At 40.3% G+C, this 53804-nt stretch carries 50 protein-coding genes, 7 tRNA genes and 2 pseudogenes; 47 read left to right on the forward strand and 12 right to left on the reverse strand.

Annotated elements, in window-relative coordinates; genetic code table 11:
* The first annotated feature begins 121 nt into the window (after positions 1-121).
* From G4407_RS12545 to G4407_RS12610, 14 genes are all read left to right on the forward strand, one after another.
* Positions 122-195: transfer RNA gene (locus G4407_RS12545), tRNA-Asp, on the forward strand.
* Positions 196-239: 44 nt separating this feature from the next.
* Positions 240-312 (forward strand) — tRNA-Val (locus G4407_RS12550).
* A gap of 7 nt (positions 313-319) precedes the next feature.
* A tRNA-Thr gene (locus G4407_RS12555) sits at positions 320-392 on the forward strand.
* Between the two features lie 55 nt (positions 393-447).
* A tRNA-Tyr gene (locus G4407_RS12560) sits at positions 448-529 on the forward strand.
* 39 nt (positions 530-568) lie between these two features.
* Positions 569-642 (forward strand) — tRNA-Met (locus G4407_RS12565).
* Positions 643-661: 19 nt separating this feature from the next.
* A tRNA-Phe gene (locus tag G4407_RS12570) sits at positions 662-734 on the forward strand.
* A 34-nt stretch (positions 735-768) separates the two neighbouring features.
* A tRNA-Lys gene (locus G4407_RS12575) sits at positions 769-841 on the forward strand.
* Between the two features lie 127 nt (positions 842-968).
* Positions 969-2681 (forward strand): ABC-ATPase domain-containing protein, encoded by a 1713-nt coding sequence (locus tag G4407_RS12580; RefSeq protein WP_173689174.1) that lies wholly within the window; start codon positions 969-971, stop codon positions 2679-2681.
* A gap of 27 nt (positions 2682-2708) precedes the next feature.
* Positions 2709-4172, forward strand: coding sequence for a D-alanyl-D-alanine carboxypeptidase family protein (locus G4407_RS12585; RefSeq protein ID WP_173689175.1), 1464 nt, complete (start codon positions 2709-2711; stop codon positions 4170-4172).
* Positions 4173-4776: 604 nt separating this feature from the next.
* Positions 4777-7938 (forward strand): isoleucine--tRNA ligase, encoded by a 3162-nt coding sequence (gene ileS / locus G4407_RS12590; RefSeq protein ID WP_173689176.1) that lies wholly within the window; start codon positions 4777-4779, stop codon positions 7936-7938.
* A 38-nt stretch (positions 7939-7976) separates the two neighbouring features.
* On the forward strand, positions 7977-10445 hold the full coding sequence (locus tag G4407_RS12595; protein WP_173689177.1) for a glycogen/starch/alpha-glucan phosphorylase: 2469 nt from the start codon (positions 7977-7979) through the stop codon (positions 10443-10445).
* A 42-nt stretch (positions 10446-10487) separates the two neighbouring features.
* Positions 10488-11387: a SpoIID/LytB domain-containing protein gene (locus G4407_RS12600; protein WP_055248055.1), complete on the forward strand. Its 900-nt coding sequence runs from the start codon at positions 10488-10490 to the stop codon at positions 11385-11387.
* Positions 11388-11430: 43 nt separating this feature from the next.
* Complete coding sequence (locus G4407_RS12605; RefSeq protein ID WP_173689178.1) at positions 11431-12207, forward strand: M23 family metallopeptidase; 777 nt, start codon at positions 11431-11433, stop codon at positions 12205-12207.
* Between the two features lie 45 nt (positions 12208-12252).
* On the forward strand, positions 12253-12510 hold the full coding sequence (locus G4407_RS12610; RefSeq protein ID WP_173689179.1) for a GIY-YIG nuclease family protein: 258 nt from the start codon (positions 12253-12255) through the stop codon (positions 12508-12510).
* A gap of 112 nt (positions 12511-12622) precedes the next feature.
* Here G4407_RS12610 and trhA read toward each other — a convergent pair whose 3' ends face one another.
* Positions 12623-13273 carry a PAQR family membrane homeostasis protein TrhA gene (gene trhA / locus G4407_RS12615; protein WP_055248060.1) on the reverse strand — a complete coding sequence of 217 codons (651 nt, stop codon included), beginning with the start codon at positions 13271-13273 and terminating at the stop codon, positions 12623-12625.
* Between the two features lie 331 nt (positions 13274-13604).
* Here trhA and G4407_RS12620 point away from each other — a divergent pair, with 331 nt between their 5' ends.
* Complete coding sequence (locus G4407_RS12620; RefSeq protein WP_173689180.1) at positions 13605-15200, forward strand: DEAD/DEAH box helicase; 1596 nt, start codon at positions 13605-13607, stop codon at positions 15198-15200.
* 141 nt (positions 15201-15341) lie between these two features.
* On the opposite strand, the gene G4407_RS12625 is transcribed toward G4407_RS12620, so the two are convergent.
* Together G4407_RS12625 and G4407_RS12630 are read right to left on the reverse strand one after the other, a co-directional pair.
* Positions 15342-15887 (reverse strand): NADH peroxidase, encoded by a 546-nt coding sequence (locus tag G4407_RS12625; protein ID WP_055248064.1) that lies wholly within the window; start codon positions 15885-15887, stop codon positions 15342-15344.
* A 154-nt stretch (positions 15888-16041) separates the two neighbouring features.
* Positions 16042-16431, reverse strand: a complete 390-nt coding sequence (locus G4407_RS12630; protein WP_008375549.1) for a Fur family transcriptional regulator — start codon at positions 16429-16431, stop codon at positions 16042-16044.
* A 315-nt stretch (positions 16432-16746) separates the two neighbouring features.
* Here G4407_RS12630 and G4407_RS12635 point away from each other — a divergent pair, with 315 nt between their 5' ends.
* Positions 16747-17667, forward strand: coding sequence for a C40 family peptidase (locus tag G4407_RS12635; RefSeq protein ID WP_173689181.1), 921 nt, complete (start codon positions 16747-16749; stop codon positions 17665-17667).
* Between the two features lie 232 nt (positions 17668-17899).
* The gene (locus G4407_RS12640; RefSeq protein ID WP_022220329.1) at positions 17900-18109 is read left to right on the forward strand and encodes a DUF1858 domain-containing protein; all 210 of its coding nucleotides are present in this window, start codon (positions 17900-17902) and stop codon (positions 18107-18109) included.
* A gap of 99 nt (positions 18110-18208) precedes the next feature.
* On the opposite strand, the gene G4407_RS12645 is transcribed toward G4407_RS12640, so the two are convergent.
* Complete coding sequence (locus tag G4407_RS12645; RefSeq protein WP_055248068.1) at positions 18209-19003, reverse strand: adaptor protein MecA; 795 nt, start codon at positions 19001-19003, stop codon at positions 18209-18211.
* Positions 19004-19389: 386 nt separating this feature from the next.
* Between G4407_RS12645 and G4407_RS12650 the strand changes: the two genes are divergently transcribed.
* From G4407_RS12650 to G4407_RS12690, 9 genes and pseudogenes are all read left to right on the forward strand, one after another.
* Positions 19390-19623 (forward strand): hypothetical protein, encoded by a 234-nt coding sequence (locus tag G4407_RS12650; RefSeq protein WP_055248070.1) that lies wholly within the window; start codon positions 19390-19392, stop codon positions 19621-19623.
* Positions 19624-19796: 173 nt separating this feature from the next.
* Entirely contained in the window at positions 19797-21656 is a 1860-nt protein-coding gene (locus G4407_RS12655; protein ID WP_173689192.1) for a glycosyl hydrolase family 18 protein, read from the forward strand.
* Between the two features lie 75 nt (positions 21657-21731).
* Positions 21732-22475 (forward strand): N-acetylmuramoyl-L-alanine amidase, encoded by a 744-nt coding sequence (locus G4407_RS12660; RefSeq protein ID WP_173689182.1) that lies wholly within the window; start codon positions 21732-21734, stop codon positions 22473-22475.
* 38 nt (positions 22476-22513) lie between these two features.
* Positions 22514-24052, forward strand: a complete 1539-nt coding sequence (locus tag G4407_RS12665; RefSeq protein ID WP_173689193.1) for an L-threonylcarbamoyladenylate synthase — start codon at positions 22514-22516, stop codon at positions 24050-24052.
* Positions 24034-24663 (forward strand): uracil phosphoribosyltransferase, encoded by a 630-nt coding sequence (gene upp, locus G4407_RS12670; RefSeq protein WP_173689183.1) that lies wholly within the window; start codon positions 24034-24036, stop codon positions 24661-24663. Before G4407_RS12665 ends, upp begins: the two co-directional genes overlap by 19 nt.
* A gap of 11 nt (positions 24664-24674) precedes the next feature.
* Positions 24675-25163: a deoxycytidylate deaminase gene (locus G4407_RS12675; protein ID WP_008375533.1), complete on the forward strand. Its 489-nt coding sequence runs from the start codon at positions 24675-24677 to the stop codon at positions 25161-25163.
* A 180-nt stretch (positions 25164-25343) separates the two neighbouring features.
* The gene (locus tag G4407_RS12680) at positions 25344-25550 is read left to right on the forward strand and encodes a pro-sigmaK processing inhibitor BofA family protein (protein ID WP_008375529.1); all 207 of its coding nucleotides are present in this window, start codon (positions 25344-25346) and stop codon (positions 25548-25550) included.
* Between the two features lie 319 nt (positions 25551-25869).
* On the forward strand, positions 25870-26796 hold the full coding sequence (locus G4407_RS12685) for a P-loop NTPase family protein (protein ID WP_173689184.1): 927 nt from the start codon (positions 25870-25872) through the stop codon (positions 26794-26796).
* Positions 26771-27622, forward strand: a pseudogene (locus tag G4407_RS12690) (CpaF family protein); the annotation flags it as partial. The gene G4407_RS12685 and the pseudogene G4407_RS12690, both read left to right, overlap by 26 nt.
* 478 nt (positions 27623-28100) lie before the next feature.
* Here G4407_RS12690 and G4407_RS12695 read toward each other — a convergent pair.
* The 6 genes from G4407_RS12695 to G4407_RS12720 form a co-directional block, all read right to left on the reverse strand.
* Positions 28101-29015, reverse strand: coding sequence for a DUF6551 family protein (locus tag G4407_RS12695; RefSeq protein WP_055155695.1), 915 nt, complete (start codon positions 29013-29015; stop codon positions 28101-28103).
* A gap of 2 nt (positions 29016-29017) precedes the next feature.
* Positions 29018-29938 (reverse strand): hypothetical protein, encoded by a 921-nt coding sequence (locus G4407_RS12700; protein WP_055196442.1) that lies wholly within the window; start codon positions 29936-29938, stop codon positions 29018-29020.
* A complete protein-coding gene (locus tag G4407_RS12705) occupies positions 29925-30341 on the reverse strand; it encodes a hypothetical protein (protein ID WP_044999283.1) in 417 nt (138 codons plus the stop codon). The genes G4407_RS12700 and G4407_RS12705 overlap by 14 nt, the downstream gene beginning before the upstream one ends.
* Positions 30301-31089, reverse strand: a complete 789-nt coding sequence (locus tag G4407_RS12710) for a hypothetical protein (protein WP_055177523.1) — start codon at positions 31087-31089, stop codon at positions 30301-30303. The genes G4407_RS12705 and G4407_RS12710 overlap by 41 nt, the downstream gene beginning before the upstream one ends.
* A complete protein-coding gene (locus tag G4407_RS12715; protein WP_173689185.1) occupies positions 31086-32939 on the reverse strand; it encodes a recombinase family protein in 1854 nt (617 codons plus the stop codon). The genes G4407_RS12710 and G4407_RS12715 overlap by 4 nt, the downstream gene beginning before the upstream one ends.
* A 129-nt stretch (positions 32940-33068) precedes the next feature.
* On the reverse strand, positions 33069-33458 hold the full coding sequence (locus tag G4407_RS12720) for a helix-turn-helix domain-containing protein (protein ID WP_055177530.1): 390 nt from the start codon (positions 33456-33458) through the stop codon (positions 33069-33071).
* A 565-nt stretch (positions 33459-34023) separates the two neighbouring features.
* On the opposite strand from G4407_RS12720, the gene G4407_RS12725 reads away from it, so the two are divergent.
* From G4407_RS12725 to G4407_RS12745, 5 genes are all read left to right on the forward strand, one after another.
* Positions 34024-34344 carry a helix-turn-helix domain-containing protein gene (locus G4407_RS12725; protein WP_013976760.1) on the forward strand — a complete coding sequence of 107 codons (321 nt, stop codon included), beginning with the start codon at positions 34024-34026 and terminating at the stop codon, positions 34342-34344.
* 57 nt (positions 34345-34401) lie between these two features.
* A complete protein-coding gene (locus G4407_RS12730) occupies positions 34402-34875 on the forward strand; it encodes a hypothetical protein (RefSeq protein ID WP_015513591.1) in 474 nt (157 codons plus the stop codon).
* Between the two features lie 125 nt (positions 34876-35000).
* Positions 35001-37799 carry a DNA methyltransferase gene (locus tag G4407_RS12735; protein WP_015513592.1) on the forward strand — a complete coding sequence of 933 codons (2799 nt, stop codon included), beginning with the start codon at positions 35001-35003 and terminating at the stop codon, positions 37797-37799.
* Between the two features lie 1248 nt (positions 37800-39047).
* A complete protein-coding gene (locus G4407_RS12740; RefSeq protein WP_015513594.1) occupies positions 39048-39215 on the forward strand; it encodes a transposon-encoded TnpW family protein in 168 nt (55 codons plus the stop codon).
* 167 nt (positions 39216-39382) lie between these two features.
* Positions 39383-40036, forward strand: coding sequence for a helix-turn-helix transcriptional regulator (locus G4407_RS12745; RefSeq protein WP_015513595.1), 654 nt, complete (start codon positions 39383-39385; stop codon positions 40034-40036).
* A 432-nt stretch (positions 40037-40468) separates the two neighbouring features.
* On the opposite strand, the gene G4407_RS12750 is transcribed toward G4407_RS12745, so the two are convergent.
* Positions 40469-41266, reverse strand: a complete 798-nt coding sequence (locus G4407_RS12750; protein ID WP_015513596.1) for a helix-turn-helix domain-containing protein — start codon at positions 41264-41266, stop codon at positions 40469-40471.
* A 240-nt stretch (positions 41267-41506) separates the two neighbouring features.
* Between G4407_RS12750 and G4407_RS12755 the strand changes: the two genes are divergently transcribed.
* The 10 genes and pseudogenes from G4407_RS12755 to G4407_RS12800 all read left to right on the forward strand — a co-directional run bounded on the left by G4407_RS12755 (position 41507) and on the right by G4407_RS12800 (position 49741).
* On the forward strand, positions 41507-42610 hold the full coding sequence (locus tag G4407_RS12755) for a tyrosine-type recombinase/integrase (protein WP_173689186.1): 1104 nt from the start codon (positions 41507-41509) through the stop codon (positions 42608-42610).
* An 18-nt stretch (positions 42611-42628) separates the two neighbouring features.
* Positions 42629-44332: a tyrosine-type recombinase/integrase gene (locus G4407_RS12760; RefSeq protein ID WP_243868842.1), complete on the forward strand. Its 1704-nt coding sequence runs from the start codon at positions 42629-42631 to the stop codon at positions 44330-44332.
* Positions 44333-44344: 12 nt separating this feature from the next.
* Positions 44345-45853 carry a tyrosine-type recombinase/integrase gene (locus G4407_RS12765; RefSeq protein ID WP_243862294.1) on the forward strand — a complete coding sequence of 503 codons (1509 nt, stop codon included), beginning with the start codon at positions 44345-44347 and terminating at the stop codon, positions 45851-45853.
* Positions 45837-46244, forward strand: a complete 408-nt coding sequence (locus G4407_RS12770) for a DUF6262 family protein (RefSeq protein ID WP_008374214.1) — start codon at positions 45837-45839, stop codon at positions 46242-46244. The genes G4407_RS12765 and G4407_RS12770 overlap by 17 nt, the downstream gene beginning before the upstream one ends.
* Before the next feature lie 20 nt (positions 46245-46264).
* Positions 46265-46645, forward strand: a complete 381-nt coding sequence (locus G4407_RS12775; RefSeq protein ID WP_055151993.1) for a TnpV protein — start codon at positions 46265-46267, stop codon at positions 46643-46645.
* A 9-nt stretch (positions 46646-46654) separates the two neighbouring features.
* Positions 46655-47050, forward strand: a complete 396-nt coding sequence (locus G4407_RS12780) for a hypothetical protein (RefSeq protein WP_227275210.1) — start codon at positions 46655-46657, stop codon at positions 47048-47050.
* A gap of 139 nt (positions 47051-47189) precedes the next feature.
* A pseudogene (locus G4407_RS12785) lies at positions 47190-47546 on the forward strand (ATPase, T2SS/T4P/T4SS family); the annotation flags it as partial.
* A gap of 112 nt (positions 47547-47658) precedes the next feature.
* Positions 47659-48261, forward strand: a complete 603-nt coding sequence (locus tag G4407_RS12790; protein ID WP_173689187.1) for a type II secretion system F family protein — start codon at positions 47659-47661, stop codon at positions 48259-48261.
* A 50-nt stretch (positions 48262-48311) separates the two neighbouring features.
* Entirely contained in the window at positions 48312-49577 is a 1266-nt protein-coding gene (locus G4407_RS12795) for a secretion protein F (protein WP_173689188.1), read from the forward strand.
* Positions 49578-49588: 11 nt separating this feature from the next.
* Positions 49589-49741, forward strand: a complete 153-nt coding sequence (locus G4407_RS12800) for a hypothetical protein (RefSeq protein WP_173689189.1) — start codon at positions 49589-49591, stop codon at positions 49739-49741.
* 535 nt (positions 49742-50276) lie between these two features.
* Here G4407_RS12800 and G4407_RS12805 read toward each other — a convergent pair.
* The gene (locus tag G4407_RS12805; protein ID WP_117604155.1) at positions 50277-50513 is read right to left on the reverse strand and encodes a helix-turn-helix domain-containing protein; all 237 of its coding nucleotides are present in this window, start codon (positions 50511-50513) and stop codon (positions 50277-50279) included.
* Positions 50514-50700: 187 nt separating this feature from the next.
* Between G4407_RS12805 and G4407_RS12810 the strand changes: the two genes are divergently transcribed.
* The 6 genes from G4407_RS12810 to G4407_RS12835 form a co-directional block, all read left to right on the forward strand.
* Entirely contained in the window at positions 50701-51027 is a 327-nt protein-coding gene (locus tag G4407_RS12810; protein WP_226969491.1) for a hypothetical protein, read from the forward strand.
* Between the two features lie 37 nt (positions 51028-51064).
* Positions 51065-51403 (forward strand): DUF5720 family protein, encoded by a 339-nt coding sequence (locus G4407_RS12815; protein ID WP_173689190.1) that lies wholly within the window; start codon positions 51065-51067, stop codon positions 51401-51403.
* A 190-nt stretch (positions 51404-51593) separates the two neighbouring features.
* Complete coding sequence (locus G4407_RS12820; RefSeq protein WP_004614527.1) at positions 51594-52502, forward strand: ParM/StbA family protein; 909 nt, start codon at positions 51594-51596, stop codon at positions 52500-52502.
* On the forward strand, positions 52499-52789 hold the full coding sequence (locus G4407_RS12825; RefSeq protein ID WP_173689191.1) for a plasmid segregation centromere-binding protein ParR: 291 nt from the start codon (positions 52499-52501) through the stop codon (positions 52787-52789). Before G4407_RS12820 ends, G4407_RS12825 begins: the two co-directional genes overlap by 4 nt.
* Positions 52790-52943: 154 nt before the next feature.
* Complete coding sequence (locus G4407_RS12830) at positions 52944-53462, forward strand: hypothetical protein (RefSeq protein WP_117739225.1); 519 nt, start codon at positions 52944-52946, stop codon at positions 53460-53462.
* Positions 53463-53533: 71 nt separating this feature from the next.
* Positions 53534-53804, forward strand: a 271-nt coding sequence (locus G4407_RS12835; protein WP_173689196.1) for a DNA cytosine methyltransferase, incomplete at its 3' end; no start/stop codon positions are given.

Consider the following 53804-nt stretch of genomic DNA (forward strand, 5'->3'; position numbering starts at 1 on the left):
GCTGACTGTTACTAATCGGTCGAGGGCATAACCAAGAAGGTAGGACAGGGTAAGAAAATGGATGGAGTAAAGATTTAAGTTTGTATGTGGTTTTGAAGGTACATGAGATACCTTTAGGTATGGCCCGATGGCTCAGTTGGTTAGAGCGCCGCCCTGTCACGGCGGAGGTCGTGGGTTCGAGTCCCATTCGGGTCGCTTGCAAAAAGTACTTGTTGCTGATTGCTTAATTAAATTATCATGGGATCATAGCTCAGCTGGGAGAGCATCTGCCTTACAAGCAGAGGGTCATAGGTTCGAGCCCTATTGGTCCCATTGATATGCCGATGTGGCTCAATTGGCAGAGCAGCTGATTTGTAATCAGCAGGTTATCGGTTCGAGTCCGATCATCGGCTTGCATCAGACAGTTAATCTGAATGATGTCTGTTGGGAGACAGTAAAACTTCATATGGGTGGATTCCCGAGTGGCCAAAGGGGACAGACTGTAAATCTGCTGCAATTTGCTTCGGTGGTTCGAATCCACCTCCGCCCATTGCATATTTAAAAAAGATGTGCTATAATGAGATATCATCGCGGGATGGAGCAGTCTGGTAGCTCGTCGGGCTCATAACCCGAAGGTCGTAGGTTCAAATCCTGCTCCCGCAACTCACACATTAGTGTGTATGCCCAGATAGCTCAGTCGGTAGAGCAGAGGACTGAAAATCCTCGTGTCACTGGTTCGATTCCGGTTCTGGGCACTGTCTTCGAGAGAAGACAAGCTGTATAACAGATGGAGCATTAGCTCAGGTGGTAGAGCACTTGACTTTTAATCAAGTTGTCCGGGGTTCGAATCCCCGATGCTTCATGACTTAGAAGATGTAAATCCTGTATAAAAGAGGGTTTACATCTTTTTTCGTTTCGTAGGAAATATTGAAAGTGCTTCCCGTGAAACGAAAAAACTTATAAAATTTAATAAAAAAGGGGAGCGGGATATGAAATCAGCAGCAGAATTAGAAAAGAATTTGATGAGTATCAACCGAAGAAGTTATCCGGCTTACAAAGATTTGAGAGGGAGCTATCAATTCCAGGGATATCAGCTTAATATCGATCATGTTCAGGGAGATCCGTTTGCTTCTCCGTCAAAGCTGAGTATCCAGGTGAAGAAAGCACAGGCTGGATTTCCTGAAGAGTATTATACCAGTGATCATAGAAGAATTGCACTACAGGACTATCTTACCAGACAGTTTGGAAAAGCTGTTTCCAAATTTATGTTTCAGGCAAAAGGTTCGGGAAAAAGTGGACTGATCGGAATCAGCCGCTGCGGACAGGAAGTTCTGGAGAGAACTGCATTTGAGATTCAGAATGGAGACCTTCTGGTACGTTTTGAAGTGGGATTTCCAGCAAATGGACGGACGATCAATGCATTTGAACTGAAGAAGATTTTGTTTGAATATCTTCCGGAAGCTGTGGACAGATCCTTATATTATCAGAACCTGAACAAGCAGGACGTGAAAAAGTGTATAGAATTGGCGGAAGATCAGTATTATATTAGAAGAGAACTGACAAAACGGGGACTAATCGCATTCGTGGCAAATGGTTCGGTATTACCAAGAGAGAGCGGGGTATCACAGAAGCCCATGAAGGGCGCGATCGCTTTTGAAGCACCGGAGAGTATGGAGATAGAACTGGATCTTCCGTACAGGGGAAAATTAAAAGGAATGGGAATCCCGGAGGGAATTACTCTGATCGTAGGCGGTGGATACCATGGAAAATCCACGCTTCTGAAGGCATTGGAACAAGGCATTTACAATCATATTGCCGGTGATGGAAGAGAATATGCGATTACTTCTGATACCGCAATGAAGATCCGTGCTGAAGATGGAAGAAGTGTGTCCCATATCAATATTTTACCATTTATCAATGATCTGCCGAATAAGAAGGATACGGTGAACTTTTCTACAGAGGATGCCAGCGGCTCGACTTCACAGGCTGCGAATGTAGTTGAAGCGGTACAGTCAGGTGCAAAATGTCTTCTGATCGATGAAGACACCTGTGCGACGAACTTCATGGTTCGGGATGAACTGATGCAGGCAGTGGTATCCGGTGAACAGGAGCCGATCACTCCATTCACGCTTCAGGCGAGAAATTTATATGAGAAGCAGGGAATTTCCATTATTCTGGTAGCCGGAAGCTCAGGATCTTATTTTTATATTGCCGATCATGTGCTGCAGATGGATAATTACCGGACATACGATATCACAGATAAAGTAAAAAAAGTGATTGTCGGTAAATGTGAGACTGATGAAAAGAAGGTTCCGGTTGATGTAGCAGTGTTATTTGATAAGAAAAAGCACAGAAATTTAAGAGCCGGAAAAATGGAAAAGAAAAGAGACCAGGTTAAAATAAAACAGTTTGGAAAAGATTCCTTTTCTATAGGAAGAGAAAATGTGGATCTGAAATATGTGGAGCAGATACTGGATTCAGAGCAGACAACCGCACTAGCATACTGTCTGAAGAATCTGTTGGAAGAAATGGAACGGAAAGAGCAGGATGTGGATATCTGTGTAGAAAAACTCTGGGATCAGATTCAGAAACAGGGACTGGCATCCCTTTGTGGGGGAAGCTATCTTTCTGTATCGATGGCACAAATCCGGAAGCAGGATATATACGCGTGTCTGAACAGATATCGGGGATTTATTGGATAAGAGGAAAGAATTTGGAGGAGAAGATCCGTGAGGAGATGGAAGAAAGTTTTAAGTGCATCATTGGTGGCAATGATGGTTGGAAGCCTTGGAATGAATGCATTTGCAGAAGATACGTCGGCAAATGAGCCGATCGATACAACGGTCAGCAACTATAATCTGACAGAGGAAGAGACTTCCGGTAAAAAGGAAGAAGAAATTGAAGCCCTGCAGAAGCAGAAAATTGAGGAAGTGACACAGCAGGCGCATGATATGAAGATTGCAAGCAATGAACTGGAGAACTGGCCGGAAGGACCGGCAACGTACGGAGAAGCTGCAATCGTTATGGAAGCAAAAAGTGGCGCGATCCTTTATGCCAAAAATATTGATGGGAAAGCTTATCCGGCAAGTATCACGAAAATTCTGACGGCACTGATTGCTCTGGAAAATGGAAATCTGGATGACAAGATCACCATCACACAGAACAGTGTAGACTGTGTGACGGAAGGCGATGCTTATATCGGAATGATCGCAGGGGAGGAAATTTCTTTAAATGACGCGCTCCATGCACTTCTGATGGCATCGGCAAATGAAGTTGCCTATGCGATCGCTGAAAATGTTGGAGGACTTGGATATGACGGATTTATCGCGAAGATGAATGAACGTGCAAAAGAACTTGGCGCGGTAAATTCTGATTTTGAAAATCCGAATGGACTGAATGCGCAGAATCATTATACAACTGCACGGGATATGGCGTTGATCACGCAGGAACTGCTTGAAAATCACGAAGAATTTAAGACCATTGCACAGACATTGCAGTATACGATCGGCGCAACGAATCTGGTGGATCAGGCGAGAACTTTCCAGCAGGGAGATCTGATGTTCTACGACTGGAGTGATTATTATTATCCGAAGACGATCGCCGGAAAGACCGGGTATACAGATGAGGCACTGAATACACTGGTATCCTGTGCGACAGATGACAATCTGGAGCTGATCAGTGTTGTACTTAAAACCCATGGCAAGAATGTATATCCGGATTCCATCAATCTGCTCGATTATGGATTTAATAATTTTGCAAAATATACGATCGCTGATTATGAGGATTCTGGTGATTTTAAAGAGATCGATCCGGATGCATATGTTGTACTCCCGGAAAATGTGAATTTCGAGAACCTGGATTACGAGATTACACAGGATGATACGAACAGCAGCACCGGAACAGTAACTTATACTTATCAGGGCAACCCGGTCGGAAAAGCAGCTGTGACGTTGAGTGATGAATATCTGCAGAAGGATAACACAGAAAATGAAACACAGGTGCCTGGCGATAAGTCAGGCAGTGAAACACAGAAGCAGGCTCAGAGTACAATACCACGAGAGGTAATCCTTGTAATCTGTGCGATTGCTGCAGTGCTTATACTGATTATTGTATGGAGAGCTGTTCTGAAACATATGAGAAAGAAGAAAGTGGAAACAAACAGAAAGCGCAGAAGAGAAGTTGACAAAGATTAACGTCTGGTCAGTTAAATATAAGGAAAGAATCATGAAATACCGCAGAACCCCTTGACGAAGCAAGGGGTTCTTTATTATAATAACCTAGAAATGGTGAAAAAAGATCAAAAGACATTGACGAAGACAGTAAGGTTTATTTGAAAGGTAAAGCGAGCCGGGGATGGTGGAAGACCGGTGCAAGTAGGGTAGATCTGAACATCACTTCCGAGTTGCAGCAACTGAAAGCAGTCTGGCGAGTAAGTTCTGACGGTTATTTCCCCCGTTACAGGAAACTCATATGCTGGTATGCAGTAACAGGTGGTTAACGATGTACAGACTTTCGTCCTTTTACGGGTGAAAGTCTTTTTTATTTCATAGGAAATTCCAAAGGAACTTCCTATGAAATAAAAGGCACTGCGTGCCGGAGATGCGCACTCGCACGAAGATGAAGAATGTCGCAAGCGACCGCGCTCGGCGCGAGAATGTGCCGAGGCACATTCTTTTTTAATTTTACAGGAAATTCCAAAAAACTTCCTGCAAAATTAAGGGCACTACGTGCCGGGACACATTTTTTCTATATACCCAAAAATGCATACAAAGTCATTGATTCAGAAAGGAGCTTATCATGGCTAAGTACAAAAAAGTGGATACAGACCTGAAGTTTGTAGACAGAGAAAAAGAAGTTGAAAAATTCTGGAATGAAGAAGATATTTTCAAGAAAAGTATGGAGAATCGTAAAGAAGGAGAAACTTATACTTTCTACGATGGACCTCCGACAGCAAATGGAAAACCGCATATCGGACACGTTCTTACCCGTGTAATCAAAGATATGATCCCGAGATACCGTACAATGAAGGGCTACATGGTTCCGCGTAAGGCAGGATGGGATACTCACGGACTGCCGGTAGAGCTGGAAGTAGAAAAACTGCTCGGCCTTGACGGAAAAGATCAGATTGAAAAATATGGTGTAGAACCATTTATCAATAAATGTAAAGAAAGTGTCTGGAAATACAAAGGAATGTGGGAAGATTTCTCTTCTACAGTAGGTTTCTGGGCAGATATGGAAAATCCATATGTTACTTATGATAATAACTTTATCGAGTCTGAATGGTGGGCTCTGAAGAAAATCTGGGATAAGGGACTCCTTTACAAAGGATTTAAGATCGTTCCTTACTGTCCACGCTGTGGAACTCCGCTTTCAGCACAGGAAGTTGCACAGGGATATAAGGATGTCAAAGAACGTTCTGCTATCGTTCGTTTCAAAGTCAAAGATGAAGATGCATACATCCTTGCATGGACAACCACACCTTGGACTCTTCCTTCTAATATCGCACTCTGCGTAAACCCGGAAGAAGATTATGCAAAAGTAAAATGCGCAGACGGATATACCTATTACATGGCATGTGCTCTGCTCGACACCATTCTTGGAAAATTTGCAGAAGAAGACAAACCGGCATACGAAGTTCTTGAAACTTACAAAGGGAAAGATCTGGAATACAAAGAATATGAACCGCTTTACCAGTGTGCATATGACTGCGCAGCAAAACAGAAAAAGAAAGCATTCTTTGTTACCTGTGATGATTATGTAACGCTGACAGATGGTACTGGTGTTGTTCATCTGGCACCGGCATTTGGTGAAGACGATGCGAAAGTAGGACGTAAATATGACCTGCCATTCGTACAGCTCGTTGACGAAAAAGGTGATATGGGTGAGACCACTCCATTTGCAGGACTTTTTGTAAAGAAAGCAGATCCGGAAGTATTAAAAGATCTGGATGCACGCGGACTTCTCTTCGATGCTCCGAAGTTTGAACATAGTTATCCACACTGCTGGAGATGTGATACTCCACTGATCTACTATGCAAGAGAATCATGGTTCATCAAGATGACAGAAGTTAAAGATGACCTGATCGCAAATAACAATACCATCAACTGGATTCCGGAAAGCATCGGTAAAGGTCGTTTCGGTGACTGGCTTGAAAATGTTCAGGACTGGGGTATCAGCCGTAACCGTTACTGGGGAACTCCACTGAATATCTGGGAATGCGAATGCGGATGCCAGCACTCCATCGGAAGTATTGAAGAACTGAAATCCATGTCAGACAACTGCCCGGATAATATCGAGCTTCACCGTCCATACATCGATGATGTAACCATCAAGTGTCCGAAGTGTGGAAAACAGATGCACCGTGTACCGGAAGTAATTGATTGCTGGTTCGACAGCGGATCTATGCCGTTTGCACAGCACCATTATCCATTTGAAAATAAAGAATTATTTGAACAGCAGTTCCCGGCTCAGTTTATTTCCGAAGCCGTTGACCAGACAAGAGGATGGTTCTATTCTCTGCTGGCAATTTCAACTCTGATCTTCAACAAAGCACCATACCAGAACGTAATCGTTCTCGGACATGTGCAGGATGAAAATGGTCAGAAGATGAGTAAATCCAAAGGAAATGCAGTTGATCCGTTCGATGCACTGGAGACTTACGGAGCAGATGCAATCCGCTGGTATTTCTATGTAAACAGTGCACCATGGCTGCCGAACCGTTTCCACGGAAAAGCTGTTATGGAAGGACAGAGAAAGTTCATGGGAACACTCTGGAATACCTACGCATTCTTCGTACTGTATGCAAATATTGATGATTTCGATGCAACCAAATATGCACTCGAATATGAGAAGCTGTCTGTAATGGATAAATGGCTGCTATCCAAACTGAACACACTGATCAAGACAGTCGATAACAATCTTGCAAATTACCAGATTCCGGAAGCTGCAAGAGCACTTCAGGATTTCGTAGATGATATGAGTAACTGGTATGTAAGACGCAGCCGTGAACGTTTCTGGGCAAAAGGAATGGAACAGGATAAGATCAATGCTTATATGACTCTGTATACAGCACTTGTTACTGTATCAAAGGTTGCAGCACCGATGATCCCGTTCATGACAGAAGAAATCTACCAGAACCTGGTAAGAAGCGTAGATGAAAGCGCTCCGGAAAGTATCCACCTGTGTGATTATCCGGTTGCAAACGAAGCTTACATCGACAAGACTCTGGAAGAGAACATGGACGAAGTCCTGAAGATCGTTGTAATGGGACGTGCATGCCGTAATACAGCCAATATCAAGAACCGTCAGCCGATCGGAAAGATGTTCGTAAAAGGCGCTTCTGATCTGCCAAAGTTCTATCAGGATATCGTGGCAGACGAGCTGAATGTAAAGGCAATCGAGCTGACTGAGGATGTTCGTGCATTTACTTCTTATACATTTAAACCACAGTTAAAGACAGTTGGACCAAAATATGGTAAAATGTTAGGTGGAATCAAAAATGAACTCAATAATCTGGACGGAAATGCCGCTATGGATGAACTGAATGTGACAGGTGTTCTGAAGCTTCAGGCGAACGGTCAGGAAATCGAACTTGCAAAAGAAGACCTTCTGATCGATATGGCACAGATGGAAGGATATGTATCTGAGAGCGACTATGGTATCACCGTTGTACTGGATACAAACCTGACAGAAGAACTTCTGACAGAAGGATTTGTACGTGAGATCATCAGTAAGATCCAGACCATGCGTAAGGAAGCCGGATTTGAAGTTATGGACAAGATCAGGGTAACTTACGACGGAAGCGAAAAAGCAGAAAAAGTATTTGCAGAGTATGCAGAGCAGATCGGACAGGAGACACTTGCAGTTGCAGTTGAAAAAGCTGAACCTGCAGGCTATGTGAAAGACTGGAAGATCAACGGCGAAGCTGTAAATATGGGCGTAGAAAAGCAGGGAGAATAATCCCTGCCGCTGCGCAAAAATGAGAAGGGAATATAAGTATGTACAGTAAAAGATTTGAAAAAGAAACTTTTAAAAATGATGTGAAAGAAAATGTGCGGACACTGTATCGTAAAGAGATTGAAGAAGCAACTCCGCAGCAGATTTTCCAGGCAGTATCTTATGCAGTAAAAGAAGCAATCGTAGATGACTGGCTTGCAACACAGAAAACATACGAAAAAGAAGATCCAAAGACCGTATATTATATGTCGATGGAATTTCTTATGGGACGTGCACTTGGCAACAACCTGATCAACATGACTGCATATAAAGAAGTAAAAGAAGCCCTTGATGAGATGGGCATTGATCTGAATGTGGTAGAAGATCAGGAACCGGATGCGGCACTTGGTAATGGTGGTCTTGGACGTCTTGCAGCTTGCTTCCTGGATTCGCTTGCATCTCTTGGATACGCAGCTTACGGCTGTGGAATCCGTTACCGCTACGGTATGTTCAAACAGAAGATCAAAGATGGCTATCAGGTAGAAGTACCGGATAACTGGCTCAAAGATGGCAATCCGTTTGAAATCCGTCGTGACGAGTATGCAAAGGAAGTCCGTTTTGGTGGTACGATCCGTGTACAGTATAATGAAGAGACCAAAAAGAATAATTTTATTCAGGAAAATTATGAATCCGTACTTGCTATTCCATATGATATGCCGATCGTAGGATACGGAAACCATGTTGTGAATACACTTCGTATCTGGGATGCACAGGCGATCACAGACTTTAAGCTCGACGCATTTGACCGCGGGGAATACCATAAAGCGATCGAGCAGGAAAACCTTGCAAAAACGATCGTAGAGGTTCTTTATCCAAATGACAATCACTATGCAGGAAAAGAGCTTCGTCTGAAACAGCAGTACTTCTTTGTATCTGCCAGTCTTCAGGTTATGCTTGATAAATATAAAAAGAAACACAAAGATGTGCGCAAACTGTATGAAAAAGTTACGATCCAGATGAACGATACCCACCCGACTGTAGCAGTTGCAGAGCTTATGCGTCTGCTTATTGACCAGGAAGGTCTTGGATGGGATGAAGCATGGGAAGTAACAACAAAGACGGTTGCTTACACCAACCATACGATCATGTCAGAAGCACTTGAAAAATGGCCGATCGACCTGTTCTCAAGACTGCTTCCGCGTGTGTACCAGATCGTACAGGAAATCGACCGGCGTTTTGTAGAACAGGTACGCCGCATGTATCCGGGTAATGAAGATAAAGTCCGTAAGATGGCAATCCTGATGGATGGACAGGTAAGAATGGCTCACATGGCTATTATCGCGGGATACTCTGTAAATGGTGTTGCAAGACTTCATACAGAGATTCTGAAACATCAGGAGTTAAAAGATTTCTACGAAATGATGCCGGAGAAATTTAACAACAAGACCAATGGTATCACACAGAGAAGATTCCTTCTTCATGGTAACCCGCTGCTTGCAGACTGGGTAACAGACCACATCGGAGACGGTTGGATCACAGATCTGTCCCAGATGTCAAAATTAAAACCACTTGCTGATGATCCGAAGGCAAGAGCAGAATTTATGGATATCAAATACAAGAACAAGGAACGTCTTGCAAAATATATTCTGGAACACAATGGAGTAGAGATCGATCCGAGATCTATTTATGATGTACAGGTTAAGCGTCTTCATGAATATAAGAGACAGCTTCTTAACATTCTGCATGTAATGTATCTGTACAACCAGATCAAAGAACACCCGGAGATGTCCTTCTATCCGAGAACATTTATCTTTGGTGCAAAAGCTTCCGCAGGATATGTCCGTGCAAAAGAGATCATCAAACTGATCAACTCTGTAGCAGATGTGGTAAATAATGACCTGAGTATCAATGGAAAGCTGAAAGTCGTATTTATCGAAGATTACCGCGTATCCAATGCAGAATGGATCTTCGCGGCAGCAGATGTCAGCGAACAGATTTCTACCGCTTCCAAAGAAGCTTCCGGAACAGGTAACATGAAGTTCATGCTGAACGGTGCACCGACACTTGGAACTATGGATGGAGCCAATGTAGAGATCGTAGAAGAAGTTGGAATTGAAAATGCATTTATTTTCGGTCTCAGTTCTGACGAAGTTATTAACTATGAGAATAATGGCGGATATAACCCGCAGGAAATCTACTTCAATGACTGGGATATTAAGAGAGTCGTTGACCAGTTGATGGATGGAACTTATTCACATGGTGACCATGAGATGTTCCGCGACCTGTATAATTCACTTCTGAATACACAGGGTGGAGACAGACCGGACAGATACTTTATCCTGAAAGACTTCCGTTCTTATGCAGAAGCACAGAAGAAAGTGGAAGAAGCTTACAAGGATCCGGATCGCTGGGCTAAGATGGCACTCCTGAATACAGCAAGCTGTGGCAAATTTACTTCAGACAGAACCATTCAGGAATATGTTGATAATATCTGGAAACTGGATTATGTTACAGTTAAACCAGAAGCATAATCAGTCAAAACCTCTCATACAGTGGTATGGGAGGTTTTATTTATGCGAAAATACTTCAGACAGGCAGGCTATTTTGCTGCCATTCTTATATTACTTCCGTATATGGTTACGATTCTGCTGAATGGCAGAAGCGGTCTGGCGCAGGACAATGGGACGAGCCCGTATGTGACCGTAAAAAGTGACGAAAAGAACAGAAAAATTTCGCTGGATGAATATGGGATCGGGATTCTGGCTAAAGAAATTGAGGCAGATGCGGGGGCGGAAACGTTAAAGGCACAGGCAGTGCTGATCCGGACCAGCATTTACAAAAGCATCCAGGATGAGGGCACCAATACTGTCCTGACGAAGGAATACTGGACCAGGCAGCAGATGGAGAGCAACTGGGGAGCAGATCATTATGGAGAATATTATGAGAAGATGAAAGCTGCCTGGGATGAGACAAAGGGACAGGTTCTGCTGTATGACGGAAGGCTGATCCTGACTCCGTATCACCGGCTAAGCAACGGGAAAACAAGGTCTGGAAATGAAGTGTTTGGTTCGGAAGAGTATCCGTATCTTCAGAGCAGGGAATGTCCCGAAGATGTGGAGGCAAAAGAGGAGATGACCGTATCCATGATTCAGGGAAGCGACATGGAAGTGACAGGAACAGACAGTGCCGGGTATGTGACAGAGGTCCGTTGTGGCAGTGAAACAGTAAATGGTGAAGAATTCCGGAGAACCTATCATCTTGCCTCGTCATGTTTTACGCTTCAGGATTATGACGGGCAGACAAGGGTTACGGCGAAGGGAATCGGGCACGGTCTTGGGATGAGCCAGTACACGGCAGAGAAGATGGCAGAGGAAGGGAAATCCTGTGAAGAAATCCTGCAATATTTTTTCACTGATGTCAGTCTGGAAGAGGTCACGGATATTGTGATCGAAAAAAACAAAAAGGGAGAATAAGCTGGTCATTTTCTGGCAAAAATATTGTCAGAGGTGATAAAATATGAATAAAAAGCAGCAGTCCTCTAATAAGAGGAGAAAAAGAGCGTCGATCGGTCTTGCGGTCTGCTTTGCCGCTGCTATTGTGCTTACAGGAGCCTATACATGGAGAAATTACCGGGCAAATGTGAAGGATGAGCAGGCAAAGATCGAGGAAGAACAGCAGGCGAAAGAGGAAGAAATCAAAAGAAATGCGGAAGAGACAAGCAGTATTGCAAAGAAAGCGCTGGAAGATGAAGAGCCTGTGACAAAAGAGGACAGCCAGGCTGCAAATACGGCAGCAGATGGAAGTACAGAGAACAGGATGGATACATGGGAGACGGACAGCACGCAGACCGCAGGAACGGCAATGAACCTGAATTTCGGGGAGGACAGCCAGCTTCTGTGGCCGGTGGACGGCAATGTGCTGATGAGCTACAGTATGGATAAAACCGTATATTTTTCTACATTGGACCAGTATCGATATAATCCGGCGATGATCATATCCGGTGCGGTGAACGATAACGTGATCGCAGCAGCACCAGGTATAGTCAAATCCATTGACAACTTTGCGCAGACGGGAATCACGGTGACTCTGGATATGGGAAATGGCTACGAGTGCATGTATGGACAGCTCAAAGAAGTGCAGGTGAAAGTCGGTGATTATCTGGAAACGGCAAATGTGATCGGATATCTGGAGATCCCGACCAAGTATTACAGTCTGGAAGGCTGCAATCTGTATTTCGAGATGTTAAAAGATGGTCAGCCGGTCAATCCGATGGACTATCTGGCTGAAGAATAAGAGCAGGAGAAAGGAAGAGGGGCTTTTTAGTCCCTCTTTGAAGCGATGAATTATACATATATTTTAAAATGCAAGGATGAAACATTATATACCGGGTGGACGAATGATATTGAGAAGCGTCTGGAAGCGCATAATGCCGGGAAAGGCGCAAAATACACCAGATCCAGGAGACCGGTAGAGCTGGTGTATCTGGAGCAGTTTGAGACGAAGGAAGAGGCGATGCGGCGGGAGTATGCGATCAAGCATATGACGCGGAGAGCAAAGCTTGGGCTGGTGATGAACTATAAAGAGACAGGGCAGTAGGACATGAAACAGGAGAAGCAGATTTACTTCTCCTGTCGGCGTGTGCGTAATAAGAAATTGCTTTCTCAGCTTTAGTGGGGTGAGATTTCCGGATTTTTCGAGGATGCAGGGTTTACAATAAAGAATACATTACAACAAAGTGGCATGCACTTCCGCCCATCACGAAGAGGTGGAAGATTTCGTGGCTGCCAAAATTCTTATGCTTATTGTTGAAAATCGGAAGCTTCAGTGCATAGATCACACCGCCGATCGTGTAAATGATTCCGCCGGCGAGAAGCCATCCGAATTCTGCACGTGTCAGATTGTTGAGGATCTGACTGAATGCGAGGACACAGATCCATCCCATACTAATGTAGAGGACGGAGGATACCCATTTCGGGCAGAATACCCAGAACCCTTTGATAATGATTCCGGTGATTGCGATACCCCATACAAGTGCGAGCATGATAAGTCCGGTTCTGCGTTCCAGTACCAGCAGGCAGATCGGTGTGTAGCTTCCGGCGATCAGTACGAAGATCATCATATGGTCGATCTTTTTCAGGATCGTGTTGACACGTTCGGAAAGATCAAAGGTATGATAGGTTGTGCTTGCGGCGTATAAAAGAATCAGGCTGACTGCATAGATTGCAAGCGAGATCAGGTAAATCCGGCTCGGTTCGTGGGCTGCTTTTATTAAAAGTGGAAATGCGGCGAAAATTGCCATCAGCATGCCGATAAAATGTGTGATTGCACTTCCTGGATCTTTAATATGTTTCTTTTTCATCACAAATCCCTCCTTAGAGATGAATAATTAAAACTATCATATGTAGTAATCAATACTACATTAAGTATATGAGTATATTATACCGTTTATGCATAAAATGCAAGTGAAAATTGACTTTTTAAAAATTATTTGTTAGAATATAACGCGAATGTTACGATGCTCTTTACTTGTATTGTCACCAAGTAAGGAGTTTTTTATTGTGCATTGCGACGGATGAGGAAGATGTCGCAAGCGACCGCCGCAGGCGCGAGAATGGGCTCTGGCAGATTTTATATGATGGAGTTTAAGGTCATATTTGTAATTGGTAATGTATTTATAGAAAGGATAATGGATGGAAACAGTTAGATTTGAAGAAATGGGACTTTCGGAAGAGATTCAGAAAGCAGTAAGATACATGGGATTTGAGGAGGCTTCGCCGATTCAGGCAAAGGCAATTCCGGCAATGATTAGCGGGATCGATCTGATCGGGCAGGCACAGACCGGAACCGGTAAGACCGCAGCATTCGGGATCCCGATTCTGGAAAAGGTAGACCCGAAGCTGAAAAAGCTGCAGGCGATCGTTCTCTGCCCGACCAGAGAGCTTGCAATCCAGGTAGCAGACGAGATCCGCAACCTGTCCAGATATATGCATGGAATCAAGGTCCTGCCGATTTACGGAGGACAGGATATCGTAAAGCAGATCCGTTCCTTAAAGAGTGGAACACAGATCGTCATCGGAACTCCGGGGCGTGTGATGGACCACATGCGGAGAAAGACGATGAAGCTGGATTTTGTACACACGGTTGTGCTTGACGAAGCAGATGAAATGCTGAACATGGGATTCCGCGAGGATATCGAATTTGTATTAAGTGGTGTTCCTGAGGAGCGCCAGATTGTGCTTTTTTCAGCCACCATGCCGAAGCCGATCATGGAGATTACGAAGAAATTCCAGGATAACGCAAAAGTGATCAAAGTTACAAAAAAGGAACTGACTGTTCCGAATATTGAGCAGTATTATTATGATGTAAAGCCGAAGAAGAAAGAGGAAGTTCTTTCCAGACTTCTTGATATTTATTCACCAAGGCTTTCGGTGGTATTCTGTAATACGAAGAAGCAGGTGGATCTTCTGGTAAATGCACTTCTCGGACGCGGATATTTTGCAGCAGGACTTCACGGGGATATGAAGCAGGAACAGAGAGACCGCGTGATGCAGGGCTTCCGGACCGGTAAGACAGAGATCCTGGTAGCGACGGATGTGGCGGCCCGTGGAATTGATGTAGATGAAGTGGAAGCAGTATTTAACTATGATCTCCCGCAGGATGATGAATATTATGTACACCGTATCGGGCGTACCGGACGTGCAGGACGCGAGGGAAGAGCATTTTCTTTCGTATCAGGAAAAGAAGTTTACAAACTGAAAGAGATCCAGAGATACTGCAAGACGAAGATCTATGCACAGAAAGTTCCGTCACTGAATGACGTTGCGAATACTAAGATGGAAAATATTCTGGATGATGTGGAGCGTGTGATCGAGCAGGAAGATCTGGACATGATGATCAATGCGATCGAAGAACGTGTCAATAATTCTGAATTTACAGCAATGGATATGGCAGCAGCATTTTTGAAAATCTGCTGTGGAATGACAGAGGATAATAAAAATACAGAGGAAAATGACTGGGAATTTGGAGATACCGGTGCAGGTGAGGACGGAATGGTACGTCTGTTCATCAATATTGGCAAGAAGCAGAGAGTACGTCCGGGAGATATTCTTGGTGCGATCGCCGGGGAAAGCGGAATGGATGGAAAGCTGATCGGAACGATTGATATGTATGATAAATATACATTTGTTGAGGTGCCGAGGGAATATGCCCGTGAGGTACTGAATGCGATGAAGAATGTGAAAATTAAAGGGAAGACGGTGGCTGTGGAGCCGGCGAACCAGAAATAGGAGGTCGAGCCAGCTCGAATGCGCTGCGCTACTTCTCGCTGCAGGCTGTCGCCTAATAGGGATAAATAGAAGAGCCCCTGGAAGAATGAATAAATTCGTTCTTCCAGGGGCTCTTCTATTTATCCCTGCTCGGCTTGTAGCTTAGCCAAAGTAGCGTTTGAGTAATCCTTCGAATGCTTTTCCGTGTCTTGCTTCGTCTCTTGCCATCTCATGAACTGTGTCATGGATTGCATCGAGGTTTGCAGCTTTTGCACGTTTTGCAAGGTCGAATTTGCCTGCTGTTGCGCCGTGTTCTGCTTCTACTCTCATTTCAAGGTTCTTCTTTGTGCTGTCTGTTACAACTTCGCCAAGAAGTTCTGCGAATTTAGCAGCGTGTTCTGCTTCTTCGTAAGCAGCTTTTTCCCAGTAAAGTCCGATTTCCGGATAGCCTTCTCTGTGAGCTACTCTTGCCATTGCAAGATACATTCCTACTTCTGAACATTCACCTTCAAAGTTTGCTCTGAGGTCGGCAAGGATGTCTTCACTTACGCCTTTAGCTACTCCAACTACATGCTCTGCAGCCCATTCTCTTTCGCCTTCTTTTACTTCTGTGAATTTGTCAGCGCCTACGCCACATACTGGACATTTCTCCGGTGCTGCTTCGCCTTCGTATACATAACCACATACTGTACAAACAAATTTCTTCATAATAATAATCTCCTTTTCTTTTTTTGATAGTATATTTGATTTTTATAGTTAGAAATATTAGTAACTGTTACTGATATTAAGATAACATATACATCTGTTTTTGTCAACTATAATTGATAAGTTTTTTCAAAATTTCTGAATTTATACTACATAGTCAGGATTTTCTTAAACAATCACCGCAGATACCGTAGAAAAGCATGGTGTGTGATTCAATCTGACCGTCGAAACTTTCGGATGCGAGCTGGTTGATCTTATCCATGTGATCAAAATCCATATCAATCATTCGCTTGCAGCACTTGCAATAGAAATGATAATGCGGATTGGTACGTGCATCAAAACGATCGCCGCCATCGGGCGTTGTAATTTTAATCGCCTCACCTATGTCGGCAAGCAGATTTAAATTGCGGTAAACGGTTCCGAGACTGATATTTGGAAATTCTTCTTTGATATGCATATATACAGTATCCGCTGTTGGATGTGTTGTAACAGAGGAAAGATAGTCCTTAATTGCCTCACGCTGTCTGCTGTATTTTAAATTTGCCATTGATGTCACCTCCTACAAATAGATAATAATAATAATTACTAAGATTATATTATTATAATATTCTTATAATGTCAATAAAAAATTGTATATTGAATAAAAGAATAAAAAATGGAAATACTGTTAAGCGAGATGTAACAATTTGTAACAAATATGACGAAAAAACAATGTGTATAAAGAACGGTGTAGAACTGTGTAATACGAAATAAATGAGGAAAACTTGACAATGTGAAAATTGATTGATATAATATCACCGTAACAAATGTAACAATTCCGTAACAATTACAAAAGATAAGAATACATGAAGGAGGGAGATTTATGCATTCAAATCTAAAAAAAGGATTGTTCCTGGTTACTTTTCTGGGGATGACAGTATCTCCGGGAATTTCGGTTATGGCAGCAGATGGGGACACCACAGAAGCTGTAAAGATGCCGGGCGTAGGGATAGAAGCGGTATTGAATGATTTTTATTCTCAGAACAGGGAGATTAAAGCTGAGGATTATCTGGTACCGGAAAATAAGGGTGAGTATTTAGATATGGCATTTGCCAATGTAACAAGTTTTCTGTATGTCAGAAGCGAACCGACAAAGGAAAGTGAATATGTCGGAAAGTTGTATCCGGGATACGCGGCGAAGATCACAGGTCCTGTGGGAGAATGGACGGCAGTTGAGTCGGGAGATGTCATCGGATATGTAAAAACAGAATATATACTGACAGGAGCAGAGGCGCAGACGTATGCGGAGAATCTGGTAACGGAAGCGCAGCAGGAAGGAAAAGAAGAAGCAGAAGCATTTACCTATGCAGTGTCCAGGGAATCCGAAGAAGCGCAGATGACGCAGGAAGTCCAGGGAAATGTACAGCAGACGGAGACTACCGAGGTTTCCGCACAGCCGGCGTCAAATGGGCAGGCGATCGTCGATTATGCATGCCAGTTCATTGGGAATCCGTATGTCTGGGGCGGCACAAGTCTGACAGATGGGGCGGACTGTTCCGGATTTGTACAGTCAGTATTTGCACATTTTGGAATCAGTCTTCCACGGACAACGTATGATCAGATTAATGCCGGCGTGGAAGTAAGCTATGATCAGGCGATGCCGGGGGATCTGATCTGTTATGATGGCCACATCGGAATTTATATTGGGAACGGTCAGATCGTCAATGCACAGAACCCGGAACAGGGAATCGGGATTTCACCGGCGACTTATACGACAATTCTTTCAGTAAGAAGAATCGTGTAAAAGCCTGGAGACACCAGTGAAAGCAGGCATTTGGAAAATGCGAAAATGCTGAATATCCGTGGGTTATCCACATTATCCACATAAAAACATACGTTTTTTGTGGAAAACGGGGAAAATATTTTACAAAAGCAAAGAAACCTTAATATCCGAGCAATACAGTCGGATATTAAGGTTGTTTTTTGGGATAAATGGTATTATAATAGGGGATACGAAAAGCAAAGGAGGAAGAAAGATGGCAGTCGAAGTAACAAAAACAATGACAATTGGCGAATTACTTCAGGTAGCTCCACAGACAGCACCGGTTCTTATGGAAGTTGGAATGCATTGTCTTGGATGCCCGGCTTCACAGGGTGAGTCTCTTGAAGAAGCAGCAATGGTTCATGGAATTGATGCAGATCTTCTTATCGCAAAGATCAACGCACTCTTAGCAGCTGAAGCATAGACCGCGAATAAATAAAAGATATAATTTAACGGGGACGACAGATCATTAATCTGCCGTCCCCGTCTTTTTTTGCCAAGTTAAAAATTGTGGATTTGTCTGTTATTTAAATGAAGTCAGAGTCTGTATTGCGTTTTTAGCAAGGATCATATCACAGTGCTCTTCCAGAAATGCAAGTGATATACCACCACCCTGTTCCGGTGAACCATACTCGGAGAGCATATTACAGATTCGGTTAAAATCAGAAGACGGATGCTCCCCCTGTGCAAGTGTCAGAATGTACATGTTCTCTGCTTCATCCTTGTAAAGTGTGTTCGGACCATCATACATCTCAGCTAAAAAATGACTGGCATGAATCACACTGTCAAGTCTTGAGAAAGAGAAAAGCCGGACCGGTGGAACAGAAGGTTCAGCAGGAGCTGCTTCTTTGGCTTCTGAAGCAGGAGCCTGTTCCTGGACCGGAGTATCGGTAAGTGCTTCCGGGTTCTCCGGGAGCTGGGATACAGCCTCTTTCATCTGACGGAGAATGTCGAGAAAATCTTCGGCTCCGTCAAGCTTTTTCAGATGTTCCAGCACGGATTTGTGCTTATCAGCAGCTTCGTCCGCAGGAGCAGGTGTGAATCTGGAAAAACGGGTATCCAGTTCATCCGGATCATCAACTTTGGTTATATTCAGAACGATAGAATCACCGGCAGTCGGGATTGCTTCGATCATCAGTGGCAGATTGTCGCTTTCGAATCCAAATTCAGAAGCGGCCTGCTGCATCATCTCGCGGAATAAAGACTTTGCCTTCTCGGAGCCGTAAGCAAGCTCGCTGAGCTTTAACTGTCTCTGGGCGAGATCATCCCGGGTAAGTGTGCAGCGGATCTGATTATCATTTATCTTTTCTATCTTCATAAAGTATCACTTCCTATTCAATCAAAAATCTATCTGAACAATTACTAATAGTATAAACAAAAAACGGAACGATGTAAACAAAATAAAAAATAAAAAATGCTTGCTTTTTTATAAACTCTTTCTTATAATGGCGTTACAGGAAAATAAGACAGACCAGTCAATCGCACAAATCTTGAATTTATCATACGCATTTCGCACACAGCGTACCGAATCAAGTACATTCAGGTCATATCAGACGATTTATCAACAGAACCTAACAATTGAACCGAAGTATGGACAGTGATCATTTTCTTGTCATCGGAAAAAGCACAGGAGAAGTAATATATCACAAGTGTTGCCTTATGGTCGCTTTTTGCCGTAAAAACTGTCTGACTCAAGGGGGAAATATGGACGAGCAAGAGAAAAAGTATCAGGATTTATTTACGGAACTGACAAATTACGAGCGTAGCGGTGTCCGGATGCAGATGAATGGCTTTCCGGCAAGTCCGCTTCAGATCGTGTCAGCGCATATGGTAAGAGAAGAAAGTAATTATATGCGGGATTATATTCTGGATGAACAGGGAATGATCCGGGAACTGGATTTTAACAGTATAAGAACAGACCATTCACAGGTGGAATGAAAAAGCAGAGCCCCCTCGCCAGGACATGACCTGTGGGGAATGGAAATAGTTCTCAGATGTGTACAAATGGCAGATATATGTGGTATAATAACCTAAAGTATGCGCATATTACAAGCTTAGTTAAGCTGTGAAAATATGCTGCAAACAGGAGGTGTCATGTGGACGAAAGAAGAATGACCAATGAGCAAAGGGAAAGAGAGCGCAGACGCAAAGCTGCGGCAGCAAGAAAAGCTGCTGCAAGATACGAGGATCCGGGCGTAGGTTATCAGAGACGGAGAAGATCAAGAAGAAGACGTCGCCGTGTCAGAAACGTGTGTATTGCATTGCTGGTGATCTTTATAGTTGTCATTGGGCTTGCCGGTGGAACAATATACTGGATAAAGTATGGGCCGACAAAAGAAACCTATGATTTGAATAAATATTTTGGAATTACGGCAAAGTCGCAGATGGGTGTAACGATCAACAATGAGGTACTGGATGCTCAGGCAATTACAGAAGGCGGAACTGCATATCTGTCTTATAACTTTGTACAGGATTATATCAGCGATCGTTTTTACTGGGATTCCAATGAGCATATACTTTTGTATACACTGCCGAGAGATATGGTAAAGGCAGCGGCAGACAGTAAGGACTATTCTGTTTCGGATACTGTGAACAGTGAGGATTATACGATTGTAAAGGCAGAAGGAGATACAGCATATATTGCACTGGATTTCCTGCAGAAATATGCAAATTTTGACTACGAAGTTTATAAGGATCCGGCAAGAGTCGTGATCACCAGTAAGTTTGGAGAGCGTCAGACGGCAAAGGTTAAGGATGATTCCCAGGTAAGGATTCTGGGCGGTGTAAAAAGTCCGGTGCTTGAAGAAGTGAAAAAGGGAGATAAGCTTACGGTTCTTGAAGATGTAAGTGACTGGAAAAAAGTCTGTACAAAGTCCGGAATTGTCGGGTACATTCAGAAGTCAAAGCTGAAAGATGCCAAGAAAGAGACAACCTCAAGAGAATTTGAGGAACCGGACTATACAGGAATTAAGAAAGATTACAAGATCAACCTGGTATGGCATCAGGTCACAAGTGAAGCTGCCAACGAAGGGATTGAAGATGCACTTGCAGATACAAAAGGACTCAATACGATTTCCCCTACGTGGTTCAGTGTAACGGATAATTCCGGAAATATCAGTTCTATTGCAAGTACAGACTATGTGGATTATGCGCATCAGTGTGGACTGGAAGTATGGGCGCTGGTTGATAATTTCGACCAGAATGTAGACGATATGGAGCTGCTCAGTCATACTTCGAGCAGGGAGAATCTGGAGAATCAGCTGGTAAATGCAGCACTTCAGAATGGAATTGATGGAATCAACGTGGATTTTGAACAGATACCGACGGATGTCGGAGATCATTACATTCAGTTTATCCGGGAGCTTTCTGTGCTGTGCCGGGTGAACAATCTGGTCCTTTCAGTGGATAATTATGTGCCGAAGGGTTATAACACACATTATCACAGAGAAGAACAGGGAGTTATGGCAGATTATGTGATCATCATGGGATATGATGAACATTTTGCCGGTTCCTATGAAGCAGGTTCCGTGGCATCTTACAATTATGTAAAAGAGGGAATTGAAGAAACCCTGCGGGATGTACCGGCAGAAAAGGTGATCAATGCAGTGCCATTCTATACAAGGCTGTGGAATGAGACACCGAAGACGGACGAAGAGCGTGCGGAAGAGCAAGGAACCGAGGCTGCGAACTATTCAATGAAAGTTACCAGCGAAGCACTTGGCATGGAAGAAGCGGCACAGCGGGTAAGCGAAGCCGGAGCAACTGTGACATGGGATGATACGGCGAAGCAGAACTATGCAGAGTGGCAGGGAGATAACGATTCAACCTACAGGATCTGGCTGGAGGATGCGTCTTCACTTGAAGTCAAACTCGGACTTATGAAGGACAATAATCTGGCAGGAACGGCGGCATGGAAGCTTGGATTTGAGACTTCCGATATCTGGGATCTGATTCAGAAATATGTAAATTGATTACATAATGAGAAAGGTATAGAAAAGAGCTTTCCGAGCATATATTTGTAAAAATATATGCTGGAGGCTCTTTTTTTGAATAAAAAAATCAGTGAAATGGTAAAAAGGGGGAAAACTATTTTCAAGAGCAAAATAAAGTGGGTTCTGGCTCTTATTTTACTGACGGGATGTATTTATGGCAGCTATACATTAAGCAGGTATACCGAGGCGGATCAGGTGGAGGCAAAGCAGACCCAGGTAATCCTGGATGCCGGACACGGGGGAAGTGATCCTGGAAAAATCGGGCTGAATAACCTTCTGGAAAAGGATATCAATCTGGCAATTACTGAGAAAGTGAAAAAATGTCTGGAAAAGGAAAAGATAGCAGCAGAGCTTACAAGAAAAGAGGATAAAGGGCTTGGAACAACAGGAGACGGAAGTAAAAAGACAGAGGATATGCAGGCAAGAGTGAAGATGATCAACGAGACGAAACCTGTCCTTACAGTGAGTATCCATCAGAACAGCTATGAAGACCCGGAAATTCATGGAGCGCAGGTATTTTATTACAGCCATTCCCGGGAAGGAGAGGCTGTTGCGAAGATCCTGCAGGAGAGTTTGCAGGAGATTGATCCGGAAAATCACAGGCAGGCAAAAGCAAATGAGACCTATTACCTTCTGAGGCGGACAAAAGTACCTACGGTGATCGTGGAATGCGGTTTTCTGACTAATCCGGAAGAGGCAGAAAAATTGTCGGGAGAGGAATATCAGGAGCAGGTTGCAGAAGCTGTTGCAAAAGGAATCGCAAAATGTCTGGAATACCTGAACGGGTATGGAAATTAAAATTGCCATGCCATGTGGATAATGCTATAATGAAACACATGGAAACAATAATAAAAAAAATAGACAGAAACCAAATAGATCAGGAGATTATGGAAGAAGCAGGTTCAATCCTGAAGAACGGCGGTCTGGTGGCATTTCCGACAGAGACAGTCTACGGACTGGGGGCAAATGCGCTTGATGAGGAGGCAGCGAAAAAGACCTATGCAGCAAAAGGACGCCCGTCAGACAACCCGCTTATCGTCCATATTGCGAGACTGGAGGATCTGGGTGCGATCGTTGAATCTGTACCACTTATTGTAGATGAGATCGCGGCACATTTCTGGCCAGGGCCACTTACGATGATTTTCAATAAGAACGAAAAAGTTCCGCTTGGAACAACCGGTGGTCTGGAAACGGTCGCTGTGCGTATGCCGGATGATGAGATTGCCCGCGAGCTGATCCTTGCAGGAGGCGGATATGTATCAGCACCGAGCGCCAACACATCCGGAAGACCGAGCCCGACGACAGCACAGCATGTGGCAGAGGATTTAAGTGGCAAGATCGAGATGATCCTGGATGGAGGAAGTGTAGATATCGGAGTAGAATCTACGATTCTGGATATGACGGTGACACCACCGATGATCCTGAGACCGGGAGCGATCACAAAAGAGATGTTAAGTGAAGTGATCGGTGAGGTGGCTGTGGATGAAACTTTGATTTCAGAGAACAGCACAAAAGCACCGAAAGCACCGGGAATGAAGTACCGTCATTACGCGCCGAAGGCAGAGATGATCATTGTCGATGGAGAGCCTGAAGAGGCTGTTCGTGCGATCAAGCAGATTGCTTACGAGCAGGTAAGACTTGGATATAAGGTGGGGATCATTGCATCTAATGAATCGGTTGATCAGTATACGACCGGTGTAGTAAAATGCATAGGTTCCCGTGTGAATGAAAAGACGGTTGCGAGAAACCTTTATAAAGTCCTGCGTGAATTTGATGAAGAGGAAGTTGATTACATTTACAGTGAAGCATTTCCGGAAGCAGGTATCGGAACTGCGATCATGAACCGGCTGGGCAAAGCAGCAGGACATCATGTACTGCAGGCATCTGAGATCACGAAGCTTCAGGATTACCGCAGGATCGTATTTGTGAGCAACAGCGCGAACTGTCGTGCTCCGATCGCAGCAGCAATTCTGAAAAAGCAGCCGCTTTTCCAGGAATACGAGGTGTGTGCGAGAGGACTTGTGGTTCTATTCCCGGAGCCACTGAATCCGAGAGCAGAAGAACTTCTGGCGAGACATCATATTGAGACAGAAGGATATGAGACTGTTGCGTTATCAGAAGAGGAATTTGGGGAAGATACGCTTGTTCTGGCAATGCAGGACAGTATCAAACAAAAGATACAGAATGATTATCCGGGGAAAGGACAGGTTTATACACTGTGTGAATTTGTAAATGGAAGCAAAGAGATTCCGTCTGTATATGGTCAGACACAGGAACAGTATGAGCAGATGTATGAACTGATCCAGGGGTATGTCAAAAAACTTGCCAATAAGTTAAACGAGGAGGCAAAAAACAAATGTCAAATGTACACATAATGGATCATCCGCTGATCCAGCACAAAATCGGGATTATCAGAAGAGAGGAAACAGGTTCAAAGGATTTCAGAATGATGATCGGTGAGATCGCAATGCTGATGTGCTATGAGGCAACCAGAGATCTGAAATTACAGGATGTCGAGATCCAGACACCGATCTGCAAGATGACAGCAAAAGAGCTTGCAGGAAAGAAGCTTGCTGTTGTTCCGATCCTGAGAGCAGGACTTGGAATGGTAGAAGGTATGCTTGCGATGATTCCGGCTGCAAAGGTAGGTCATATCGGTCTGTTCCGTGATCCGGAAACTCTTGAACCGGTAGAATACTACTGCAAACTTCCGGCTGACTGTGAAGAAAGAGAAGTATTTGTAGTAGATCCGATGCTTGCTACGGGAGGATCCTGTATCGCAGCGATCCAGATGCTGAAGAACAGAGGCGTAAAAAATATCCGTTTTATGTGTATTATTGCAGCACCGGAAGGAGTAAAGAAGCTTCAGGAAGCTCATCCGGATGTTGAAGTGTATATTGGAGCATTGGATGAAAAGTTAAATGAACATGGATATATTGTTCCGGGGCTCGGAGATGCCGGAGACCGTATTTTCGGAACAAAATAGAGGAATCGATCATGAGTGGAAAAAGACAGGATTATATTTCCTGGGATGAATATTTTATGGGAGTTGCCATTCTCTCGGGAAGACGGTCAAAGGATCCGAATACCCAGGTGGGATGCTGTATCGTAAGTGCAGATAACAAAATTCTGTCAATGGGATACAACGGTCTGCCACGAGGCTGTTCGGATGATGAATTTCCGTGGGAACGGGAAGGTGAGGATCCGCTGAAGACAAAGTATGTATACACCGTACACAGTGAACTGAATGCAATCTTGAATTACAGTGGAGGAAGTCTTGAAGGAGCCAAACTTTATGTATCGCTTTTTCCGTGCAATGAATGTGCAAAAGCGATCATTCAGAGTGGAATCAAAGAAGTAATCTATGATTCAGACAAGTATGCAGATACAACTTCTGTAAAAGCATCTAAAATGATGTTTGACTGTGCCGGAGTACGATACCATCAGTATCACCGGACCGGTCGAAAAGTGGAAATTGAATTATAAAAGATATGTGGAAGTGCCATTGGACTGCGAAGTGCAGACAGTGGCACTCTTTTTTATTTCAAAGGAACTTCCTATGAAATAAAAGGCACATTCTTTTTCATCTGACAGGAAATTCTTTTCAGAGGTAAAAAACATATCTGTGTGAAAAAGTTCATAAGATAAAGCAGGAGGTGGCAGAGCATGAAAAGAAGAGGATCGTGGCAGATAAACTTTATTGTCAGGGCTTTGACTGGAATGGGCAGTATTTTTCTGGTCAATCAATGGATGGACTATAGAAACATTCCTGTTTCTGTCGGACTAAATGTCCTGTCATTTTTTGTGTCCGGATGTCTTGGAATTCCGGGAGTTGCCATGCTTTATGGCATTATGTTTTATCAGTTTATGTAGGTGTTGCGCAAAACGTTTTTTTCTGGTTTAAAGCTATGGACAAAGGGAAAAGTGGCGCATATAATACGTCTTACAAGAGAGGCAAAGCAATAAGTTAGAAAATCAAAAAATCAGTTTCGGCAGTATTTATATTCTGATAAATACTGTGTCAAAAAAGGAATGCAAACGTGTTCCGTCATATGCTATTCGGCATTTGATTCAAAGTTTGAAAGAAAAAGGGCGGATATGCCGGAAAGGAGCAGAGCAAAGAATCGACAGAGAAATTTTAATTTGTGATCCAGAAGAAGAGTATGTCAGAAGACTTGCGGAGGCGCTGCTTTTGAAAAAAGAGGTGACAGCAGGAGTGCGAATCTGTTCGTCGCCGGAAATGGTGCAGGAGTTACTGAAGATTGGTCTGATAAAGGTATTGTTGATCAGTGAGGATGTTCCATATGAAAAAAGAAAGCAGATTTTTGCCGGGAAGAGAATTATTCTGACGAGACAGCATTGTGTGGATCTGGGAGAGGAGGAAACGGAGCTTCGGAAATATCAGCCGGTTGACGGACTGATGACCGGGATTTTAAAAGGACTTCAGGAGGAGAAGTTTCCGGGATCGTGTGCGGATAACGGAAATGGAAGAATCCTTGGAGTGTATTCACCGGTTCACAGAATTGGAAAGACAACGTTTTCACTGAAACTTGGGAAAGCACTGGCACAGTCAGAGGACGTGCTGTATCTGAATCTGGAAACCTATGCAGGCATGGGAGGATATTTCCGGGATCAGGATGCTCCTGATCTGGCAAATGTTCTTTACTATGCAAAACAGGAAAGAGATGATATCGGGATACGGATTGCATCCATGGTAAAAAGAATGGGTGATCTGGACTATATCCCGCCAATGAAAGTATGGACAGATCTTCGTGCTGTGCATACAGAGGAATGGAAAACTCTATTTGAAAGATTGATCAGCCAAAGTGTATACAGTGTGATCATTCTGGATATCGGAAATGGGATGGAGGATGTATTTCAGCTATTAAGGCTGTGTGACCAGATTCTCATGCCGTGTGCGGAGGATGTATATGCGATGGCAAAAATTGCGCAGTACCAGCATATGCTGAAGGTACTGCAGTATCAGGAGCTGGAGTCGCGTACCATGTATATCAATATGGGGAAAAATATGCGTCAGACAGTAAAAGAAACAGTTGAGTTATTAAAAGAAAGTACAGAAAAGAGGTTCTTCTATGCGGAGGGCAGAACAACTTCATGAAGAGATTCTGGCGCAGATGGATCTGTCGAAGGAAGCAAGCGATGAAGAGCTGCTGGAACTGATCCACAGGATACTGGAAGAAAAATCGAAAGAAGAGTTCATTCCGCTTGGAGAAAAGGCAATTCTCGGGAGAGAGCTTTTTAACGCGTTCAGGAAGCTGGATATCTTGCAGGAGCTGATCGAGGATGAAGAGATTACGGAAATCATGATCAATGGAACGCAGCCGATTTTCATCGAGCGTAACGGAAGGATTTATGAAACCGATAAAAAGTTTCTTTCAAGGGGAAAGCTTGAAGATGTGGTTCAGCAGATGGTAGCAGGCTGTAACAGGGTTGTCAATGAGGCAACACCGATCGTAGATGCGAGACTGGAGGATGGATCCAGAGTAAATGTTGTACTGCCACCGGTTGCGCTCAATGGACCGATCGTCACGATCAGAAAGTTTCCGAAAAGCAGGATTACGATGGAGACGATGATCGACACAGGCTCTATCGGAAAAGAAGCGGCAGCAATGCTGATCCAGGCCGTGAAGGCAAAGTATAACATTTTTATCAGCGGAGGGACAGGATCAGGAAAGACAACTTTTCTGAATGTATTGTCGGATTTTATTCCGAAAGAAGAACGTATTATTACCATTGAGGACAGCGCGGAACTGCAGATCACAGGGATTCCCAATCTGGTGCGGCTTGAAGCACGGAATGCAAATGTAGAAGGAACAGGGGAGATCAATATCCGTGATCTGATCAGGACAGCGCTCCGGATGCGACCAGAGAGGATTATTGTCGGTGAAGTCAGAGGAGAAGAAGCACTGGATATGTTACAGGCTTTTATATGTACTATATAATAATTATATATATAACGTATATAAGGATGGAAAATATAGATTAGAGGGAGAGACATAGGAACGATATGAACATTAAGTATAGGTTATTGTGTAAAAGGTTAATAGAGGAAAGGAAGAGAGTAGGTGTCATTCAATATTATAATGTACTGTTCATAATGGAGTTAGTGTCAGATAAAGACATATGGTCTTTAGAACAGTGGGTGAATGGTATAAATAACATATATATGAAAGATATACATAATTGGTGTAGAATACATTTTGTTAAATATCACACTGTATTTGTTTACAGGAAAGAGTATCCGGTAAAAGCAAATATTTGGAATGGGTATTCATATATAAGGTGGCGGATGGAGCGGATGATGAATTTGGGATAAGATAAAATAGTGATTGCATGTAAGAGAGCCTTAAAGCAGGGTGTTCTTTTGAAAGTATGGATAGAATAAAGGCTGAAGGCTCTGCGCTATTCGTTTGGCAGAGCCTGAGTATTCTCCTGATCCGTAGAAAATAAATCTAACTGACCTTCTGGAGTGGAACTTTGACCGGATTCATCTTCAGTTGATGGTTCTCTTTTTTTGGGTGTTTTATGAGTGTATAATTTCTCAAAAGGAAGTGAATACTTGGATTTTTTATTGTATTCTAGTAAAAGAGCTTCTGCGAATCCTAATGAACCGGCACGACGTTCTCTGGCAGTACGACTGATTTCTCTGACAGAGACACGCCCAACTTTTTCTTTAAAGGTGTCATCTTTCATTGTTTCTCCATAAGCATTATCCAGACGGGCAATAGCATTAAGCATATTGGAACTAAAGGACATAGGCGCACCTTCCCATGTGGCAACACAAAGGCGTAAAACACGATCAAGAGTGTGAAAACCATATTTTTCATAGATATTAATTAAAGTGGATACAGCACATATACCTCCGGGGCGAGAGGAAGAAGTAATAGTGAGATCATATGATTCAACAAGGTCACGAATAATAAGTTCTCTATCATTACCAGCTTCAATATTAGCCATGAATATTTCATAAGGTAATAACGATTTGACATATTTCATCTGATTTGCAAAAATATCTGCTTCTTGGGTGTAAACAAGATCATCATAAACCATACACCAGACAGGAGTTTCTCTTGATCCAGAGACGAGAGCAACAATCTCTATAGTGTGTTGTCCGTTGAACACATAATTTATCCCATCACGTCTACTTACTTTTACAGGGTTTATCTGATAAAGGTCAAAATTAGCTGCAGCACGCTGAACGTGTTTGATGGAAAGATTACGTTGATAATCTTGATTTGAACATAAATTTTTAATAGGTATTTGCTCAAAATGCACTTGGGGAACAAACTTTTGTAAATCTTCGGTATTTCCATCCATAATTATATTTCCTCCAATTTTTTTAAAATATTATTTGTGGTTGATATTAGGCACATAAGCTGATATTTAAGCTTATATTTTGCTGTATCAGATGCAATTTTAAAATCTGAAACTTTTAATACCCTTTCGATAGAACTGTTCCACGAGGGAATCGTCAATGTAAGACTTGCAATTTCCGCATCTGGATCAAATTGTGGCAGGTTGCGTATTGAAGGAATAGAAACGGAAGATTCTTTCCTTAACATCGGTTTGGCGTAATTATTCCATAGTAATTCCCTTTTCATATCATGATAACTGAGATGTTCTATCTTTTCGGCAAGAAGGTAGTTATTTAGGCTTAAAAGCTGCTCTTTTGATAATCCTGAAAGCTCAATAATATTAGCTTGGGAAATCCAGAGCTGACCAGAACGAACTCGTTTGACAAAATCGGGAACTTTTTCATCAATTATATCTAGTGCACTACTGTAAGCAGAATATTTGTAAACGGTAGCCATTGCTACATTACATTCTTCGGATATTTTTTTCGCTGCGATGCTTGCACCGGAAATATGAGATTTATTCGTAGATGAAAGTTGTCTTGAAACTAAAATTTTTTCAGCATCATATTTTTTCCCAATCAGGTATTTTTTATTGATATTGGTTAAATCCTCTCGTTTAAGTTGGTCAGTACATATCCATGAAATTACATCTTCTTTACTGGAAAAATGGAGTCTTTTTATTCGGAAAGGAATACTGTGTTTACGAAATAATTCATACGCTTCTATACCATTAATGACAATACCATTCCATGTGCAGATTGGGGTGTGATAGGAATGACATAATATCTGTTGTTCAAGTTGTTTATAATCTTTTTCACTGAGATATTGATACAAATTGGTGAATTCTAGTTTTGTTTTTAATGTATATATACTATAATTGCGCATACTCATCTCCCATTATTTCTGATTTGAATTCTGTTTGTGGCAGTTTTGTGATGATGTTATCCATGGAAAATAGAGCTATTTTCTTATCTGGGTAAATATTGCCTTCTAAACGAAAAATGTTAAATTTCTCCCAAGAAAGGTTAAGCTGGGAAAGTGAATATAGTAATTCTCGGCTGTACAATTCATAACTGTTACCATTGATGACAAAATAATCCTTAACTTTATGTGCCAATTTATCCTCTGCACAACTAGCCTTTATACCTATCATTTTTTGATCAGGATTAACAAGAAGTTGAATATATTCTGGGTTACCAATTTGACGGAGTGTATTGCGGTGGATTCGTATACGATTCTTTTTAAAGTCAATACATATTAGTGGATGGGAAGAGTGTTTGTTGTTCATAGGATTTTTCCTCACTTTCTGTTGTTGATGGTTCTTTTGCTTTTTCTATGGATTTATCAGTTGCCTTCTTCTTTTCTTGTATGTCAAATACTGCGTAGCCTTCAAATATATTGACTTGCATTGATTTTTGATGTTCTTCCACTGGAATACCGAACTGATTCTTCCATTCTTCAGGATAAGAAGGTGTCCTAGCAGTGGTTACAGTTCCATTGTCTTTTAGTGTACGAGGAAATATTTCAGGTGAAGTTAAATCGAAAATGAACAGTATTTCATTGCCAGAACGAATTAGTTTGCCGAGAATCTTGTACCGATAATTAGGATTCCAGTCCATGAGAGATATCACTTTAGCAAAGAAAATTCGACAGGTGATTTGTTTTGGCGAACGCTTTTTTCCAGAGGAACACCAACGAAAAGAGTCTTTTTCTTCTTCTCGACAGGGACGGACAGCCAGTTTTTTTTCAATGGGATTGACTAATATTTGCACATATTCGACATCGGGTAGTTTTTTTATGCAGGCGGTATTTACAGATACCTTGTAGTTATTAAACGTAAACGAAGGTTCGTAAATATGAGCGAAGAATTCGCCACGTACAACTTGATAACCGTCATAGCTGAAAGAATCATCGTCAATGACTTCCATTTGATTTGAGGGGCTGGGTGCGACTGTTATTGGCATAGGTGTGTTGATTTTCATCATATCAGAAGGTTCTGTAGTCATATTCCATTGATTTATAGGTTGCTCGCTCATTGGGTGTCTCCTTTAATTTCTGTAATAATATTCTTTATATTTTGTATAATGGTTTCTTTGGGAGTGGTTTGTAGCTCGGGTTCTTTATAAGGTTTACTTTCTGAAGCAGTCTGCCAGTTTTTGTCCGCTGTAAATTCTGTTAATTCTGGCGCTTGAGACTGAGTATAGTAATTATTACCGAAGCTATTCATCCAGTCGGCAGGATAAGCTAACACACTCTTAGAATCAGATATTGTATCAGGCGTGTTATTGTTGAGGGCGGATACGTCGTTGGTATTTGTCGGTATTCGTATTTCTGTATCGTCCATGTTGAAAATAAGGACATTTTCATTGTCTTTTTGGTGGGCAACTCCTAATATTCTATATTTGCATTTTTTGTCCCATTTAAATATCTCGTATAATGTTGGCAAAAATGCAGCGCCGGAAATTGGTTTTGGAATAAGTTGACCATCTTTGAGACGTGACCACTGCACTTTATTTTTTGTTTCAGAGGAACATGGTCGGATAGCAAGTAGTTTTGAGCTTGGGTGTATTAGCAGTTCGACAAATTTTATGTTTGGAAATTTCCGTATAGCATCTTTGTTAAAAGAGATCTGTTTATATGAAAAAGAAACAGAAATCCGACCAACAGAGGAGAAAAATTGTCCTCTGGCAACTTCATAGTCTCTTAAATCGAAGGAACCGGCGGAAGCAGTAATTGTATCAGGTACATTCATATTTGCCGGTTTAAGGACGCTTTGAGATGCTTCAAAGTAGTCTCTGGCTTTAAATCCAGACCATCTTGGATTAATGCTTATAAATCCACTTAGAGAGCCTTCTTGTATCACATGTAATTCTGGTAAAATCTCTTTATTTCCATATTTCGCATTTGTAATTAATTTTTGAACAGCTATGAAATCATCTCGGGAGATAATAGCTTCGTGATGTCCGACTTTTCTGTATTGATTACGGTCTTGATTGTTTTTCCTTGATTTATGGTCAAGATAATTTGGAGTCCATGTTTTTCTCGCCAGAACATCCCCACAATGGCGTTCATTTTGAAGGATTTGTAGTATGGTACTGGATGACCAGACATCATTATTCTTTTTTGTTTTACAACCGAGTTCTGTCAAAGAATCAGCAATTTGTTGAGTACTGCTTCCATTCAGATACATATAAAAAATAAGCTGCACAATTTTAGCTTCATGTGGATTGATTACAAGATCTCCATTTTCGTCTTGGTCATATCCGAGCAGAGGAGGTGTAAGGAATATTCCCCGACGAAAACGCATTTCAATGGAAGAATTCATAATTTCACTTTTGGTATGACTTTCTTCCTGCGCAAGTGTTGACATGAATGACAGAATCATTTCGCTTTTGGGATCAAGAGTATTTAAATGCTCTGTTTCAAAAAATACACCGACGGGTGGACGGAGTGAAGAAAGCTCTCGTACATATCGGATACAGTCAACAACGTTTCTTGCAAATCGGGATACACTTTTTGTTATGATTAAATCAATTTTTCCGGCTTCACAATCTTCAATCATTTTTTTGAATGCATCTCTATGTTGAAGCGAAGTGCCGGAAATGCCTTCGTCGGCATATATTTCTACAAGCATCCAATTCGGATTTTTATTTACTACATCCTGATAATGATTTTTCTGCAATTCATATGAGGATGTTTGGCGTGGATCATCCGTAGATACCCTTGCATATACAGCTACTCGTAGTTTTTTTTCTGTTTTAAAAATATCCTCTGGTGGAAGTGCCGGAATTACTTCCAGTTCTTCTGGATCAATACCTTTGTATCTTTGCCGGATTCTGGCTTTCTGTTCATCAATATTACTGCTTTGTTCTTCACTTTCTTTCATCAATAGCGACATCCTTTATAGTTGATATAACTATCATAGAATTTTTGGATTGAAAAAGACATAAACCATCGGTTAAGTGATTAACGGATGGTTTATGTAGAAATAGATATTTGATTGTTATTGAATGATTTAATAATCATTCAGGTTATCAGCATCGTAATTGTGTTTTGAGGATAGATGCCAATCATTGATTCGTAAAATGTTTTTTATGGCTGAAAGAACCTCGAATATGTAACGTTTTTCAGTGCTGGTACAATCTGCCATTAATAAATCAATGTCAGTTTGATATTCAGTAGGATTGTATAACAAGTTCCCATAGAGTAATTCATCAATAGTAATTTCAAGTGCGTTGCTAATTTTGATTAAAGATTCTAAACTGGGTTTACGCTTGGCATTTTCTATATAGCTTATATAAACAGTAGAAAGATCAGCAATTTCAGCCAGCTCCTCGGCAGATAATCCTCGTTGTTTGCGGGTTTCTCTTATACGTTTGCCTATAAGTGCATAATTTATTTCCATGTCCTCACCTCCTTTCCATCACAACTTGACTTTTTTGTGTTGTAGATAGAAAAAATGGTGAGCTACACAACAGCAATTGGTTGTATAAAGAGAAGTATATCATATGTATATAGCAAAAAGAAGATTGTCGATTGATGGGAGAAAAAGGCGATGAGTTGTAATTGAACAACAGTGAAAAAAGGGTTATCATTTATGTATTAAAAATTATGTCTGGGAGGAAAATACATGGCAGATAAAGAGGAAATCAAAACACTGGAGGATTAGAGGAAAAAGGAAGAATACTGCGGGGAGTACAAAGAAAAATTCCGGCAGATGTGCCAAGAAAATAAAATGATAAAGGGTTCGACAGTGTTGAAACTATATGATAAAATTGAAGAAATACAAAGAGAATATGAGCATTTAGATAATAAGCTGACATTAATGGAATACAACTTTATATAGTTCTATTTTTTTTGTTTTAATACTACTGTTTCCCTTAGTAAATACTTGTAAGATACATCTCTAATATTTTTTCGGATTTCTAGTTACAATTAAGGTAACTACTATCGGAAAGAGGTGTATTTACTTGCGTACAGAGGATTATATTGCGGACAATATTATAGCTTTATGTAAAAAACGTGATATGAGTAAATATCGGCTGTCACAATTGACTGGTATATCTCAATCTTCGATTGGAAAAATTATTGCTAAAGAAAGTTTACCCACTATGCCTACTGTAGAAAAGATATGTGATGCACTGGGAGTAACAATGGCACAATTCTTTGCCGGAATGGATGTTCCAGTAAGCTTATCAGAATCACAACAAGAGGTTCTGAATATTTGGAATAATCTTGATGAAAAAGAACAGAATGTAGTGATACAAATGCTCCGGGGACTTCAAAAATAAAGGAAACAGTTGTAACGAAAATGTTGACTGTTTCTTTTTTTATGGAGTTGGGAGATTATGGTGATTGAAAAGAAATATTATGATATTGCACAGCGTGAATTGGAAGAAATGCAAAGAGAAATTAATGCAGAAAAAGCGCAAATGTCAGAAGAAGAGATACTAGAGGATAAAAAATGGCATGATGAACAATTGGAAACAATTATAAAAAAGGCAGAAGCTCATATGCGTCGTTTTAAGAAAGTTCCAGATCCTCAAAAAGTAGTGAAATTTACTTTTTTACAAAAAGATGCATTGGAAATTGCCCGAAATATGCAGATGAATATAAAAACTGAGCGTAAAGAAGATGATTTATGGGGGACGATAGAAATGTCATTTAATAATATGTGGTTTTTAGATTCGGCTCCTAGTGAATGGAAAGATATTTGGAATAACTTGATGAAAGAAGCTCAGAGAGTGTATATAGAAGCAAAAGATAACATGATCATGTATCAATATTATTATGATTTGGCGGTAGAAGTTCCTTGTGTGTAGACAAAATACAAATAATGATATATGAATGCTGTTCTGTAATAATTTTATGATATACTGTGGATATGATATGTAAAAATAGTCGGAGAAAGATTGGTGAATGCACGATTATTTAGGAGGAAAAAAGCATGACAGATGCAGAACAAAGAGAGGCTGCCCGTCAATTTGTAAACCGATGGATGGGAAAAGGGAAAGAAGATGAAGATGGACGTTCTTATTGGATTGATTTATTGACGAATGTTTTGGGAATGGATAATGTGACAGAACGTTTGAATTTTGAAAAGAAAGTTGTAATTGATGGAAATACAAAACGTATTGATGTATATATTCCTGAAACACGAGTAATCATTGAACAGAAGAGTCTTGGAAAAGCATTGGATCAGAAAATCAGGAATTCAGGAGATGTTGATCTTACTCCATTTGAACAGGCAGACAGATATAATGGGAAACTGACTTTTGATGAAAGAGCTCGATGGATTGTTACGTCAAATTTTGCTGAAATTTGGATTTATGATATGAACCAGAAACAGCCAGAACCGACAAAGATTGCTTTAGATGAATTACAAAGCAAATATCCATTGTTGGACTTCTTGGTGAAAAAGGAAGTAAAGACAATATCGCATGAAATGGAAGTATCAATAAAAGCAGGAGGTATTGTTGGGCTTATTTATGATGCGTTTTTAAAACAATATCGTATACCAGATATTAAGGAAAAGGATGAAACATTTGAGCAGAAAGAAAAAAGAGAGCATAAACTAAAGAGCCTGAATGCTTTATGTGTGCGAATTGTTTTTTGCTTGTATGCAGAAGATGCTGGTATTTTTGGAAAGAGAAATATGTTTCACGATTATTTGGAAACATATGAAGTAAAGGATTGCCGGAGAGCTTTAATAGAATTATTTAAGATATTGGATACACCTGTATCAGAGCGAGACGAGTATTTGGAAGAAGAACTTGCTCAGTTCCCATATGTAAATGGTGGGTTATTTGCTGATGAAACTATTGAGATACCACCTTTTACAGAGGAAATTAAAGAATTACTTCTTACAAAAGCGTCAGAAGATTTTGACTGGAGTGATATTTCTCCAACTATATTTGGAGCGGTATTTGAATCTACATTAAATCCTGAGACCAGACGTTCAGGAGGAATGCATTATACATCTATTGAAAATATTCATAAAGTTATTAGTCCTCTTTTTTTGGAAGATTTGCAAAAGGAATTTGATAGTGTTAGAGCAATTCAAGTGAAGCGTACCAGAGATAAAAAATTGGAAGAATTCCAAAATAAATTGGCATCACTTACATTTTTTGATCCTGCGTGTGGTTCCGGAAATTTCCTTACAGAAACATACCTGTCGCTTCGTCGTTTGGAGAATGAGGTGATAAGGGAAAAAGTTGGCGGACAAATGACATTGGTAGAGGTAAATAATCCAATTAGAGTTTCTATTCAGCAATTTTATGGAATAGAGATTAACGATTTTGCAGTTACAGTTGCAAAAACGGCTTTATGGATTGCAGAATCTCAAATGTTGGAAGAAACGAAAAATATTGTGTATGGATTTAATGATGATTTTCTTCCTTTAAAGACATATGTAAATATCACAGAAGGAAATGCATTAAGAATTGATTGGAATGATGTAATTCCTGCAGAAAAATTATCGTTTATAATGGGAAATCCGCCATTTGTAGGAGCACGTTGGATGGCGTCGGAGCAGAAGGAAGATGTTGAGAAGATATTTGAAGGATGGAAGAGTATAGGAAATCTTGATTATGTTAGTTGCTGGTATAAAAAAGCGGCTGACTATATGGGAAATTATAATATCAGAGCAGCATTGGTATCAACTAATTCAATTACACAGGGAGAAAGTGTTTCGATTCTCTGGAAACCTCTTTTTGAATCAGGTCTACACATTGATTTTGCATACAGAACATTTATATGGGATAGTGAAGCGTCAATAAAAGCGCATGTTCATTGTGTAATTGTTGGCTTTAGTAGAGCTGTAAATAATAAGCAGAAAATAATTTTTTCAGGTGAGAACACAATTCCGGCGAATAATATTAATGGATATTTGCTTGATGCAGAAAATATATTCATTGAAAAAAGAATGAAACCATTGTGTAATGTTCCTGAAATAGCATTAGGTGGGCAAGCAATTGATGGTGGATTTTTAATATTGACGGAAGAGGAAAAGGAAGAGTTTTTGGAAAAAGAACCACAGGCTTCTCCGTTTTTTAGACATTATATGATGGGAAAAGATTTTATTGATCGAAAGCCGAGATATTGTATTTGGCTTGTTGGAGCTGATCCTGGATTATTAAAAAAATGTCCGATGATATTAGAACGAGTGAATAAAGTACGTGAATTTAGACTTAGTAGTACAAGAGCGAACACAAAAAAAGCGGCTGAGAATCCAACTTTATTTGCATCAATACTTGAACATAAAAATCAATATATTGCGATTCCCAAAGTTTCTTCTCAGAATCGTAGATATATTCCAATGGATTATTTAGATGGTGAAATTATTCCGGGAGACAAATTATTCACTATGCCAAATGCATCATTTTATGAATTTGGTGTATTGATGTCGAATGTTCATATGGCATGGATGCGAGCAGTGTGTGGAAGATTAAAAAGTGATTATAGTTATTCAAACACAATAGTGTATAACAATTTCCCGTGGCCTGTAGTAACGGAGAAGAATCGGGAACAAATTGAAAAATCGGCACAGGAAATTTTGAAAGCAAGAACATTATATCCGAATAGTAATCTTGCGGCTTTATATGATCCTTTAACAATGCCAGCCGAGTTACGGCGAGCACATACTGCAAATGATAAAGCTGTTATGGCTGCATATGGCTTTAGTACAAAAATGACGGAAGCAGATTGTGTGGGAGAGTTGATGAAATTATACCAGAAAATGCAATGATAAAAGTTTATAGAGCTGTTTTTTTGCTCAAAGTAAAATATTTGAAAACATAGAATATTCCAAATCCATAAAAGATGAATAAAAACCAATATGGGAATTTTACAGGTGTTACAAAATTTGTAAAATTTTCATATTGGTTTTTTTGTAATATGTAAAAATTATAAATTTGGATATCGAGTAAGGTTTCGGATTTTTGATTTTTATGTATTTTTCAATTTTGGATATGGCTCCGAAATTGGCAATTTTGCGGAAGTGTATCCACACTTCCTGTCCTTGCTGTTTTTATAATCACATGGTGATTTCACAGGGATATAGGGCTGTTTAGCCTATTTTTTCTCCCTGTGCTGTGACCGAAGAAATTCGAGGAACCAATTATATATTTATGCTGAATGTGAGGAACTGGGGAGCACAATCCTCAGCAAGAATCCTACATCCGGAAAATATCATATTGCTAAAATAGCGATATGGTATTACCGGGGTGGATCTTGCTCTAGTGTGTACTGAGACCTCGGCATAAATAGAAAAATGGGTTTGGGGAATCTCCAGCAAGATGAAAACCTGATGAGAGAATATTGTGATGAAAGACAATATTGTTAAACACAGGTGGATCTTGCTCTGGGGTAAGAAAGAAGTATCTTTATATTATCAAAATGATATTTGGAGTTTATGTTGTTGGAAAGTCGTAAGCAGGAAGATAACTTCAAGTTGTTGGTGCAAATATAATGAATAGAAGTGTCCAGTACATTTTTGGTGATGGGTATTTTGGTGGAATCCATTTTTATTTATTTTTGAATAATAAAATTTTGAATCTGCAGCCGATTCTGCCTGCCGGACAATGTTTTTAGATATCTGTAAACGTCACGGACTGAAACTTGATGAAGAACCATCGGATGATGGAAGAAAGTATTTGGAAACACGATAGAAGCAAACGCTGTACTTATCGTCTTGTCTGGCAGGGAAGATTATTAGGCATTAACCAGAGAGATATCGGCAGAGAAAACAGAAGTGATAGACAATGATATTTGTTAGATATGCTTCTTGTCGTTGGCTGCATCATATTAAAACGCTTTTTACGTTAAAAAAGTGCTGTGATCACAAGGCTTTTTGCAAGCAAAAATGAAAAGGCTATATATAGGTAGCCTGTGAAACTGGAAGTGCCCATTTTGGGCCTGATTTAAAGAATAATGTTCTGACAGAGACCAATGGAATGACTCTCTGCTGGGGCTCCAAAAGAAAGGAAAAATGATTATGGAAAAAATGATGAATACAAAAACAGAGGGTAACACATTTACAAAGAAAATCGGGCAGACAGTCTATGTTGTCCGTTATCATTTCAATGAAAATGCAAAGGAAACAATGCAGGAGAAGATTAACCGGATGCTGGTTACAGAAGCAAGTCGACAGGCAGTGTATTAAAATTAGGTGGATGTAATTGAAGAAAAAATATGATATCATGTGAGTAACAAATCGGGATTTGGCAGATGTAAAAGGATTTTGACACGCATAATAAGTGATGTCAAAGCTATTTTGTAGACAATAGTGAGTGTTTTTCCTACAATAAAAGTGCAAGGAGGTATAGTGGCATGGAGCATGATATTGGATGCAAAATCAAGGAAGCCCGAATTGAAAAAAAGCTGACGCAAGAACAGGTTGCCGAATTGTTGGGTGTGAGTCGTCAGACCATCTCAAATTGGGAAAATGAAAAATCCTATCCAGATATTATCAGCGTCATTAAAATGAGCGAATGCTACGATGTCTCTCTTGACTATCTATTGAAAGGAGAACGAAAAATGAAAAGCTATTATGATTATCTTGAAGAAAGTACGAATGTTGTGAAAAGCAATGCCAACAGAAACAAGATTATTACGATTCTCTCCTATCTCTTGATTTGGGCGTTTGCAATGATAGTGTTCTGGTTTTTTACAAGTGGAAGTGACGCTATGGGTTACAGTTTGATGTTTCTTTGGTTTATTCTTCCTATATCCACATTTATTGTATCTATTGTTATTGGTAAAAATAACTTTTGGGGAAAAGGAAAATGGGCATTCACTCTTTTCTTTGGCGTAATGTATATGCTTGCTGAATATGGCACATTCAAAATGGCAAACAACATTGCTTTTAACAAACTGAATACCCCTGACTTGGGAATGATTGTAGCCGGAGCAATAATCTCTGCAATCGGTATGTTGGTAGGTTCACTGTGGAATAAGAAACGCCACAATCAAAAAAATAAGTAACAAGAAAAATTCAAGTTTGTAGAATTCAAAAATTTAATATGAAATGTGAGATAGAGCGTATGGAAATAATCTATACGTTCTATTTTTTTGCCTTTTTTGAAAAAGTGATTAAAAAACTATTGACATTTTGTTACTGGTAGAAGCAGATGGTTATAAAAAGCTTTTGATAACTATGAGTGCAAAAACAGATAGCTGCGAAAATTTATTATGAGCTAATAGCAAAATTTGATATTTTGTGATATTGAGGGTATGGGGAATCGTAATCTCCATTAAGTTCGTCAGAGAATCATAATCCAGAAATGGGATTTTGAGTTACTCTAGGCGATACTTGCTTTAGAAAATGATTTGCCATAATGAGTTAGAACATGGGAGGAGGAAGCGTTAAAAAAAGAGAGAGCCATAAGCAACTCTCTCTGTGATAAAATTAAAAAGTTATAGTATCAGTGATTCGGTAAGATTACAAAAATCCTTAACAGGAATATTTTCTTTAAGTGGTAAAGCTGTCTCTAAAAAGGTTTCGTCTGCAAATCTTTCGAGTTCAGAATCAAAATGTATAATTGAAGCATTTGTATTTAATTGGTATGGTGGAATTGTAACAAAATAATCATAATCTTCGTAAGAAGGAGTGGCGCAAGAAACTTTAATTTTTCCGTCCAATTTCAATTTTGCAAATTCTCCATAAATGGCAGTTAAGGCTTTTTTTCTTTCTTCATCAGAAGTAATTCTATCTACATATCTAATATACCAATAATCTATATTTCCCTCTTTTAATTCAATTAAATAATCGTATGATCTGGGCGTTCCAGATTTTATTGTCCATTCAACTTTATGCAGACTTGTCATCATGGAAAGTCCACGCATTAAAGTAGAAAAAAACTTTTCATGCACCTGAACAGTAGAGAGATCCAGAGAAAATCCATTGTCTGCAATTATCTTTTTTCGTTCCCGTATTTTCTTAGAAGAATATCCCGTTGCATCATATAATTCTTGGATAAGTTCTGGATCATCAATGGCTTTTGCAATTTTATCAATAGTGCTTTTATATGGTCTTCCAGATCGGGCACCGTTGAGCATTCGTGAAATGGTTGCATTATTTAAGCCTGTTTGTTCAGATAATTCTTTTTGTGTTTTTTTCTGTAAAATGATTTGAAGTATATTGATGAATCTTTCCTGATCGTAAACGCTGTCAGGATTTATTAGTGTGCCTGAATTTGATATAAATTCGTTCATTCAAATCTCCTCTTGACTTCTTTGACTTTGTATAAATTGACTTCTTGTATTTTATCTTATCAATTATATCCCTAAAAATCAATTTAAAACATAAAGAAATCAAAAAATGCTTTATTGATATTCTTGCAAAAGTCAAAGAAGTCAAAAACGTAATTGACATTTTGACATCTTTGTGTATAATGTAAATCAAGAAGTCAAAGAAGTCAAATGAATCAAAAAGAAAGGAAGGAGGGCTGTGGATTGAAATATAGGGTTGTTTCGATTTTGAAAGATAATAGACCACGTTTTTTGATTATTTCTGATATTGAAGAAATTGAAATCCTTCCATCAAAGTATTTGAAGCATCTGGATCAGATTAATGCTTCTCCGAATACTGTAAAATCTGCAGCTTTCGCACTTTCATATTATTACAATTTTCTGCAGGAGCAAACGATAGGATTGGATGAGATTATATTGCGATCCTATTCAGAGCAGAATAAACATTTTATTGATTTCTTGTATTGGGTTAAGAGTGGAAAGCATACTGAGCATAACACACAGACGAGCAATAAGACCTGCAATATGTATCTTGGTGCAGTCTTCAGATACTACCAGTTTTTGGCACTGGAAGATGTTTTGCCAATGCTTAAAGTCTTACGAGTAAAAAAAGTATCGTATTTTGACAGTATGGGAGTAAATCATCAAAATGCAGTGAATTCGTTTAAAGGTTTCTTCAAAGAAGAAGAACCTAATCTGGAAGAAATAACATCCGAAGAAATACAGGAACTGATAAATGCCTGTACGAATGATAGAGATCGATTGCTGATAGCAATGATGGCAGAAACCGGTCTTAGATTAGGGGAAATTCTGGGAATCCATTATACCGAAGATATTGATTTTGAAAGAAGGACGGTTCGGGTAAGGTATCGTGAATCCAATACCAACTTGGCAAGAGCAAAAAATGCAGAATATAGAATGGCTTTGTTAAGTAATACAACTTTTGAGTTCTTGGTTAAGTACATTTCTGATAACCGAAAAAGTCTGATGAACTCGGAGTATCTATTTACAAAATTGACAGGAAAAAACAAAGGAGAGCCATTAGATGCGGATTCTGTGTATAGCATGTTGAAAAGGCTATCCAAAAAAACGGATATCAATTCCCATCCGCATCAGCTCCGACACTATTTTGCGGAGGAAAGAAGAAAAGAAGGGTGGGATTTGAATGACATTCGTTTTGCCCTGGGGCATAAGAAAGTCGAAACTACCATTAAATACTTGGGTGAAAATAATGAACGATTGATAGAAGCGACAGATCAATACTACTCAAATAATGAAGATTTATACCAAATTGCAGATTTTCTGTAAAAGGAAGGAGGGATTACCTTGGCAGTATTAAAAATTGTTCCGAAGTTATATCAGGAAAAAATATCTGAGAAATTAAAGGAAGAAATATCTTTAGTTACAAATGGAGAAGCAAAATACTATAACCGGTTATACAAATTTTTTCAGTATACCGATATACAGTGTACTGCAGATATTAACTATGAAACGAGAAAAATGTATATGGATTCTCTTGAAAAAGAGGATATTTCAGAAAAATATAAAGCGGAATTACTGAGCTTATTTGATCGTTTAAAAATAGAAAATATGCCGGATGTCTATTCACAAGGAACCCCCTTCTCTGTAGAACAGGAGTTTTTTAAGCAAGACAAATTGTTTTTGCTGTATGTCCCCAATAAGAAGAAAGCACAATCTTTCCGTCAGGTGGTTGATAAGAATGATTTGTTATGGGACTTAACGAGGATACATTCATCACAGTTGGTGCGACAGACAAAAATATTGCTGTGTGAAATTCTGAATATGGATAAGGTACAAAGACATCGAAGATATTTTTTAGAACCATTAAAAGCACTTATACGGTTTTGCGATAAGTACGGAATAGATGATATTGAAGAAATGGAACAGGCAGACGAAAACAGATTTTATCTGTATTTAAACAAGGAGTCGGAAATTATAAAAAAACAGGCTTCTAAGATTGTTGAGTTTGCGAGAAGAACGTTATTTCTAACAGATTCAGAGACAAATTGGCGAGCGTGTATCTGGTATATGGATAGGTTTCAGTTTGATAAATCGAGAATCAATGCCAGTTCACCTGTTAAAAGCCTTTCATTTATTAATATTTACGAAAAAGAAAATCGTTGGTATTTACAATTATACGCAAAATATTTGGTCGGGATATCTGATCTGTCTTTATCAAATATCCGAAATACAATAAGTTTTATTTCACAATTTTTAAAATATCTGGATGGACAGAGTAAGAAAGTAACTGAACTGGCGATGCAAGATATAGCGGATTATGTGTCTGTTTTGGATGAGTCCGATATTAAGTATTCCACTTTTAACCGATATATCACACATATGCATACATTTCTACAGTTTTTGAAAATGAAAAATATTGAAGTGTTGAAGTTTTATCCGGAACGATTTTTAAAAAAAGGTTTTTCGGAACACAATGAAAGAAGTGTTCCAGAAAAAACAATTGCTCATCTGATTAAGGAGCTGCCGGCATTCCCAGAGCATTTACAGTTGATGTATTTGATTTTGCTTTGCACAGGAATTAGGAAAAGCGAGGTTTGTACAATAAAATCGGGAGCCTTTTATTCACAAGGCAATGAGAATTGGATGCGCATATATCAAAGCAAAATGCGGAGAGAAAAAGTTATTCCTGTTCCCAGTCTATTGGTTGGACTGGTGAATGATTATGAAAAAAAGTACGGAATAAAAAATGGGGAGTATTTATTCAAAAATAAAAAGGGTGGTGCATTTAATGGACAGACATTTTCAAATCAGATGATTCGGGAGTGTAAGGTTCGTGGGATTGCCTGCGGAGATTATATCTTTAGAGCACACGATTACAGACATAACCTTGCAACTTCAATGTACGGAAATGGGGTTTCTATACAAGGGGTACGAGATTATCTAGGACATTCAAGTGAGAATATGACAAAACAGTACATTGATTTCATGCCGAACGTATTGTATCGGCTGAAGATAAATATTTCTCTAAAAATCAGTCATTTAAATTGAAAGGAGCAGAAGATGATGAAAGGTAATATTAATTTGATTTCGTATGACTGTTATCAACAAGCTACAGAAAAACAGTTGGCAGGGCTGAAATGGAAGGAAAACAGGGTGTACTACATATCTGAGATTCATAATGAAAAGATACAGGATGAGATTTATGGGTATATCGATGATAGATGTAGACGTTTGTCATTATCAACAGTAGTAAATGATATTTACAGATTTGATCTGTTGAAAGAATTTCTGAATGAGAAGTGTACAAGTTGTAGCAGCATTACTGATAAAAAATGGGAAGAACTGGAGAGAAGTTATAAAGCATTTTTATATAAAAAAGGATTGGCGCTGTACGTTAGAAGAAATAGACCGGATAGGCGGAATGTTGAGCAGCAAAGTAGCGCTCAGGTTTCTTTTCTGAAAATGTATTATGAGTATGTTGTGAAGTGTAAAACAGCAGATATTCCAGAAAATGAAAAAGATGTATGGGATATGAGAAAGTTGGATATTGTGCCAAGGAGTAATCCGATTCGTGGAAGATATAGATTAGATTTTCGTGAGATCAGGCAGAAAGAATTTAAAGAGATAATAAAGAAAATATTGTATAGCCACTGCCAGACAAAAGCAATGGGTAGTATAAAAGGTGAATTGCGTGGATTCCGTCGGTTTGCTAGTTTCATGTATGATCGATTCCCAGAAGTAAAGCACTTTACAGAAATTAGCAGGGATATGATAGAAGATTATCTGGTTTATATAAAAACGGATACCGGTCTTACATCAGTCAGTTACACGACAGAGCTGTCGGTTTTGGATAATCTGTTGGATGAAATAGGGCGTGAACTGGAAATAGAAAATATATGCAACCTTTTTCTGTCCAGTGATTGCAGAGCATATGATAACGCTTTACCAGAAGCGTATTCAGATGCAGAAATCAGGAGATTTAATTGTGCATTAACAAAATTAAAGCCCCAGTTAGGCAGATGTTTAATAATACATCAGATGCTCGGTACAAGAATAGAGGATACGTTGACTTTGCGAAGAGATTGCTTATCTGAGAAATCAGGACATTATTTTATAACTATTATCCAGCAGAAAACAAGGAAATACAAAAGACCAGTTAGCGATCAGCTGGCAGAATTGATTAGAAAAGCAATAGAAGTTTCAGAAAAGGAGCATCCAGATTCAGAATATATTTTTCTGCAAGATAATGGAAAATTGTATACAGATTCAATGCTGAAATATCATGTAAATATCATGATTTATGAAAATGATATCAGGGATGATAAGGGAAATTATTTTGAGTTTCGTACACATCGTTTTAGACATACTTTTGGAGTAAAACTTACAGAAATGAAATTAGATGATGATAGCATTGCAAGGCTGTTGGGGCATAAGGATACACGAACCATACCACATTATCGGCGGTTAAGAAACGAAGCATTAGCGGAGGATACAAAGGCTGTACGAGATGAAATGAATGAATTATTAGCACAATACAGGAGGGAAAAGGAAAATGCAGAAACACGATAAAATGGTAGCACTGGCAAAAGAAAAAAGTGCGGAAATGACGGAAACAGCAATAACAGCTATTGAAACAATGTATAGAAAAAATATAAAAATTTCAGTTGCTGAACTTACAAAACTAACAGGACTTTCCAGAGGTTTTTTCTATAATAATCCGAATGTGAAACAGGTCATGATGGAATTGAAGGAAAAACAACAGGGAATGATATTGCGAAATCCTAAAAGTGATGCTATTGCAAAAGCACAGGAAGCACGGATTAAGAGTTTAGAACAGAAATTATCCGATAGTGTTCCGAAAAACGAATATGAAAGTCTTCAGAAAAAATATGAAGAATTACAGGTGAAATATAGTCAAATGAAAAAGGGAACACTGTTGAAGATGTACGACCAATTATAGGAAGAAAAGGAGAATATTTTATGCAGAACGAAATTTATGATGAGAAAAATGGACTTACTTATATGTTATGTGGTGATTATTATTTGCCAGAATTGGCACTTACAGATATCGAACCAACTTATGGGAAATATGGGATGCTTCGTAAAAGCTATTTACAGGAACACAGAAAGGCAAAATATCAAATATTGTTGTTACAAGGAAAACTTGTCGAGCATTTGAATCAGATTGATGCAGAAGCAAGGGATAGAGAAGAACAATTAGTAAAACAGATGATGGAGAAAGAAGGAATTACAGAGGAATTAAAAAGGCAAGACAACATGGAATGGACAAGGAGGATGAATACCCTTTGTCATGATGCAGAAGAGATGATTTTGACGGAAATGATATACACGAAAGGATAATGAACTGCATTGGATAGCAAGAATTTTGCAGCCCGGATAGCAAAAAAGTGGAAGTCCGGATGGCAAGATTCTTGCTGTCCGGAAAGACAAAAAAGTGAGGGATTAAAAATGTTGGTTAAGTACATAATAAAAGTGTTTTTATATTTAATTCTTGCAGTAATGACATTGATTCGCTGGTTATTAAAAATTCCGATGATGTTGGGAAATATTTTGCTTTACTTTTTATCAATTATATTTATTCTGACAGGTGTTTTGAGTTATGGATTTGCATTGGAATCTGCAAGAGAATGTGGGCGAATGATAATAATTGGGATGGCATTTGGTGCAATACCAGACTTTGTCCCATTTTGGGGAAAAAGTTTAGAGACATTGGTTGCCAAACTGTTAAGTATGACAAATGAATGAGAAAGTCAATATGAAAGAGGGCTGTGAAAGGCTCTCTTTTCTTTTTGCAACTGTGGAATGGCAAGATAATAACGTTATATACAGTGTATATTAAGTACAGATATTGTATTTCTGCATGATGGGAACATAGGGAGTCCATATAAAGGCGATTAATACAGGCCATGATGGGTCGATCAGTACCGGTCATGCGAACAGTCCGGATGATATGATGAGCAGATTGTCTACAATGGTACTGATGGGGATTAAACTTCCGCTGGAAGCAGTTATGCGTCAGATCGCTTCCGGAATCGATATCCTGGTACATCTGGGACGCCTTCGGGATAAGAGCAGGAAAGTATTGGAAATCATGGAGGTATTGGGATATGAAAAAGGAGAAATCAGGCTTCAACCGTTATTTTCCTTTCAGGAGACGGGAAGTAAGGATGGAAAAATCCAGGGGGAGTGGGTGAAAAGATCCACGCTTACACGGACGGAAAAACTTATGGCGGCAGGGTATCAGCCGGAAGGAGTATGCCCTGGCAATAACGGAAAGTACTCTTCTGGTGTTTCTGATCGCCATGCTGTTCTATTCAAGACTGTGGATGATGGCAGTGCTTTTTCCTCTGGGAATGAAGTATTACGAAAGAATGATCCGTCAGGCGGAGGAAAAAGGGAAGAGACGTTTTGAAAGACAGTTCCAGGATGCACTTCAATCACTGGAAGCGCAGCTGAATGTGGGATACTCTATGGAGAACGCAATCAAAGAGGTACAGAGAGACCTGCAGATCATGTATGACAGACATGCACTTATTGTACGGGAATTTACGTATATGGTAAGGCAGCTGAATCTGAACGTAACCGCGGAAACTGCCTGGAAGGATTTTGCTGCAAGGGTAGCACTTCCGGAGGTGGATACATTTGTCACTGTATTTTCTCTGGCAAAGAGAAGCGGAGGCGACAGTATTCTGATCATTAAAAATGTGGTTAGACAACTTGGTGATAAAGCGGAAGTAAAAAGAGAAATCGATACCGTAATTGCAGCGAAGAAAATGGAATTTCAGATCATGTCAGTGATCCCTTTGGGAATTATTGGTTATATGCGTCTGAGCTTTCCGGAATTTATGGCAGGGCTATACGGGAATCTGCCAGGAGCGGCTTTTATGAGTATTTGTCTTGGAGCTTACATTGCTGCCTGGAGACTTGGATGTAAGATTGTGGAAATCGAGGTATAGAAATGTGGTTTTGTATCGGAATGTATTTCTTTCTCGGAGTTTGTGCACGGATGTATTTCAAGAAGAAATCTCTTTTCGGAAAATGGGACAGGCTTCTCAGGCAGATATTTCTTTTGATGATGGCGGTGACAAGCCTGGCATTTTTGTCGGAAATCGTGCAGAAGACAGGGACGGAAAACTCTGAAACCATGCAGATAAAGCGGAACGGGTACGGGGAAGGACAAAAAGAAGCGGCGCTTTCTATGCAGGTTGAAGGAGAAAAAAAGCAGGATATAGAAATTCGGGTGTCACCGAAGATTTACAGTGAAAAACGGCTGGAAAAGGAGTTTCAGAAAGCGAGGGAAGAGCTTGTAAAAGCGATTTCCGGGGAGAATAAGGATCTGTCGCATATAAAGACAGATCTGGATCTGGTAACAGCATTAGACGATTTTCCGTTTTCGGTTTCCTGGGAACTTAGCAGATATGATGTAATGGATTCGCTTGGGAGACTGGATCAGGAAAAAATCCGGGAAGAAGATCCGGAGAATCAGGGGATTGGGATGAATATTACCGGAGTTCTGCATTATGAAGATAAGGTATATCCGTGTGAGATGGATCTGGTTATTTTTGCAGGACAGGAGAAAACGCTTTCCACGAAAGAGCGGGTTCTGGAACTGGTAAGATCACAGGACAGTGCTACGAGGCAGAAAGCATATTTTACATTGCCTTCCAGTCTGGACGGAAGAAAAATTGCCTGGACAGAGGAGAAAGATTCAAAAGTGATTCCGATTCTGATGCTCGGAATGGCGATAAGTATTCTGCTTGTCGGAAGAGAAATACAGAAAGAAAGCAATCGGAAGAAGACGAGAAAAGAGCAGATGATGCTGGATTATCCGGAAATTATCACAGAGTTTACGATGCTGACCGGTGCCGGAATGACAGCAAAAAATGTGTGGAAAAGGATTGCGGAAGACTATGGGATCACCAGGGGAAAAACGGGAAGAAAAAGAGAAGCATATGAAGAAATCTGGAAAACCTGGCAGGAAATGAAAAGTGGGATTCCGGAGATGGAATGTTATGAAAGATTTGCAAGAAGATGTGATCTGATTCCGTATATGAAAATGGGAGCACTTCTTTCACAGAATCTGAAAAAGGGTGCAAAAGGAATTTCTGAAATGCTTCGTATGGAGGCAGTACAGGCACTGGAGGACAGAAAGAGCAGGGCGAGACAGCTGGGAGAAGAGGCAGGAACCAGACTTTTGATCCCAATGCTTTTGATGCTGATCATCGTGATTACGATCGTAGTTGTACCGGCATTTTTGTCGATCCAGGTGTAGGAGGTGAGAGAATGAAGGAGGTAAAAAAGAAGCTGTGGACGGGATGGATCAGAATTCAGAAGATTCTGACGGAAAAAGACGGGATATCAACGGTAGAATTGATCCTTGTACTGGTCGGAATATTAACCCCCTATTATGGGGTGAGTATAAAGTGTATAACGTAAGAATATGTGTATAAATCAAACTCAATATACAGTGAAAGGTGGAAAATGTGTATGAGGTCAAAGGAAAAAATAGCAGAAGAGATTGTGTTGATTAGATATTATAATGTACTGTTTTATTTATTTTTTAAGACAGGGATGGATGATTTTAAGAGACAATGCTTGATAAAGAAAATTGATGACGGGGAGTCCATGAGGATGAAACAAATACAAGACTGGTGTCATTGCCATCAGATTCCATTTAAGACCAAATTTACTTATAGAAAAGATTTTTCTTTCAGAGTTAATTTATGGAATTTGTATTCATATTGTAGGTTTAAGATTGAGCGACAGTAAACTGGATTATGTAGCATAAGAGTGTATAGCGTGTCTGTTGTCTGATTTTTGCCATATATAAGTATAGGATACACAAAGAATAGAAAAGAATGTGTATTCAGTTAGATAAGAAAAAAGAACTGGTTTATATTCGATAAGAACGATATAGACTAGTTCTTTTTTAAGAGATTATTATATACACAGGGAGTAGGTGAATGTCGAGTTACAGCAGACCATCAAAGAATGCATTGATATCTGTATGAAAGATCTTTGCCAGAGCGACTAACTCAGACACTTTGATGTTCATGCGGTTTGTTTCCAGTTTGGCATAAGTGCTTTTGGATATGACAATACCCATGAGATTCAATTTTGCAATGATCTGGTCTTGCGTTAGATTATTTTTGTATCTAAGAGATTGAATATTTTTACCGATATCCATATCTGGTCTGATTTTCTGCATAATACGTTCTCCTTAAAAAATAAAAGTTTCGTTATTTGGAAACATATATATTGATTCTAATGAGTTAAAAATTTATAATGTTTCGTAATAAAGAATTATTTCTGAAAGGGGACAATCTATGACCGAAAGTGAGAAAGAAAAAAAGATTTTCTTGAGTTACTGTGGCAGCAGGGATCAGGAGTTATTGATGGGCAGAAAAAAGATGACATTGGGGGATATGGAGAGATTTTCATTTTTAACAGAATTCTTTGGCTTGGAAAGTTATGGAATAAATCTATGGAAAGAGTTTGGCGATGATGTGGAAGAACCATTGGATGCGCTGATCAAGTTATTAGATGAATGGGAATATGAAAACGATACGTGGATCGATGATGATGGAAGATTAGAAAGATGGCTGGTTGAATTTCAAAAGCATGCGCCAACGAAAGAGAAAAGAGAGAAGCTCCGAAAAATGATTGATTTAAAATATAAGAAGAGAGGATTACCATATCCAACAGAGGCAGACTTCGATTAAGGGGTCTGCTTTTCTTTCGCTATTTTTGAAGGAGGTGATGCAGGTGGAGGTAAGTATCCATGAACTTTTAGCGGCGGCAAGGGAGGCGGTGAAATCGGATTATATCAAAGGCGAAAGCATTTTATGTGAAACCAGATATCGTCCGGATACCCATTACATGGTAGAAATAGAGATGTTAAAAACAGATAACACGCTGGGGAAAAAAGGAGCTTATATCCGGAAATTTTTGACGGAAGATGAGTATTCTGCCATGTTACAAAAGCAGGAAGAACATCTCATAAAAATAAAAAGACAGGCCATTGTTCACAAAGGAACATTGCGATATATCCCTCTCCCGGACAGGCTGGACAGCCGCCGGGAGAGGGATATTTTTTAACCGGCTGGGAAAGAACAGGGAGTGTTCCTCAAGCAGCAGCGGTATGAGAACCCCAGAGTTTCCGCAGGTTTTGGGGCGTGAAAACTTAGAAAAGTGTTCAAAACAGGCACTTTTGCAACGATCCGTTGCAGCAGAAAAAGAGTTCTTGGCTTTATGCCAGACGAAAAAATGAAAGAAGGATGTGATTGTGATGATAGTAGGAATTGATCATGGGTATTATGCGATCAAGACAAAACATGTGTCTTTTCCCAGTGGCATTATCGAGTATGATTATGAGCCGTATACGATGCAGAATGTTCTGCAGTATCGGGGAAAGTATTATGTCTGCGGTACAGGGAGACAGACGCTGGTAAAAAATAAAACGTCCAATGATAATTATTATCTGCTGACGTTGGCTGCGATTGCAGAAGAAATCAAGAACCGGAAAGCGGAACGAAAGACGGAAGTCATTCTGGCTGTTGGACTGCCTTTGTCCAGCTTTGGAAGGGAGAAACAGGGATTTCGGGAGTATCTGTTGCGGAAAGAACAGCCAGTGCGCTTTTTATATGAAAGTGAATGGTATGAGATACAGATCAAAGATGTGAAACTGTTCCCACAGGGGTACTCTGCCCTGGCTCTGCATCCAGAGTACCTGAAGAATGAACCATCTGTTCTTCTGGTGGATGTTGGTGGCTGGACGGTTGATCTGATGAGACTGGATAATAGTGTTCCGAATGCGGCAACCTGCAGGAGTCTGGAGCTGGGTGTGATCCGATGTATTGATGAGACGGCAGAACAGGTGCGGAGAAATACCGGACTGTCTGTAACGGAAACACAGATCGAACGTGTGCTTCGTGGGGAAACCTGCAGCATGGCAGAAGATGCAAGAGTTGTCATACAGGAAAACGGACGGAAATATATCGAAAGAATTCTGTCTGCGGTCACGGAATCCGGGTTTGATCTCAGGGCGGTGCCGAGCGTATTTATGGGTGGAGGTTCTGCGATTTTAAAACGCCACGTGACCGCACAGGACGCGATTTGCCGCCCTGTTTTTATAGAGGACGTCCATGCGAACGCTGCCGGGTATGAACGGATTGTAGAGCAGATGTGGGCGAAATGAAACGTCCGGTATATTCGTTCCGTCCAAACCTGAAAAATCCGGAACATAAGAAAGCATGGGAGAAATTCCAGAGTGTTCCGGAAGGACAGAAAAACCAGTACCTTGTTCAGGCGATTCTGGAAAAAGAGGACCGGAAGTGGATGGAAGAGGTCATCCAAAAGACGATCAAAGAAAGTGTTCGGGAATTAAACATTTGTGGCGGTGCGGAACAAAGTGGAACAAATCCACTGGCTGAGGATATCCCGGATCAGATGATGGATTTCCTATCTCAGATGGAAAATATGTAAAGGGGGTGAGGCCTATGATTGTGCGATACATACATTGTTGGATCTGCTAGGGGCAGGAGCAAAACAGCATCGATATCTTTGGTAGGTATTGTGAATAGCTTTCCATGCATCTTTGGAGTATGTTGTGTGTAGCGAAACGGAAAGGAGAAACGCTATGACAGAGATGAAGAACATATGCGGAAAGATCCCGAAGGACTTACACGAAAAAGTAAGAGAAGAGATTGAACTGACAGAAAGCAGCACACAGAAATTTATACAGCAGGTCATCGAAGAACATTTTGAAAGACTTGCAGGAAAAGGAGAAATGAGCATGGGAACAGCAAGAACAATCGCAGTACAGGTATCAGAGGAATTATTCCAGAGATTAAAAACAGTCATCGCAAAAAAAGGCATGAAACAGAAAGACTTCTTAATTCAGATCATCGAAGAGGCACTGGAAAAGGCAGAAGGCGAATGGCAGAACAAAGACAGCATGGAAGAAACGGAACCTGCAACCGGAGAATCTGGAACAGAGGAGACACAACCGGACGAGGAAACCGAACCGGAAGGAGAAAACGAACCGAGCGAGGAAAGCGAACCGGACGAGGAAACCGAACTGAAAGAAGAAAGTGAGCCGGACGAGGAGACTCAACCGGAAGAAGAAAACAAAGCAGAAGAACCAACAGAATGGTAACAAACAGATACAGAGAAATCAACAGGCGGTATGAGAAAAATCATGCCGCCTGTTTTTATCAGCAAAGGAGGTTGATAACCGCAACCATTCAATTTTTTGATCTCTTTAGCGGAATCGGCGGATTCCGTGAAGGCTTAAGACGTGCAGGGGGATTTACCTGTGTCGGACACTGCGAGGTGGATACTTATGCGGATAAGAACTACCGATTGCTGTTTGACACAGAAGGGGAGTGGTATTGTAGTGATGCACGAACAATTGAACCAGAACGAATGCCGGATTTTGATCTGCTCTGTGCAGGATTTCCTTGCCAGGCATTCTCTATCGCCGGAAAGCGAGAAGGAT

The organism is Allocoprococcus comes, from assembly GCF_013300725.1.
Lineage (GTDB): Bacteria > Bacillota > Clostridia > Lachnospirales > Lachnospiraceae > Allocoprococcus > Allocoprococcus comes_A.

What these genes read in the sequence shown, in the direction of transcription:
- G4407_RS12790 (WP_173689187.1), top strand. Translation starts at nt 47,659, where the DNA reads ATGAAGTATTACGAAAGAATGATCCGTCAGGCGGAGGAAAAAGGGAAG.
- G4407_RS12815 (WP_173689190.1), top strand. Translation starts at nt 51,065, where the DNA reads ATGCAGGTGGAGGTAAGTATCCATGAACTTTTAGCGGCGGCAAGGGAG.
- G4407_RS12700 (WP_055196442.1), bottom strand. Translation starts at nt 29,938, where the DNA reads ATGCGCAATTATAGTATATATACATTAAAAACAAAACTAGAATTCACC.
- G4407_RS12695 (WP_055155695.1), bottom strand. Translation starts at nt 29,015, where the DNA reads ATGGATGGAAATACCGAAGATTTACAAAAGTTTGTTCCCCAAGTGCAT.
- G4407_RS12675 (WP_008375533.1), top strand. Translation starts at nt 24,675, where the DNA reads ATGAGTGGAAAAAGACAGGATTATATTTCCTGGGATGAATATTTTATG.
- G4407_RS12830 (WP_117739225.1), top strand. Translation starts at nt 52,944, where the DNA reads ATGACAGAGATGAAGAACATATGCGGAAAGATCCCGAAGGACTTACAC.
- G4407_RS12655 (WP_173689192.1), top strand. Translation starts at nt 19,797, where the DNA reads ATGACCAATGAGCAAAGGGAAAGAGAGCGCAGACGCAAAGCTGCGGCA.
- upp (WP_173689183.1), top strand. Translation starts at nt 24,034, where the DNA reads ATGTCAAATGTACACATAATGGATCATCCGCTGATCCAGCACAAAATC.
- G4407_RS12770 (WP_008374214.1), top strand. Translation starts at nt 45,837, where the DNA reads ATGCAGAAACACGATAAAATGGTAGCACTGGCAAAAGAAAAAAGTGCG.
- G4407_RS12645 (WP_055248068.1), bottom strand. Translation starts at nt 19,003, where the DNA reads ATGAAGATAGAAAAGATAAATGATAATCAGATCCGCTGCACACTTACC.
- trhA (WP_055248060.1), bottom strand. Translation starts at nt 13,273, where the DNA reads ATGAAAAAGAAACATATTAAAGATCCAGGAAGTGCAATCACACATTTT.
- G4407_RS12640 (WP_022220329.1), top strand. Translation starts at nt 17,900, where the DNA reads ATGGCAGTCGAAGTAACAAAAACAATGACAATTGGCGAATTACTTCAG.
- G4407_RS12735 (WP_015513592.1), top strand. Translation starts at nt 35,001, where the DNA reads ATGACAGATGCAGAACAAAGAGAGGCTGCCCGTCAATTTGTAAACCGA.
- G4407_RS12705 (WP_044999283.1), bottom strand. Translation starts at nt 30,341, where the DNA reads ATGAACAACAAACACTCTTCCCATCCACTAATATGTATTGACTTTAAA.
- G4407_RS12710 (WP_055177523.1), bottom strand. Translation starts at nt 31,089, where the DNA reads ATGAGCGAGCAACCTATAAATCAATGGAATATGACTACAGAACCTTCT.
- G4407_RS12665 (WP_173689193.1), top strand. Translation starts at nt 22,514, where the DNA reads ATGGAAACAATAATAAAAAAAATAGACAGAAACCAAATAGATCAGGAG.
- G4407_RS12810 (WP_226969491.1), top strand. Translation starts at nt 50,701, where the DNA reads ATGGGCAGAAAAAAGATGACATTGGGGGATATGGAGAGATTTTCATTT.
- G4407_RS12820 (WP_004614527.1), top strand. Translation starts at nt 51,594, where the DNA reads ATGATAGTAGGAATTGATCATGGGTATTATGCGATCAAGACAAAACAT.
- G4407_RS12795 (WP_173689188.1), top strand. Translation starts at nt 48,312, where the DNA reads ATGTATTTCAAGAAGAAATCTCTTTTCGGAAAATGGGACAGGCTTCTC.
- G4407_RS12650 (WP_055248070.1), top strand. Translation starts at nt 19,390, where the DNA reads ATGGACGAGCAAGAGAAAAAGTATCAGGATTTATTTACGGAACTGACA.
- G4407_RS12610 (WP_173689179.1), top strand. Translation starts at nt 12,253, where the DNA reads ATGAATTATACATATATTTTAAAATGCAAGGATGAAACATTATATACC.
- G4407_RS12805 (WP_117604155.1), bottom strand. Translation starts at nt 50,513, where the DNA reads ATGCAGAAAATCAGACCAGATATGGATATCGGTAAAAATATTCAATCT.
- G4407_RS12620 (WP_173689180.1), top strand. Translation starts at nt 13,605, where the DNA reads ATGGAAACAGTTAGATTTGAAGAAATGGGACTTTCGGAAGAGATTCAG.
- G4407_RS12765 (WP_243862294.1), top strand. Translation starts at nt 44,345, where the DNA reads ATGATGAAAGGTAATATTAATTTGATTTCGTATGACTGTTATCAACAA.
- G4407_RS12730 (WP_015513591.1), top strand. Translation starts at nt 34,402, where the DNA reads ATGGTGATTGAAAAGAAATATTATGATATTGCACAGCGTGAATTGGAA.
- G4407_RS12600 (WP_055248055.1), top strand. Translation starts at nt 10,488, where the DNA reads ATGCGAAAATACTTCAGACAGGCAGGCTATTTTGCTGCCATTCTTATA.
- G4407_RS12740 (WP_015513594.1), top strand. Translation starts at nt 39,048, where the DNA reads ATGGAAAAAATGATGAATACAAAAACAGAGGGTAACACATTTACAAAG.
- G4407_RS12680 (WP_008375529.1), top strand. Translation starts at nt 25,344, where the DNA reads ATGAAAAGAAGAGGATCGTGGCAGATAAACTTTATTGTCAGGGCTTTG.
- ileS (WP_173689176.1), top strand. Translation starts at nt 4,777, where the DNA reads ATGGCTAAGTACAAAAAAGTGGATACAGACCTGAAGTTTGTAGACAGA.
- G4407_RS12595 (WP_173689177.1), top strand. Translation starts at nt 7,977, where the DNA reads ATGTACAGTAAAAGATTTGAAAAAGAAACTTTTAAAAATGATGTGAAA.
- G4407_RS12750 (WP_015513596.1), bottom strand. Translation starts at nt 41,266, where the DNA reads ATGAACGAATTTATATCAAATTCAGGCACACTAATAAATCCTGACAGC.
- G4407_RS12580 (WP_173689174.1), top strand. Translation starts at nt 969, where the DNA reads ATGAAATCAGCAGCAGAATTAGAAAAGAATTTGATGAGTATCAACCGA.
- G4407_RS12605 (WP_173689178.1), top strand. Translation starts at nt 11,431, where the DNA reads ATGAATAAAAAGCAGCAGTCCTCTAATAAGAGGAGAAAAAGAGCGTCG.
- G4407_RS12630 (WP_008375549.1), bottom strand. Translation starts at nt 16,431, where the DNA reads ATGGCAAATTTAAAATACAGCAGACAGCGTGAGGCAATTAAGGACTAT.
- G4407_RS12745 (WP_015513595.1), top strand. Translation starts at nt 39,383, where the DNA reads ATGGAGCATGATATTGGATGCAAAATCAAGGAAGCCCGAATTGAAAAA.
- G4407_RS12720 (WP_055177530.1), bottom strand. Translation starts at nt 33,458, where the DNA reads ATGGAAATAAATTATGCACTTATAGGCAAACGTATAAGAGAAACCCGC.
- G4407_RS12625 (WP_055248064.1), bottom strand. Translation starts at nt 15,887, where the DNA reads ATGAAGAAATTTGTTTGTACAGTATGTGGTTATGTATACGAAGGCGAA.
- G4407_RS12775 (WP_055151993.1), top strand. Translation starts at nt 46,265, where the DNA reads ATGCAGAACGAAATTTATGATGAGAAAAATGGACTTACTTATATGTTA.
- G4407_RS12800 (WP_173689189.1), top strand. Translation starts at nt 49,589, where the DNA reads ATGAAGGAGGTAAAAAAGAAGCTGTGGACGGGATGGATCAGAATTCAG.
- G4407_RS12715 (WP_173689185.1), bottom strand. Translation starts at nt 32,939, where the DNA reads ATGAAAGAAAGTGAAGAACAAAGCAGTAATATTGATGAACAGAAAGCC.
- G4407_RS12635 (WP_173689181.1), top strand. Translation starts at nt 16,747, where the DNA reads ATGCATTCAAATCTAAAAAAAGGATTGTTCCTGGTTACTTTTCTGGGG.
- G4407_RS12825 (WP_173689191.1), top strand. Translation starts at nt 52,499, where the DNA reads ATGAAACGTCCGGTATATTCGTTCCGTCCAAACCTGAAAAATCCGGAA.